The following is a 52,200-nucleotide window of genomic DNA, read 5'->3' as shown; positions in this document are numbered from 1 at the left end:
GCACCTGCGCGCCGGACGCATCGACGGCTTCTGCGCCGGCGGCCCCTGGGGCGCCCTGGCCATCGACGAGAACCTCGGTTTCAGCGTGACCACCAGCCAGGCGATCTGGCCCGACCACCCGGAAAAGGTCCTCGGCGCCACCCGCGCCTTCGTCGAGGAATGCCCCAACGCCGCCCGCGCCCTGGTCATGGCGCTGCTCGACGCCAGCCGCTTCATCGAGGCCAGCGACGCGAACCGCCGCAGCACCGCGCAACTGATCAGCGGCAGCGACTACGTCAACGCGCCGCTGGCGAGCATCGAGCCGCGCCTGCTCGGCCACTACCAGGACGGCCTTGGCCACGCCTGGAAGGACGCCCACCCGCTGCGCTTCCACGGCGAAGGCCGGGCCAACCAGCCATGGCTGTCCGACGGCCTCTGGTTCATGACCCAGTTCCGCCGCTGGGGCCTGCTGCGCGAAGAGCCGGACTACCTCGGCATCGCCCGCCAGGTGCAGCAGCAATCGTTGTACCGCGAGGCCGCGCAGGCGCTGGGCGTCGCCGTGAGCGACAACAGCCTGCGCAGCTCGACCCTGGTCGATGGCCGCGTCTGGGACGGCAGCAACCCCGCCGGCTATGCCCGCGGCTTCGCCCTGCACGCGCTCGGCGACGCCTGAGGGAGGAGCGAAGATGCTGCGAATCCTGCTGGTCAACGACACCACCAACAGCGTCGGGCGCCTGCGCGCCGCGCTCATCGAAGCCGGCTTCGAGGTGCTCGACGAGTCCGCCACCCGCCTCGACCTGCCGAGCCGGGTCGAGGCCCTGCAGCCGGACGTCATCCTCATCGACAGCGACTCCCCCGGCCGCGACGTGCTCGAACAGGTGGTGCTGGTCAGCCGCGACCAACCCCGCCCGATCCTGATGTTCACCGACGAGCACGACCCCCAGGTGATGCGCCAGGCGATCCGCTCCGGGGTCAGCGCCTACATCGTCGAAGGCATCCAGGCCGCGCGCCTGCGGCCGATCCTCGACGTCGCCATGGCCCGCTTCGAGAGCGACCAGGCCCTGCGCGCCCAGTTGCACGCCCGCGAGCAGCAACTGGCCGAGCGCAAGCGCATCGAGTTGGCCAAGGGGCTATTGATGAAGATGAAAAGTTGTCCCGAGGAAGAGGCCTACACCCTGATGCGCCGCCAGGCCATGGGCCGCCAGCAGAAGCTGGTGCAGGTCGCCGAGCAGATCATCGCGATGCACGAAATGCTCGGGCAGTGACGCGGCCACTGGCCAGCGGCGGCACCGGGCGATCAGTTCGCCAGCGCCGCTGCTGGCCCCCTTCGCCGGCGCCGCGGCCTATGCTCCGTCGGCCCCGCCGACTCGGCGCGGGCCACTCGCTTCCGCCCTCGCGGAAGCCCGCAGTGGGCGCGCGCGGCCAGGTACCCGGGCGCCCATCCGTCCGCGCCGGCGCGCCGGCCCGAAAGAGGCACCCCATGCTCGACCTCAGCACCTGGAACCTCAGCGTTCCCACCGATCCCAGGCCCATCGACGTCACCACCCAGCAGATAGAGCGTGGCTACAAGAGCCTCTATTTCACCCGCAACAGCATCCAGGTTCGTTTCTGGGTCCCGGTCACCGGGTCGCACACTTCCGACAGCGTCTACCCACGCACCGAGCTACGCGAAACCCTGCCCGACGGCTCCATCCACGACTGGTACTACCGCTCGGCCGACAACGAGCTGCGCGCGACCCTGAGCGTCGAACAGGTACCCTCGAAGAACAAGGTGATCATCGGCCAGATCCACAGCAAGTCGCCCGATAGCGGCGATGGAGAACCCCTGGTCAAGCTGCAGTACCACTACATTCCAAGCCAGCAAAGCGGGCGTATCGAAGCGCTGGTGCGCAACCATCCCGACGACTCGGCAAGCGTCAACGTCGCGCTCCTCGACAACGTCGAGCTGGGCGAGCGCCTGACCTACAGCCTGCGCGTCACCTCCTCGGGCAACCTGGGCATCCGCGTGCAGAGCGCCGACGGCAGCGAGAAATACTACGGCAAGACCCTCAGCAGCACCTGGTCGAAGCAGTTGCTGTACTTCAAGGCCGGCGCCTACATCGCCGACAACTACGGCCCCAGCGACGAAGGCGCGCGGGTGACCTTCTACCACCTGAACCTCGCCCACCGCTGAAATCACCCGCAGGCGGGATGCCCAAGGCGGGCCGCCAGGGCCTAGAATCGGCCTCGCCCCTTCACCGATTCACGCAAGGTATCCATGGCCCGCCTCGACCTGCAGTTCCCCGAGGAACTGTTCTGCTACCAGACCCAGCTGACCGTCCGCGTCACCGACATCAACGGCGCCCGCCACCTGGGCAACGACTCGATGATTTCGATGATCTCCGAGGCCCGCGCGCGCTTCCTGTTCGACTTCGGCGTCAGCGAGAGCGTCGGCGCCGACGACATCGGCATCATCGTCACCGACCTCGCCACCACCTACCGCGCCGAGGCCCACGCCCGCGACCACCTGCTGTTCGAGGTCGGGGTGATGGACTTCAACAAGTACGGCGGCGACATCATCTTCCGCATCACCCGCCCGGCCGACGCCACCCTGGTGGCCATGGCCAAGTCCGGCTTCGTGTTCTTCAACTACCGCCAGCGCAAGGTGGTGGCCATGCCCGAAGCGATGCGCACCGCCTTCCCGGCGGTCAACTGGGTGGGCTGAACGCCCCATCGCCGGGCGGCCCGCCCGGCACGGCGCCCCATGATGGTTCGCGCCCCGCAGCAGCCTGAACAGGCAACTCGCTGATTTTCCAGGATATTCGACCTTGGCCCGGCCCTTGCTGTGGCCTCGTTGGTGGTGGTCAACGGCGATCACCCCGCTCACACGACAAAGGCGTCGCTTCCGCACCTGCCCCGGCAGGCCGCGGAGCGGCGCCTTTTGCGTTTCACCCCGGCGTTGGGGTGTGCGGGACCCGAACCCATGCGCGACCGCCACCACTGGCGGCGCGACGACTTCCTGACCGTTGCTGACGAGGTACCCCATGAACACCAGCTTCTGGAAAGCCGGCCACGCGCCGACGCTGTTCGCCGCCTTCCTCTACTTCGACCTGAGCTTCATGGTCTGGTACCTGCTCGGCCCGCTGGCCGTGCAGATCGCCACCGACCTGCAGCTGACCACCCAGGAACGCGCCCTGATGGTCGCCACGCCGATCCTCTCGGGCGCCCTGCTGCGCTTCGTCATGGGCCTGCTGGCGGATCGCTGGTCGCCGAAGAGCGCCGGCCTGCTCGCCCAGGTGATCGTCATCGCCAGCCTCGCCGGCGCCTGGACGCTGGGCATCCACGACCTGCGCGAGGCGCTGCTGCTCGGCGTGCTGCTGGGCATGGCCGGGGCGTCCTTCGCCGTGGCCCTGCCGCTGGCCTCGCAGTGGTACCCGCCGCAGCACCAGGGCAAGGCCATGGGCATTGCCGGCGCCGGCAACTCCGGCACCGTGTTCGCCGCGCTGTTCGCCCCCCTGCTGGCCGCCGCATTCGGCTGGCAGAATGTCTTCGGCTTCGCCGTGATCCCGCTGCTGGTGGCCCTGGCGGTGTTCGCCCTGCTCGCCCGCAACGCCCCCGAGCGCCCGGCGCCCAAGGCCCTGGGCGACTACCTCAAGGCCCTCGGCGACCGCGACAGCTGGTGGTTCATGTTCTTCTACAGCGTGACCTTCGGCGGCTTCCTCGGCCTGGCCGCCACCTTGCCCGGCTACTTCCACGACCAGTACGGCCTGGACCCGGTCAAGGCCGGCTACTACACCGCCGCCTGCGTCTTCGCCGGCAGCCTGATGCGCCCGCTGGGCGGCGCCCTGGCCGACCGCATCGGCGGCATCCGCAGCCTGCTGGCGATGTACACCCTGGCCTCGATCTGCATCGCCGCGGTCGGCTTCCACCTGCCCAGCGCCATGGCCGCCCTCGGCCTCTTCGTGGTCGCCATGCTCAGCCTCGGCGCGGGCAACGGCGCGGTGTTCCAGCTGGTGCCGCAGCGCTTCCGGCAGAGCATCGGGGTAATGACCGGGCTGATCGGCATGGCCGGCGGTATCGGCGGCTTCTGCCTGACCGCGGGCCTGGGCGCCATCAAGCAGGCCAGTGGCGACTACCAGCTGGGCCTGTGGCTGTTCGCCGCCCTCGGCGTGCTGGCCTGGTTCGGCCTGCACGGCGTCAAGCGCCGCTGGCGCACCACCTGGGGCAGCGCCGCAGTCACCGCCGCCCGGGTCTAGGCCTTGGCACGGCACGTTTGTAGGAGCGCGCCATGCGCGCGAATCGCGGGCATGGCCCGCTCCTACGGGGGGATCGCATGAGCCTGACCCTGAGCGTCGCCCACGCCAGCGCCAAGGGCCCGCGCGCGGAGAACCAGGACGCCCTGCGGGTGGTCACCCCGCCCGCCGAGCTGGCCGCCAGCAAAGGCCACCTGTTCGCCCTCGCCGACGGCGTCAGCCAGTGCGCCGACGGCGGGCTGGCGGCGCGCCTGAGCGTGCAGGCGCTGGCCAACGACTACTACGCCACCCCGGAAACCTGGGCCATCGCCCAGGCCCTGGATCGCCTGCTGCTCTCGCAGAACCGCTGGCTGCAGGCCAACGGCGGCGGCCAGCCGCTGCTGACCACGCTGACCGCGCTGGTACTGCGCGGGCGGCGCTTCACCCTCGCCCACGTCGGCGACTGCCGCCTGTACCGCTGGCGCGATGGCGCACTGGAGTGCCTGACCGAGGACCACGTCTGGGAGCAGCCGGGCATGCAGCACGTGCTCAAGCGCGCGCTGGGCCTGGACCAGCACCTGGTGGTCGACTACCGCGACGGCGAGCTGCAGCCCGGCGAAAGCTTCCTGCTGGTCAGCGATGGTGTCTGGGCTACCCTGGGCGACACCGGCATCCGCCGCATCCTCGGCGACGCCAGCGAGCCGCGCGGCGCGGTCGAGGCGCTGGTCAAGGCCGCCCACCTGGCCGGCAGCCAGGACAACGCCAGCGCCCTGCTGGTGCGCGTCGACGCCCTGCCCGCCAGCGGCCTGGGCGACGCCCTGGCGCAGCTGCAGCAATGGCCGCTACCGGCGGAACTGCGCGAAGGCCAGGCCTTCGAGGGCTGGCGGGTCGAAGGCCGCCTGGCGCGCTCGCGGCAGTCGCTGCTGTACCGGGTGCGCGACGAGCAGCAGCGCCCCTGGCTGCTGAAGACGCTGCCGGAGGAACTGCACGACGACCCGCAGGCCAGCCAGGCCCTGCTGCTGGAAGAATGGTTCCTGCGCCGCGTGCAGGGCCGCCACTTCCCGGAACTGCACGGGCTGCCGCAGCGCCAGCACCTGTACTACGCGATGCGCGAGTACCCCGGCCAGACCCTCGCCGAGCGTCTGCGCCAGGGCCCGCTGGGCCTGGCCGAATGGCAGCGCCTGGCACCGCGCCTGCTGCGCGCCCTCGGCCAGCTGCATCGGCGCAACATCCTGCACCGCGACATCAAGCCGGAGAACCTGCACCTGGGCGAGGACGGCGAGCTGCGCCTGCTGGACTTCGGCCTGGCGCACTGCCCCGGCCTGTCCCGCGAGCGCGACCACGAACTGCCCGGCACACCCTCCTACCTGGCCCCGGAAAGCTTCCAGGGCGCCGCCCCAGCGCCGGCCCAGGACATCTACGCCGCCGGGGTGACCCTCTACCAGTTGCTCTGCGAGCACTACCCCTACGGTGAAATCGAAGCCTTCCAGCACCCGCGCTTCGCCACGCCCACGCCACCCAGCCGCTACCGCCCCGACCTGCCCGCCTGGCTCGACGCCTGGTTGGCGCGCGCCGTGGCCGCCGCGCCGACGCAGCGCTTCGAGACCGTCGAGGAAGCCCTGCTGGCGCTGGACCAGGGCGAGCGCCAGGCCGGCATCGGCCAGCGCCCGCGCGCCTTGCTGGAGCGCAACCCGCTGGGCTTCTGGCGCGGCCTGGCGCTGGTCTCGCTGCTGGCCAACCTGGCGCTGCTGGCCTGGCTGCTGCGCCACTGAACGCGCACCAGCCCGGCCCGCGCCCGCCTCATTCCGGTGCAAACCAGCCGCCGGCGACGAGCCGAAGCCCGCCAAACGCGGGCCCTGGCGAGTTGGCACGGCCTCTGCAATAGCCCTGGCAACAATCTACAAAAGCGCGTCCCTCAACGAAGAGGCTCGCACTTCCCGATCGGTCGGGACTTGGACAAAGGCGTCCTCGCTGGGTAACCAGCGGGACGCCTTTTTTGTTTTCCGTGATTTTGTGCAGGAGAACCCTGGCATGAAAAAGCTCAAGCTCGTCCTGATCGGCAACGGCATGGCCGGCATCCGTACCCTCGAAGAACTGCTGAAGATCGCCCCGGACCTCTACGAGATCACCGTGTTCGGCGCCGAGCCGCACCCCAACTACAACCGCATCCTGCTCTCCCCGGTGCTGGCCGGCGAGCAGACCTTCGAGGACATCGTCCTCAACGACCTGAACTGGTACAGCGAGAACGGCATCCGCCTGCTGCTGGACCGCAAGGTGGTGAAGATCGACCGCCGCCTGCGCAAGGTCTACGCCGCCGACGGCAGCGAGGCGGACTACGATCGCCTGGTCATCGCCACCGGCTCCAACCCCTTCATCCTGCCGGTGCCGGGCAACCGCCTGGACGGTGTGATCGGCTACCGCGACATCGCCGACACCCAGGCGATGATCGACACCGCCAGGACCCACAGTCACGCGGTGGTCATCGGCGGCGGCCTGCTCGGCCTGGAGGCCGCCAACGGTCTGCGCCAGCGCGGCATGCAGGTCACCGTGGTGCACCTCTCCGACTGGCTGCTGGAACGCCAGCTCGACCGCACCGCCGGCAAGCTCCTGCAGTCGGCGCTGGAAGCGCGCGGCATCCGCTTCCGCCTCAACACCGTCACAGACGAGCTGATGGACAACGGCGACGGCCGCGTCTGCGCGGTGCAGTTCAAGGACGGCGACGTGGTCCCGGCCGACCTGGTGGTGATGGCCGCCGGCATCCGCCCCAACACCGAGCTGGCGGAAAAGTCCGGCATTCCCTGCAACCGCGGCATCCTGGTCAACGACACCCTGCAGACCTACGACCCGCGCATCTACGCCATCGGCGAATGCGCCAGCCACCGCGGCATCGCCTATGGCCTGGTGGCGCCACTGTTCGAGCAGGCCAAGGTCTGCGCCAACCACCTGGCCCAGTTCGGCTTCGCCAGCTACAAGGGCTCGGTGGTCTCGACCAAGCTCAAGGTCACCGGCATCGACCTGTTCTCCGCCGGCGACTTCATGGGCGGCGAAGGCACCGAGACCATCACCCTCTCCGACCCCATCGGCGGCGTCTACAAGAAACTGGTGATCAAGGACGACGTGCTGGTCGGCGCCTGCCTCTACGGCGACACCGCCGACGGCGGCTGGTACTTCCGGCAGATCCGCGAGAACCACAACGTGGCCGAGACCCGCGACCACCTGATGTTCGGCGAGAGCAGCCTGGGCGACGTCGGCCACCAGGGCCAGAGCAGCGCCGCGAGCATGCCCGACAGCGCCGAGGTGTGCGGCTGCAACGGCGTGTGCAAGGGCACCATCGTCAAGGCCATCCAGGAAAACGGCCTGTTCAGCGTCGACGAGGTGAAGAAGCACACCAAGGCGGCGAGCAGCTGCGGCTCCTGCGCCGGGCTGGTGGAGCAGATCCTGATCAGCACCGTGGGCGGCGCGGCGGACGTCAAGCCGAAGAGCGAGAAGGCCATCTGCGGCTGCAGCGAACTCAACCACGGCCAGGTGCGCAAGGCCATCCGCGAGCAGCACCTGACCTCCATGGCGGCGGCCATGCGCTTCATGGACTGGAGCACGCCCAACGGCTGCGCCACCTGCCGCCCGGCGCTGAACTACTACCTGATCTCCACCTGGCCGGGCGAGGCCAAGGACGATGCGCAGTCACGCCTGATCAACGAACGCGCCCACGCCAACATCCAGAAGGACGGCACCTACTCGGTGGTGCCGCGCATGTGGGGCGGGGTCACCAACCCAGCCGAACTGCGCCGCATCGCCGACGTCGCCGACAAGTACCAGGTGCCCATGGTCAAGGTCACCGGCGGCCAGCGCATCGACCTGCTGGGGGTGAAGAAGGAAGACCTGCCGGCGATCTGGAAGGACCTCGACATGCCTTCCGGGCACGCCTACGGCAAGTCCATCCGCACCGTGAAGACCTGCGTCGGCAGCGAGTTCTGCCGCTTCGGCACGCAGAACTCCACGCAGCTGGGCATCGATCTTGAGCACGACCTGTTCAACATGTGGTCGCCGCACAAGGTCAAGCTCGCCGTCTCCGGCTGCCCGCGCAACTGCGCCGAGGCCGGCATCAAGGACATCGGCATCATCGGCGTGGACTCCGGCTGGGAGCTCTACATCGGCGGCAACGGCGGGATCAAGACCGAGGTGGCGGAGTTCTTCGTCAAGCTCAAGACCGCAGACGAGGTGCGCGAGTACAGCGGCGCCTTCCTCCAGCTGTACCGCGAGGAAGCCTTCTACCTCGAACGCACGGTGCACTACCTGCAGCGCGTGGGCATGGCCCACATCAAGCAGGCGGTGCTGGACGACGCGCAGAACCGCCAGGCGCTCAACGCCCGCCTGCAGTACGCCCTGTCGCTGGAGCAGGACCCGTGGCAGCAGCGCATCGAGCAGCCGCGGCTGAAGAAGGAATTCGAACGCATCCCCGTCGCGCAACTGGAAACCGTCTGACCGACTACCGGAGAAGCCCCATGAACTGGCAAGACATCTGCGCCCTGGAAGACATCGAGCCGCTGGGCTCGCGCGTGATCGCCGCCCCGCGCGGCGACATCGCCCTGTTCCGCACCGCCGACGACGAAGTCTTCGCCCTCGACGACCGCTGCCCGCACAAGGGCGGGCCGCTGTCCCAGGGCCTGATCTTCGGCAAGCGCGTGGCCTGCCCGCTGCACAACTGGCAGATCGAACTGGACAGCGGCAATGCCGTGGCCCCCGACGTCGGCTGCGCCCACCGCCACCCGGTGAAGGTGGAGAACGGCCGCGTGCTGCTGGCCCTGAAAGACCTCGCCGCCTGCGCCTGAGGCGGCCACCACACGGGAGAGCGCCATGAGCGAACGCCAAGTCACCGCCAGCACCTGCTGCTACTGCGGCGTCGGTTGCGGCGTCCTGATCGAGCACGACGGCGAGCGCATCCTCGGCGTACGCGGCGACCCGGAGCACCCGGCCAACCTCGGGCGCCTGTGCAGCAAGGGTTCCAGCCTGCACCTGAGCGGCGACCTCGCCGCCCGCGCGCTGTACCCCGAGCTGCGCCTGGGCAAGGGCCTGGCGCGCGCCCGGGTGGACTGGGACAGCGCCCTGGAACACGCCGCCGGGGTGTTCGCCGCGACCCTGCGCGAACACGGCCCGGACAGCGTGGCCTTCTACGTCTCCGGGCAACTGCTCACCGAGGACTACTACGCCTTCAACAAGCTGGCCCGCGCCCTGGTCGGCAGCAACAACATCGACAGCAACTCGCGGCTGTGCATGTCTTCGGCGGTGGTCGGCTACAAGCGCAGCCTCGGCGCCGACGCCCCGCCCTGCTGCTACGAGGACCTGGAACAGAGCGACTGCGTGCTGATCGCCGGCAGCAACATGGCCTACGCCCACCCGGTGCTGTTCCGCCGTCTGGAGGCGGCCAAGGCGGCGCGGCCGCAGATGAAGGTGATCGTCATCGACCCGCGGCGCACCGACACCTGCGAGCTGGCCGACCTGCACCTGGCGATCCAGCCGGGCACCGACGTGGCGCTGTTCCACGGCATCCTCCACCTGCTGCTCTGGGAAGGCTGGGTCGACCGCGCCTACATCGAGGCGCACACCCAGGGCTTCGACGAACTCAAGGCCCTGGTGCGCGACTACGGCCCGCTGGCGGTGGCGGAAATCTGCGGCATCGCCGTGGAAGACCTGCAGCGTTGCGCGGAGTGGATCGGCCGCGCGCCCAGCTTCCTCTCGTTGTGGTGCATGGGCCTGAACCAGTCCAGCGCCGGCAGCGCGAAGAACAGCGCGCTGATCAACCTGCACCTGGCCACCGGGCAGATCGGTCGCCCAGGCGCCGGGCCCTTCTCCCTCACCGGCCAGCCCAACGCCATGGGCGGACGCGAAACCGGCAGCCTGAGCAACCTGCTGCCCGGCCACCGCGACGCCGGCGACGCCGCCCATCGCGCGGAAGTCGCCGCCTACTGGGGCGTCGAAACCCTGCCGGAAACGCCCGGACTGACCGCGATCGAACTGTTCGAGGCGGTGCGCGACGGGCGTATCAAGGCGCTGTGGATCGCCTGCACCAACCCCGCGCAATCCCTGCCGGACCAGGCGCGCGTACGCGATGCGCTCGCGGCCTGCCCCTTCGTGGTGGTGCAGGAAGCCTTCGCCACCAGCGAGACCTGCCGCTACGCCGATCTGCTGCTGCCGGCCGCCAGCTGGGGCGAGAAGGAAGGCACGGTGACCAACTCCGAACGCCGCATCAGCCATGTGCGCCGCGCCATCCCGGCGCCCGGCGAGGCCCGCGCCGACTGGTCCATCGCCTGCGATTTCGCCCGGCGCCTGGAGCGCCGGCTGCGTCCCGGCCAGCCGAGCCTGTTCGATTTCGCCGAACCACAGGCGCTGTTCGACGAATACCGCCCGCTCACCCAGGGCCGCGACCTCGACCTGGGCGGCGTCAGCTACGCCCTGCTGGACGCCCGCGGTCCGCAGCAATGGCCGCTGCCGGAGGGCGCCAGCCAGGGCCTGAAGCGCTTGTACGCGGACGGCACCTTCGCCACCGCCGACGGCCGCGCGCGCTTCATCGCCGAGACCTACCGCGCCCCGCAGGAGCGTCGCGAGGCGCGCTACCCGCTGATCCTCAACACCGGCCGGCTGCGCGACCAGTGGCACGGCATGACCCGCACCGGCACCGCCGCCAGCGCCTTCGGCCACGTCGAGGAGGCGCGCCTGGGCCTGCACCCGGCCGAACTGCGCCGCCGGCGCCTGGTGGATGGTCAACTGGTGCGCCTGAGCAGCCGTCGCGGCAGCCTGGTGCTGCCGGTGCAGGCCGACGACGGCCTGCTGCCCGGCCAGGCCTTCCTGCCCATGCACTGGGGCGAACGCTTCCTCAAGGGCCTGGGCGTCAACGCCCTCACCCTGCCGGCGGTCGACCCGCTCTCGCGCCAACCGGAACTCAAGCACGCGGCGGTCGAAGTGAAGCCCGTCGAGCTGCCCTGGCAGTTCTACGCCCTGGTCGAAGGCGAGGTGCAACGACGCTTCGAGGCGCTGCGCCCGCTGTTCGACGACCTGGACTATGCCGGCTTCAGCCTGATCGGCCGCGAACGCCCGGCCCTGCAGATTCGCGCCGCCCACGCCGGGCCGCCGGACGCCGGCTGGCTGCAGCGGGTCGACGGCCTGCTCGACCTGCTCGACGGCCCGGTGCTGGCCTACGACGACCCGCGCCGCGTGCAGGGCAAGCGCGTGCGCCTGGACGGCGGGCGCATCGCCGGCCTGCGCCTGGCCGGCAGCGGCATCGCCGGCGACTGGCTGAAAGCGCTCTGGGAGTCCGCCGAGAGCGACCCGGACCTGCGCCGCAAGCTGCTCGCCCCGCCCGGCGCGCAGGCGGCGGCCAGCGACAAGACCCTGTGCAACTGCATGAACGTGCGCCTGAGCCAGGTTCGCGAGGGCGCCGCGCGCGGCCTCGACCTGGACGGCCTGAAGCGCGAGCTGGGCTGCGGTACCCAATGCGGCTCCTGTGTTCCCGAAATTCGGCGATTGCTGGCCAGCGAAGCCGGCGCCCTCGCCGCCAACGCCTGAGGAGATGAACATGAGTGGAAAAGTCTGGCTGATCGGCGCCGGCCCCGGCGACCCGGAACTGCTGACCCTGAAAGCCGTGCGCGCCCTGGCCGGCGCGCAGGTGGTGCTGATGGACGACCTGGTCAACCCGCAGGTGCTGGAGCACTGCCCCGCCGCGCGCGTCGTTCGCGTCGGCAAGCGCGGCGGCTGCCGTTCCACGCCCCAGGACTTCATCCAGCGCCTGATGCTGCGCTACGCCCGCCAGGGCCTGCGGGTGGCGCGCCTGAAGGGTGGCGATCCGTGCATCTTCGGCCGTGGCGGCGAGGAAGCCGCCTGGCTGCAGGCGCGCGGCATCGCCTGCGAACTGGTCAACGGCATCACCGCCGGCCTCGCGGCGGCCACCGGCTGCGGGATATCCCTGACCCTGCGCGGCGTCAGCCGCGGGGTCACGCTGGTCACCGCGCACACCCAGGACGACAGCGAGCCGGACTGGTCGGCGCTGGCCCGCAGCGGCACGACGCTGGTGGTCTACATGGGTGTGGCGCGCCTGGCCGAGGTACGCGACGGCCTGCTGGCTGGCGGCCTGCGCGGCGACATGCCGGTGGCGCTGATCGAGAACGCCTCACTGCCGCAGCAGCGCGAATGCCGCAGCGACCTGGCGCGGATGCACGCCGACGCCGCCGCCTTCGGCCTGCGCAGCCCGGCGATCCTGGTGATCGGCGAAGTCGCCGACGCCGCCGCGCTGGAGCTGGCGCGCAGCGCCTGAACGACAGTTCCGAAACCTGGGGCGGATAACCGTTCGCGGTTATCCGCCGCCGGCCGTGCAACCGATGCGTCTGGCGTGGCCGGGCAATCCAATCGCGGAGCAACTCCGCCCTACGCCCGTGCGTCCCGGAACCGTAGGAGCGGACTCCGTCCGCGATTCGCGCGGATAACGCCGTAGACGTCATCCGCCCTACGGATTTCCGACGGAATTGAGCTGCGGCTCCGCAAAAGAGCCCCTCTCCCCCCGCCTGCGCGACCCGCCCCAACGGTTGGAGACCGGAGCTCGGGACCAGGAACCACAAGGCCTGAGCGAACTTTTTCGCGGGCAAAGAAAAACCCGGCCGAGGCCGGGTTTTTCTTCGAAGCTCAGGCCAATTACTGCTGTTTGGCTTGGGCTTCTACTTCAGCTTCTACGCGACGGTTAACGGCACGGCCTTCGGCAGTGGCGTTGTCGGCAACCGGACGGCTCTCGCCGTAGCCGACTGCGTTGACGCGGCCGCCTTCGACGCCGTACTGGTTGACCAGCACGTCACGAACGGCGTTGGCACGACGCTCGGACAGCTTCTGGTTGTAGGCGTCGGTGCCGACGGAGTCGGTGTGGCCTTCAACGGTGGTGTTGGTCGACGGGTACTGCTTCATGAAGTCAGCCAGGTTCTTGATGTCAGCGTAGCTGTTCTCTTTGACCTTGGACTTGTCGAAGTCGAATTTCACGTCCAACTGAACGCGAACCACTTCAGCCACGGCCGGGCAGCCGTTGGCGTCAACGGTGACGTTGGCCGGGGTGTTCGGGCACTTGTCGACGTTGTCGCAGACGCCGTCGTGGTCTTCGTCGGAGCAGACTTCAGCAACCGGCTCGGGAGCCGGGGCAGCCTTGGTGCCGCCGCCGAAGTTCATGCCGACGCCGACGCCGGCCATCCACTCGCCCTGGTGGCCGTTCTGGCGCTGTTCCAGGCCGTACTGGCCGTCGAGGCTGGCCTTGGCGAAGAAGTTCTCGGTGAAGTAGTACTTCAGACCGGCACCGATGTTGGCCATGGTCAGGTTCTGACGGCTGCCGTTTTCGCTGTTGACGTTGGTCAGGCTCTGGTGACCGATGCCGGCGGAAACGTACGGGCGCAGGCCGACACCCGGGGTGCCGAAGTGGTAGATGGCGTCCAGGGAGGCCAGGTTGCCGTGGACCTTCTTGTTGCCGCTCTCGTAGGTGCCACGAATGTCGTGGTACTCGCCGTAGGACAGGGCCAGTTCGACGTCGTCGGTCAGGAAGTAGCCGACGGAGCCGCCGTACAGGTCGCCGTTCTTCATGTTGCGAGTGCTATCGGTGAAATAGCGCTTGCCGAAGGCCTCGGCTTCAACCGCGCCTTGGCCTTGAGCGAAAGCATTCACTGCGGAGGCGGCGATCAGGGAGCCGATCACGACGCCGAGGGTGTTCTTCAGTTTCATCCGTTAAATCCCCATCTTGGTGGTCAGTAAGCCGATGACCGCCGACAAAAGGCAGGCCAAGCAACTTGCGGGCAAGTTTATCAGAACTTGCAAATTAGAGAGACAACATTTACCCAACTATGTTTCGGATATCCCCGAAAACTTTTCCCGCAGCCGGTCGAGTGCGCGTTTGTATCGCATCTTTGTCGCACTCAGGCCCATGTGCATGATGTCGGCGATTTCCTGGAATTCCAGCTCTGCGACAAATCGTAGCACCAGAATTTCCCGATCGATGGGATTCACATGTACCAGCCATCGGTCCAGTCCGCCTCGCTCCTCGACTTTCGGCGTCTTCTCCTCGGAAGCTTCCTCCACCGGATCGAGACTCAGCGCATCGAGCAAGCGGCGCTTTCGCCGCTCCTTGCGATATTGAGTAATGCACTCGTTGTAAGTGATGCTGTACAGCCAAGTTTTGAACTTCGACTTGCCTTCGAAGTTCTTCAGACCATACAACACCTTGAGCATGACTTCCTGACACACGTCATCGGCGTCACGATCATTGCCGAGATAGCGTGCGCAGACGTTGAACAGCGTGCGCTGGTAGCGACGCATCAGTTCCTCGTACGCCCGTGTCACATGGAACAGCTCGTCGTGAGCTCGCTCCACCAGCTCCTCGTCGGTGAGCTGGCGCGGGTCGTAGCGCTGGGACAGTGGTTGCGGCTTGTTCAAGTCAGGTCGGGCCAGTTCATGTCGGCAACCGACGCGGCTTGCGGCAAGCGGCGTCGGAATAGCACGGGATCATCTCAGCGGCTGGAAACGCGGCGCTCGAGGAGCACGCGGTTGGCAATGGACACCAACTCGCCCTCATCGGTCATCAGAATAGTCTTGATGGTGCCGATTTCTTCGATGATGCCTTCGACATCGTCCACTTTCACTTGTTGTCCGACCTGATACAGCTCGCGCACGTAGATTCCGGCGATGATCTGCCCGGCGACTTCGCGGCTGCCCAGGCCCAGCGCCAGCGCAGCGGCCAGGCCGACGGTGATCAGCACGATGGCGATGATGTAGTTGAGCAGGTCGGTCTTCACCTCGAGCTGGCCGACGGCCACCGAGATGCTGATGATGATCACCAGCCACTGCGCCACCCGGCCCAGGCCGTTGGAGTATTCCAGGCCGACGCCATCGGCGGCGCCGCGCACCAGGCTGTTGACCAACTGCGCCAGGAGCACGCCGACGATCAGCACCAGGGCTGCGCCGAACACCTTGGGCAGGTACAGGGCGAGGACGTCGAGGGTCGCCGAGACGCGCTGCAGGCCGAGGGATTCGGCGGCGGACACGAGGAACACCAGCAGCACGAACCAGTAGACGATCTTGCCGATCAGGGTCGACACCGGCACCTGGATGCCGGCGCGGGCCAGCAGCTTGGTCAGGCCGGTACCGGCCATCAGGCGGTCGAGGCCGAGCTTGGCCAGCAGCTTGGACAGCAGGGTGTCGAGCAGCTTGGCGACGATGAAGCCGAGCAGCACCACCACCAGGGCGCCGAGCAGGTTCGGAATGAACCCGGCGAGCTTGCCCCACAGGGTATTCATGGCGGTCAGCAGGCTTTGCGTCCAGATATCGAATTGCATCGTCAGTCGGCCTTGTCAACGGAAGGGGCGGAATTCTGCGTACGCCGCGATACCGGCGCAAGATGGGCGGCGCCCCGGCTGACGCCGAGGGTCAGGGCTTCCAGCCAGTGCCCCATGAGGCTGAACAGGTCGCCGGCGCCGATCTGGCGGTTGGCGGTTTTCAGCACGCGGCCCAGGCGCGCGTCGTCCTCCGGCTCCTGCGCCGGCATGCGCAACAGATCGCGCAGGGATTCTTCGAATGGGTCGTGCATGGAAAACCTCGGTTTCGTGTGCTGCCTTGACGCAGCCACACCGCCACAAGTCACATCAGAGCCAGCGCAGGCGGCGGAAGACCCACCACTGGAAACCGGCGACGCCGACCAGCAGCACGCAGGCGATGATGAAGCCGTGCGGGGCGCTGGAGCCCGGAATACCGCCGACATTGATCCCCAGCAGGCCGGTGATGAAACTCATGGGCAGGAAAAAGCCGGTGATGATACCAAGAATGTACATGGTCTTGTTCATCCGCTCGGTGATGCGCCGGTGCTCGGCCTCCTGGATCAGCGAGATGCGCTCGCGCACCAGCTCCAGCTCCTCGGTGTTGCGGGTCAGGCGGTTGTACAGCTCGTTCCAGTAGTCGGCGTCGTCGGACAGCGTCCAGGACAGCTTGATCCGCATCAGTTGCGCATAGATGTCACGTTGCGGCGCCAGGTAGCGTCGCAGCCCCGCCGAACGGCGACGCAGGGTGCGCAGCTCGGCCTGGTCGGGCACGCTGCGCTCGTCCTCCTCGATGGCCTCCTCCATGTTGTCCAGCTCGTCGGCCAGGCCGCCGATCAGGGTATCGATCCGGTCGGTGAGGTAGTGCGCCAGGCTCAGCACCAGCTCCGAGGCGTTCTTCGGTCCGCGCCCGTTGGCTAGGTCCGCGCGCACGTCGGCCACTGCCTTGAGTGGCCGCAGGCGCAGCGAGATGACCCGCTGGCTCTCGGCGAACACCCGCAGCGAGACCATGTCTTCCGGCGCCGCGCCGGGGTTCAGGTTGACCCCACGGAGGAACACCAGCAGGCGCTCGGCGCCGAGGTCGACCACGCGCGGGCGGGTCGCCTCCTCCAGCAGCAGGTCGCAGGTGAATTCGTTCAGCCCGCTGACTTCGCGCAGCCAGGACTGAGCCTCGGGGACGCCACGGTCCCAGTGCACCCAGAGGCTTTCCTCGGGCTTGAGGTCGATCAGTTGCAGTTCGCTGCGGGCGATCTGCCGGCCGCCGCCGCGACCATCCAGGACGTAGCCATAGATGAGACCGCGCTCGGTACCGCCTTCGTATTGCTGCATGCCGTGTTCCATGAAATGCCGGGCTCGCCCATTGACCCGTGGCGACGCCCGGCGTTCAACTCACTCGGGCATTTTCAGCGCCTGGGGCGAAACGATGATGCCGTTGTTGTCGGCGTAGACGAACTCGCCCGGGCGGAAGGTGATGCCGCCAAAGGTCACGGCCACGTTGAGGTCGCCGATGCCGCGCTTGTCGGTCTTCATCGGGTGGCTGGCCAGGGCCTGGACGCCCAGGTCGGTCTGCGCGATCACGTCGACGTCACGGATGCAGCCGTAGACCACGATGCCTTCCCAGCCGTTCTTCGCCGCCTTTTCGGCCAGCATGTCGCCCAGCAGCGCGCGGCGCAGCGAGCCGCCGCCGTCCACCACCAGGACCTTGCCCTTGCCGTCGAGGTCGACCTGCTCCTTGACCAGCGAGTTGTCCTCGAAGCACTTGATGGTGACGATTTCGCCGCCGAAGGAGTCGCGACCGCCGAAGTTGCTGAACATCGGCTCGACGACCTGAACCAGTTCCGGGTAGGCGTCGCACAGATCAGGGGTGACGTATTGCATGGAAGACTCCTTGGAGTGTCGGGGGAACGGGCGGCGAACCGACACCCCGGCATTGCGCCTGGAGTGACCGGATCGGCGATTGGCGTCACAGTCTAGCGATTGTCGCGCCGCCCGCCTACGCCCACCGCCCTACTCCGCGGCTTGGCACCTGCCAGGCAAGCGCGGCAATTCTCCGTAGGGCGGATAACGCCTACGGCGTTATCCGCCGTTTTCCGGCGCCTCGGTCGGCGGCGGATAACCGCGAACGGTTATCCGCCCTACGCCGACTCACTCACCCCACGCCCCAGCGGCAGCGCCTGGCGCTCCAGCCAGTATTGCACCAGCGGCCAGACCTCGCGCTGCGCGCCCTTGCTGACCAGCATCTCGACGTGCCCGAAATCTTCCGTGAAGCCCTGCCGACGCCCCAGGCAGAGGTATTCGCGCACCTCGCCGCCGAAGCGCTCGAACAGCTTGCGGCAGGCCCACGGCGGGTCCTGCCGGTCGCCCTCGGCGCTGACCGCCAGCAGCGGTGTGCGCACCTCGGCCAGGCCGCCCCACCAGTCGTTGTCGCGCTCGCCGAAGCGGCCGAACAGGCCGTACCAGCGCAGGGCCTCGAGCCCTAGGCCAATGGGCTCGTCCTCGGGGCCGCGACGCAGGCGCGAACCGGAAATCACGCCCATGCGCCGCAGCAGCACGCGACCGCCCCAGGCCACCGGCGGCAATTTCAGCGCCCAGTAGTCGCGGCTGACCTGGCTGCCGAACAGCGCCACGCTGGCCGCCTGCCCCTCCTCCAGGTAGCCGCCGCCGAGGGCCGCCGCCAGGGTGATGCCGCCCAGGGAATGGCCGAGCCAGTGCGGTGCCCGGCCGCTCTGCTCGACGACAAAAGCGGCGATGGCCGGCAGATCGAAACGCGCGTAGGCGGCGACGGTATTGCGCGAGTAGTCCAGGTTGCGCGGCGACAGGCCGTGGCCGCGCATCTCCGGAATCCATACGTCGAAGCCGGCGCGCGCCAGGTACGGCCCCAGGCCGATGCCCTTGGGCGAATACCAGAAACGCCGGTTGGAGAAGCTGCCGTGCAGCAGGATCACCGGCACGCCGCGTTGCTCGCGGTCCGGCAGGCCCAGGCGGGTGAGCGCCAGCTCGACGCTGGGGTCCGGGCTGTTGTTGGGCTTGAGGCGGTAGACGTCCTCGACGAGGTCGCCACGTAGCTCGGCGCTCTGGAGCGCCACGGGGAAGAGTTCGCTGCTGCTGTGCATGTCGTTGCGGAGGCTGGTACGAAAAAGGGCGGGTGCAAGCACCCGCCCTTCGTGGGCCCGGAAACCGGGCCGGTGGACGTCAGGCCTGGCCTTCGGCCAGGAAGAACCAGGTGTCGAGCACCGAGTCGGGGTTCAGCGAGACGCTTTCGATGCCCTGCTCCATCAGCCATTTGGCCAGGTCCGGGTGGTCCGAAGGGCCCTGGCCGCAGATGCCGATGTACTTGCCGGCGCGGTTGCACGCCTGGATGGCGTTGGACAGCAGCTTCTTGACCGCCGGGTTACGCTCGTCGAACAGGTGCGCGACGATGCCGGAGTCGCGATCCAGGCCCAGGGTCAGCTGGGTCAGGTCGTTGGAGCCGATGGAGAAGCCGTCGAAGAACTCGAGGAACTCGTCGGCCAGCAGGGCGTTGGACGGCAGCTCGCACATCATGATGACCTTCAGGCCGTTCTCGCCACGCTTCAGGCCGTTGGTGGCCAGCAGCTCGACGACTTGCGAGGCTTCGCCGAGGGTACGCACGAAGGGCACCATCAGTTCGACGTTGGTCAGGCCCATCTCGTTGCGGACCTTCTTCATCGCCCGGCATTCCAGCTCGAAGCAGTCGCGGAAGGATTCGCTGATGTAGCGCGAGGCGCCGCGGAAGCCGAGCATCGGGTTCTCTTCTTCCGGCTCGTAGAGCTTGCCGCCGATCAGGTTGGCGTATTCGTTGGACTTGAAGTCCGACAGGCGCACGATGACTTTCTTCGGCCAGAAGGCCGCGGCCAGGGTGCTGACGCCTTCGACCAGTTTCTCGACGTAGAAGCCGACCGGGTCGTCGTAACCGGCGATGCGCTTCTCGACGCTGTCCTTGATGTCCGCCGGCAGGCTGGAGAAGTTCAGCAGCGCCTTGGGGTGCACGCCGATCATGCGGTTGATGATGAATTCCAGGCGGGCCAGGCCCACGCCCTCGTTGGGCAGCTGGGCGAAGTCGAAGGCGCGGTCCGGGTTACCGACGTTCATCATGATCTTGAACGGCAGGTCGGGCATGGCGTCGACCGAGTTCTGGCGCACGTCGAAGCCCAGTTCGCCTTCGTAGATCAGGCCGGTGTCGCCTTCGGCGCAGGACACGGTGACCTGCTGGCCGTCCTTCAGCACCGCGGTGGCGTTGCCGCAACCGACCACCGCCGGGATGCCCAGCTCGCGGGCGATGATCGCCGCGTGGCAGGTACGCCCGCCGCGGTTGGTGACGATGGCGCTGGCGCGCTTCATCACCGGCTCCCAGTCCGGGTCGGTCATGTCGGAGACGAGCACGTCGCCCGGCTGCACCTTGTCCATCTCGGAAACGTCGCGGATCACCTTGACCGGGCCGGCGCCGATGCGCTGGCCGATGGCGCGGCCTTCGACCAGGACCTTGCCTTTCTCCTTGAGCAGGTAGCGCTCCATCACGGTGGCGCTGGCGCGGCTCTTCACGGTTTCCGGGCGGGCCTGGACGATGTACAGCTTGCCGTCGTCGCCGTCCTTCGCCCATTCGATGTCCATCGGGCGCTGGTAGTGCTTCTCGATGATCAGCGCCTGCTTGGCCAGCTCGGTGACCTCGGCGTCGGACAGCGCGAAGCGGGCGCGATCGGCCTTCTCCACGTCGACCACCTTGACCGACTTGCCGGCCTTGGCTTCGTCGCCGTAGATCATCTTGATCGCCTTGCTGCCCAGGTTGCGGCGCAGGATCGCCGGGCGGCCGGCTTCCAGGGTGGGCTTGTGCACGTAGAATTCGTCGGGGTTCACCGCGCCCTGCACCACGGTCTCGCCGAGGCCGTAGGCGCCGGTGATGAACACCACGTCACGGAAGCCGGACTCGGTGTCCAGGGTGAACATCACCCCGGCGGTGCCGGTTTCCGAGCGGACCATGCGCTGCACGCCGGCGGACAGCGCGACCAGCTTGTGGTCGAAGCCCTGGTGCACGCGGTAGGCGATGGCGCGGTCGTTGAACAGCGAGGCGAAGACTTCCTTGGCCGCGCGGATCACGTTGTCCACGCCGCGGATGTTCAGGAAGGTCTCCTGCTGGCCGGCGAAGGAGGCGTCCGGCAGGTCCTCGGCGGTGGCGGAGGAACGCACCGCCACGGCCATGTTGTCGTTGCTGCCGGCCATGGCGGCGAAGGCCTGGCGAATCTCGGCGTCGAGGCGGGCGGGGAACTCCGCGTCCATCACCCACTGACGGATCTGCGCGCCGGTCTTGGCCAGGGCGTTGACGTCGTCCACATCGAGGGCGTCCAGGGCGGCGTGAATGCGATCGTTCAGGCCACTCTGCTCGAGGAAGTCACGGTAGGCCTGGGCGGTGGTGGCGAAGCCACCGGGAACGGAAACGCCAGCACCGGCGAGGTTGCTGATCATTTCGCCCAGGGATGCGTTCTTGCCCCCCACATGTTCGACATCGTGGACGCCGAGCTTATCGAGGGAAACTACGTACTCTACCAAGGTGATCTCTCCACTGAATGTTGGAAAAGCTCAAACGGGCCGTCGCGACAGTGCCGCATCCTGGCCGGGATCCGGAAAATGGGTAACAATGCCCCCGGCAGAAGGCCTAGCGAAAACGCGGCCTATCATACTCAGGATTCCTTCCTACATTAAGGCCCGCAGCGCAATGAAACGTACGGCTTTCTTCATTTCCGACGGAACCGGCATTACCGCCGAAACCCTCGGCCAGAGTCTCCTTGCGCAGTTCGAGAACATCAATTTCAACAAACTGACGCGACCGTACATCGATACCGAAGAAAAAGCGCGCGTCATGGTACAGCAAATCAACGCCGCTGCGGAGGCGGACGGGGCCCGCCCGATTATCTTCGACACCATCGTGAACCGTGAGATCCGGGCTGTCCTCGCCCAATCGAACGGTTTCATGATTGACATCTTCTCGACCTTTTTGTCCCCGCTGGAACAGGAATTATCCGCCGATTCGTCCTATTCCGTCGGCAAGTCCCACAGCATCGGCCACAACCCGCACTACATGGAGCGGATCGACGCGGTGAACTTCGCCCTCGACAACGACGACGGCGCGCGCACCCACTACTACGACAAGGCCGACCTGATCCTGGTCGGGGTGTCGCGCTGCGGCAAGACCCCCACCTGCCTGTATATGGCACTGCAATATGGCATTCGTGCGGCGAACTACCCGCTGACCGAGGAGGACATGGAGCGCCTGCTGCTGCCCAACGCGCTGAAACCCTACAAGCACAAGCTGTTCGGCCTGACCATCGACCCCGACCGGCTCACCGCGATCCGCAACGAGCGCAAGCCCAACAGCCGCTACGCCAGCTTCGCCCAGTGCGAGTTCGAGGTGCGCGAAGTGGAGAACCTGTTCCGCCGCGAGAACATCGCCTACATCAATTCCACGCACTTCTCGGTGGAAGAGATCGCCGCGAAGATCATGGTGGAGAAAGGCGTCGAACGCCGCCTGAAATGATCCCGCCCGCCCTGCCCCGGGCGGCGTGACCCAGCGCACAGCACGGCCCCGCGCGGGCCGCCGGCGGCCGCTTCGGTTGTCGTCGCGCGGAAGTCGCGTGCTAGAATTCCGCCCCGCATCCCTCCTGAGGGGCCGCCGCCCCGGCCAAGGATGACTCGCCCGCAGGCCGTGGCGTTCGCCGGATGTCCCCGTTCACTGGCCTACGGCCCCCAGCGCTCAGGACTTATGAGACTCAAGCCCACAGCCCTGCTGCTCCTGCTTTTCCTGGCAGCTTTCGGCGGCCCCGTCGCCGCCGCCGGCAAGCCCGTCTTCGGGCTCATCGAGTACGCCCATGTCGGCCAGCTCGACCACGTGCTCGCGGCCAAGCTCGACACCGGCGCCAAGACCGCCTCCCTCAGCGCCCGCGACATCAAGCGCTTCAAGCGCGACGGGGAAACCTGGGTGCGCTTCTACCTGGCCACCGACAGCGCCGACAGCCAGCCGCTGGAGCGGCCGCTGGCGCGCATCAGCAAGATCAAGCGCCGCCACGGCGATTTCGACCCCGACGAAGACAAGGCCTACACCTCGCGCCCGGTCATCGAGCTGGACGTCTGCCTGGGCAAGCTGCGCCGCACCATCGAAGTGAACCTTACCGACCGCAGCGCCTTCCAATACCCGCTGCTGATCGGCTCCGACGCGCTCAAGCGCTTCGGCGCCCTGGTCGACCCGAGCCTGAAATACGCCGCCGGCCAGCCCGGCTGCCCCGTCGCGAAACCTTCCGAGTAGAGCCCATGCGTTCCATCAACCTGCACCTGAAGATCCTGATCGCCATCCTGGTGGTCCTGGGCGTCTCCATTACCGCCTACCAGATCTTCATCCTCGGAATCCCGATGACCGAGGCGGAAACCGACGACCTGTGGAACATCGACGCCAAGGTCGAGTTCGTCGCCACGCCGAAGACCCCGGTGAAGGTGCAGATGTTCGTGCCGCCGCTGACCCAGGCCTACGTCAGCCTCAACGAGAGCTTCGTCTCTAACAACTACGGGGTGAGCATCAACCGCGCCGACGGCAACCGCAAGGTGACCTGGTCGTCGCGCCGCGCCAACGGCAAGCAGACCCTCTACTACCGCCTGGTGCTGACCAAGCGCTTCAGCGGCGAGCAGCCCAAGGAGAAGGGCCCGATCTTCCGCGACAGCCCGCCCCTGGAAGGCCCCGAGAAGATCGCCGCCGAGGCCCTGATCGCGCCCATCCGCCAGCACTCGGCGGACATCGAGACCTTCGTCAGCGAGACCATCAAGCGCGCCAACAACCTGGCCGACGACAACGTCAAGCTGCTGCTCGCCGGCGACACCAGCCTGGAAAAGCGCTCGTACATCGTCGAAACCCTGCTGGCCCAGGCCCACGTACCGATGGAGCGCGTGCACACCCTGCGCCTGCTGGCCAACCAGGCGCAGAGCCCGGAACTGTGGCTGCGCAGCTACAACGGCAAGGACTGGCTGTACTTCAACCCGGAAACCGGTGAACGCGGCCTGCCCGCCGACCGCCTGATCTGGTGGCTGGGCGACGAGCCGCTGCTCAGCGTCGAGGGCGGCAAGAAGGCGCTGATCAGCTTCAGCCTGAACAACAGCGAGATGAACGCCATCCGCCTGGCCAAGCTGACCAACGAGAACACCGACGCGTCCTTCCTCGACTACTCGCTGTACGGCCTGCCGCTGTCCACCCAACAGACTTTCCAGATCATGATCATGATCCCCTTCGGCGTGCTGGTGATCCTGGTCCTGCGCAACCTGATCGGCCTGCAGACCCTGGGCACCTTCACCCCGGTGCTGATCGCCCTCGCCTTCCGCGAGACCGGCCTGCAATGGGGCATCGGCCTGTTCACGGTGATCACCGCCCTGGGCCTGTCGCTGCGCTCCTACCTGGAACACCTGAAGTTGCAGATGCTGCCGCGCCTGTCGGTGGTGCTGACCTTCGTGGTGGTGATGATCGCGGCGATCAGCCTGCTCAGCCATCGCCTGGGCTTCGAAAGCGGCCTGTCGGTGGCGCTGTTCCCGATGGTGATCCTGACCATGAGCATCGAACGCCTGTCGATCACCTGGGAAGAACGCGGCGCCGGCCACGCCATGAAGGCGGCGGTGGGCACCCTGTTCGCCGCGGCCCTGGCGCACATCCTGATGCGCGTACCGGAGCTGGTGTACTTCGTGTTCACCTTCCCGGCGGTACTGTTCCTGCTGGTGGCCTTCATGCTGGCGATGGGTCGCTACCGCGGCTACCGCCTGACCGAGCTGTTCCGCTTCAAAGCCTTCCTCAAGGACTGAGCCATGTTCGGCCTGATCAAGCGGTGGAAAGCCCTGGAAGCCAAGGGCATCATGGGCATCAACCGGCGCAACGCGGACTTCGTGCTGAAGTACAACAAGCGCCACCTGTACCCGATCGTCGACGACAAGATCATCACCAAGGAGCGGGCCATCGCGGCCGGCATCCACGTGCCGGAGATGTACGGAATCATCTCCACCGAGAAGGAGATCGAGAAGCTCGACTCGATCATCGGCGAGCGCAACGACTTCGTCATCAAGCCGGCCCAGGGCGCCGGCGGCGACGGCATCCTGGTGATCGCCGACCGTTTCGAGGGCAACTTCAAGACGGTGTCGGGGCGCATCATCAGCCGCGAGGAGATCGAGTACCAGCTCTCCAGCATCCTCACCGGCCTCTACTCCCTCGGCGGGCACCGCGACCGCGCGCTGATCGAGTACCGCGTCACCCCCGACCAGATCTTCCGCAGCATCAGCTACGAAGGCGTGCCGGACATCCGCATCATCGTCCTCATGGGCTACCCGGTGATGGCCATGCTGCGCCTGCCGACCCGGCAGTCCAATGGCAAGGCCAACCTGCACCAGGGCGCCATCGGCGTGGGCGTGGACCTGGCCACCGGGGTCACCCTGCGCGGCACCTGGCTGAACCGCAAGATCGCCAAGCACCCGGACACCACCAACGCGGTGGACGGCGTGCAGCTGCCGCACTGGGACGGCTTCATGAAGCTCGCCGCCGGCTGCTACGAGCTGTGCGGCCTGGGCTACATCGGCGTGGACATGGTGCTGGACCAGGACAAGGGCCCGCTGATCCTGGAGCTCAACGCCCGCCCCGGCCTGAACATCCAGATCGCCAACGACTGCGGCCTGACCGGCCGCGCCCAGGCGGTGGAAGCGCGCCTGGCGGAGTTGCAGGCCAAGGGCGTGCAGGAGACGCCGGAAGAGCGCGTGCGCTTCTCCCAGCAGCTGTTCGGCCACGTGCCGGCGCGCGAGATCTGAGCTAGGCCCGGGGGCAATCCGCTGCGCTCGGGCGTTTCCCGGGAAACCCGTAGGGCGCATAACGCCCATGGCGTTATCCGCCGTCCTCGGTGGCCCCAGGATCAACCCAGGCGCCGGCTATGGCCTCGATGTATCGGCGGATAACCGCGAACGGTTATTCGCCCTACGCGCGCCCCGTGCAACTCAGCGCACCACTGCCAGCTCGAACCCGCCCTGCTCGGCGTGCTCGCGCACCTTCATGCCTTCGTCGTTCACCGCCAGGTTCTCCAGCGGGCGCTTGTAGGGCTTGTTGTCCAGGGTCTGCAGGCTGCGGTCCTCATCGGTGGTCAGCAGCAGTACGTAGCGTTCGCCCTGGTTGGCGCGCACCGGCACCGTGCCTTCGATGAAGGCGTAGCGGTACCAGGTTTCCGGGTTGAGTTTGTACACCGCGTCGCTGACCAGGCGCGTCGGGCGCTTGCGCTCGTCGAGGAACAGCAGCGACGGGTAGACCACCTGGTGGTTGGAGAAGCTGCGCACGCGCAGGCCGTAGACCTGTTGCGAGGCCGGCAGCTTCATGGCCACGTAGTAGCTCTTGCCCATCGGGAAGTCGAAGCTCGGCGAGAATTTGTTGAGCTCCTCGTAGCGCGGCTCGTCGGCGTTCAGCTCGGTGAACTCGCCGTCGGCGATCTGCTCGCAGCAGCGCCGCTGCAGGTCCTGGTAGAGGTCGCCGAGGGTCTTGCCGCTGCCCTTGAGCAGCGCGCGCATGGCGTCGGTCTGCTCGCCGCTGCCGTCGAGCCCGGGCAGCGCCTGCGGGCGCTGCTTGAACTGCACCTCGCGGCCTTCGGTGAAGGCGATCTGGCTGCGGCGGATGCCGTCGGCGCGGTCTTCGGCGGTGATCGGCGAGTTGTGCATGCGGCCCTGCTCGTCGACCCAGGTGTAGTACGGGTTGCCGTTCTCGCTGCGGACGAAGCCCTTGTCCTCGTAGGCCTCGGCGTCGATGTACTCGGAGGAGCGGTCGCCGTTGGGCAGCACGTAGTCCTTGCGCCCGCCGGCCACCTGGTTGCCGGCGTAGAAGCTGTTCTGCAGGTTGCCCTGGCCGTCGACCCAGGTGAAGTAGCGGCGCTTGCTCTCCCCCGCTGGAGCTACGCCCGGCCACTGCGCGCCGCCGTCGTCGCGCAGGCGCGCCTGGTCGCTCTGGTCGATGCGCTTGGCGGCCTGGCGCTGCTGCTGGGCGTAGTTGGCGTCGACGAAGGTGTTGTGCACCTGGCCGTTATCGTCGATCCACGACAGGTAGCGCCCGGCGTCGGCCTGGGCGCCCGAGGCGCCGGCGAGGAGGCAGAGGAGCAGGTAGCGGGTGCGCGGCATCCGTGCGGTCCTCAGAAGGTGGTGTTGTAGGTCAGGGCGAAGATATAGGCCTTCACCGTCGTGTGCACGTCCATTCCCGCATAGGGGTTGTAGACCAGGTTGTCGATCCCGGTACAGGTCAGGTTGCAGCTTTCCCCGGCCTTGATGCTCTGCTTGGAGACGAAGTAGTTGAAGCCCAGGTCGATGTTGGTGTCCTTGTCCCAGCGGTAGCCCAGGCCGAGGCCGTAGAGGTTGGCGTCGCCGATCGGCACCAGGGCGTCGGCCTTGCTCTTGGGGATCGCCGAGGGCCGGTACTCGTAGCCGGCGCGCAGTTGCAGGCGGTCGGTCATGTCGTACTGCACGCCCATGGCGTAGCTCCAGGTATCGCGGTAGCCGCGATCGAGGATGATGCTGTGGTCGGTGGCGCCGTTGGGCGCGAAGTTCTTGGCGATGCGCAGCAGGTCGAGTTCCTTGTCGAACTCGATCTCCAGGTTGTTCCAGTCGCTGTAGCCGCTCCACTTCAGGTCGAAGTTGAACTGCCAGTCCTGGAACGGGCGCAGCTTGATGCCGGTGGAGAAGTTGTCCGGGTTGGTCATCTTCAGGGTGGCCACGCCGTGTTCCTCGTCGACGTTGCCGTTGGGGAACAGCGGGCTGAGGAAGGCGCCGAACACCGAGTTCTGCAGGCCCGACCAGAAGCCCTGCCAGTCCTTGGTGTAGTCGACCCGGTACTTGCCCTTGAGCTTCATCCGCGACTCGCTCTGGTACACCGCGCCCCAGGCGAACCAGTCGTTGGGCTCCCAGAGCACGCCCAGGTTGTAGCTCGGCGAGAGGCTCTGCTGCATGTCCAGCTTGAGGTTGGCCAGGGTGTCGTAGGGGCCGATGCGGCCGCCGCAGACGTTGAACACCAGCTCGACGATTTCCTGCGCGCCGGGCACGCAGGTGGTGTCGTGCAGGGTCTGCAGCAGGCCGGTGAGCAGGCCCGGGTTGCGGAAGTCGGTGTCCAGCGCCATGGCCTGGTGGGAGAAACCGATGGACAGGCCGAAGGACAGGCTGTCGTTCATCTGGTAGCCCACCGAGGGCGAGAAATAAGTCAGCCGCTGCAGCGATACGCGACGCCCGTCATAGCGTGCCGGGTCGCTGTCCGAGTCCCGCGAGTAGCCCAGCGCCTGCGGGGTGTAGACGTTGGTGGCGAAGGTGAACTTCGAGCCCGGCGGGTTGATCGACAGGCCCGCCAGGGGCGCCACCAGCATGGGTACGTCGGTCATGCCGCCGAGGCCCGGCAGGTACATGGTCGGCGTCATGGTGCGGCTGTGCGAGTTGGCCACCGGGTCGCCGGTGACGCCGAAGTTGGCGTCGCCGTAGTTCGCCGGCGCGTGGAAGCCGGCGCGGATGTCCATCACCCCGCTGACCAGCTTCACCGTGGTCTGCCGGCCCTTGAGCTTGGTCAGGGCGGCCGGGTTGTAGTGCACCGCGTCGATGCCGGTGGAATCGGCGGTCACCGCGTTGCCGAGGGCCATCGCCTTGGGGTTGCCGATGGTGATGTCGTTGGCCAGTTGCGCCTGGGCCGGCAGAATCCAGCCAAGCCCCGCCCCTGCCATCGCCAGCAAGAGTGGCGAAATGCGCTTCGTCATGGGAACTCCGCTCGCCGCTTACTCGGGTTTCAGGCCCTTGATGTCCAGGGGCAGGGAAACCCCCAGGAGGATGTCCGGCGAGTCCTCGGTCAGACCGAAACCGGCGTTCACGTTGACGATGTAGTCCGGCGACGTGCGCAGGCCAAGGGAGAAGTTCATCACCGCGCTGGTCTGCTCGGGCGCCTCCACCGTGCCAGTGTCGAAGTGGTAGTGGCTCTTCATCTGGTAGGCCATCTGGTAGGAGGTGGCCAGGGAGACGTCGTAGGACAGCGCGTAGGCCATGCCCATGGCGAAGTTCAGGGTGTCGCCCGGGTTGACCTTGTTCAGCTCCTGGCCGTACTGGTTCTGGTGGATGCTGTCCACCTTCATGTTGTAGGTGTACCCGAGGGAGCCGTAGAGCACGACCGGATCGATCACGTAGGACATGTTGGCGCCCACGCCGAGGCTGTAGTAGCCGTTGCCGGTGGACACGTCCTTGTTCGGGTTCATATCGTAGGGGCTGTCGCCGGTGGGCAGGCCGAGGGTGGCGTAGAGGGTGGTGACCGGCCGTCCGCGCATCGCGGCCCAGGGTTGCCAGCGCAGGGTCGCGGAGATGTCGCCGAGGCTGTAGGCGTGGATGTCGCGCTCGGTGTCGTACTTGGCCACGAACGGCAGGCGCAGGCTGAAGGTCAGGTTGTCCCAGACGCCGTAGTCGAAGGTGAAGGAGTTGGTGAAGGTATGCTGCGCCTCGCTGGTCGCCAGCACGCTGTAGACGTTGTTGCCGGTCTTCACCTGCTCGATGCGCGTGTCGCGCATCATCGAGTAGTCCATCCCGTAGGTCAGGGTGCGCTCACCCTTCTTGAGCAGGGTGTAGCTTTTCTCGGCCGCCTGGAACACCTGCTCCAGCGCCTTGGCGCTGTCGGCGTCGTCGGACTTCTTGGCCAGCGCGTCGCGCGCCTGGTCGACCGAGTCTTCCTCGGCGAAGGTGGCGCCGGAAGCCAGCAAGGCCAGTATGGCGGCGCACGCATACCCCCTGAATCTCATGATGCAATCCCCTGGTCTTGTTCTTATGGAAGGATGAAATCGCCAGTCACTTGTTGCGGATGAACTGCACGTCGCCTTTCGACGCGGCCTCGATCATCTGGTTGCTGTTGAATTTGTTCATCTCCGGGAATTCCCGGAACGCCAGCAGGCTCACGGTGCGGTCATCCACCAGGCGCAGGTCGTGCTCCTGCAGGGCCAGGGCGTTCTTCGGCTCCTGGCCGCTCGGATAGATGACGAAAAGCACGTTCTTGTCCCAGATGGCCTCGAAACGCGCGCGGGTGAAACTGATGTTGCCCAGGGCAGGATCGGCAACGAAGACGTGCTCGTTGTACACGTCGCGAACCACCACGAAATGCTTGAAGCCGCCGTAGTGGATGGGGACCAGGGCCGGATTCTCCAGCGAGTCCAGGTCGGAAAACTCGGCGCGGAAACCGCCGCTCTTGTAGCCCAGCGCGGCCACGTAGCGCTTCATGTCCAGCAGCGAGAAGCCGCGGCGCTCGACGATCTTGTCGGCCTCGCCGTACTTCAGCAGGCCTTCCATGACCTGGCGCTCCTGCAGGTTGCGTCCCAGGTAGTAGTCCAGCAGGGTGGTCAGCGCCGCCGAGCCGCAGCTGTAGTCGTAGGCCTGGCGGATGACGTTGCGGAACTGCACCTGGCTCATGGGTTCGAGCTCGACCGACTCGCGGAAGGGGCCGTTGGGCGTGAGCTGCTGCGTGAGGTTCACCGTGCCCTGGGGTTGTGGTTTGGTATCCACCGCCTGGGTGAATCCGAACAGACCGAGCAGGCTTCCCAGCAGTATCTCGAACATCCCACCTCCTCTCCTTCGAATCAGGGAATGACCTTGCCGGCGGGCGCCGGCAAGGTCGGGTACCGCTACAGCGCCGGGATCAGTGGCCCCAGACCTTGATGGTGGTGCCGCTGAGGGCGATGTTCTCGACCGACAGCGAACCGAGGCTGGCGCCGTTGTAGGTGCCCGCGGTGCTGGTGCCGTCGCCGACGCGGATGGCGCCGACGGCCAGGGTGCCGGAGGTGGACGGCATGGTGATCTGCAGCTGCTGGGTGGGCTTGGTGTTCACGGTGCCGGTCACCACGTCGACTTTCAGCGGGTTGTCGTCGCTGATCACCAGGTTGGTGAAGGTCACTTTCTCCAGGGCCAGGGCGCCGCCGCCGGTATCGGTGTCCTTGTACACGACGCCGCCGACGCTGCCGCCGAAGGTACCGGAAATGCTGATCCCATCTTGACCGGTCACGCCAGCCAGGGCGGAGTCGTCCATGGATTTCAGGTCGGCATGAGCCAGGAACGGAGCGGCCAGAACTGCACTTGCAAGAACCAGTTGCTTGATTTTTTTCATTGTTGTTTCTCTCCAGTGTTCAGATGGGATTGCCCCAGGGCACTGCAGGAGGCGTCCTGCCCCGCTGCAGGTTGGCCGGCCAAGCCGACCCTCCAGACCCGCGACGTCTTCCCTAGGTGTCGCGGGCATGGATTCGTGAAGCACGTGGCTTCGCGTCCTGGTTTCAAGCTACTGGGCAACCCCCCACCTGCCAGCCCATCCAACGGATGGAGCCGGAATTCCCTTTCGGATCACGCCTCACTCAACAATCCCAGGCTCTTCCCCTTGAGAACCGCCTGCGTCCTACTGCGCACCCCTAACTTGGCGAACAGGTTGTGCAGGTGCCACTTGATGGTGGCCTCGGACAGGTGCACCGCCTGGGCGATGTCGCGGTTCGACAAGCCCGCCGCGACCAGCCGCAGGATTTCTCGCTCGCGGTGGCTAACATCCTGATTTTCCTCGAAACCCGCCGGGTCGACGGAGAGCCGGCGGCACTGCTCGCGCAGCAGCTCGGCGACGCCCTGCCAGGCTTGCGCGCGCTTCGGCTCGGCCTCGCGCCAGGCGTCCCAGAACGGCAGCAGCCAGATGGCGTCGTCCTGGAACAGTCGGCGATAGCCCAGGTTCCAGGCCTCCTCCAGGGTGGGCGCGAACAGGGCGAAGGCCTTTTCGCTGTTACCTTTCTGCCAATACGCAACAGAAAGTAACAAGGCCAGGCGCAACCGCCGGTCGCGCTGGAACGGCGAGGTGTTCGCCGCAAGCGCCACTTCCAGGCGCTGCTGGGCGCGCTCGGCGCGACGCTCGGACAGCGCCACCCGCGCTTCGGCCAGGGCCAGGGCGGCCTGGGCATCGGCATAGCGCTCGGTCGAGAGCCCGGAGAGGTGCCGTCCCAGTTGCAGGCAGACACGCTCGGCCTCGTTGGGCCGGCGCAGCCACAGCAGCAGCTGGACCTTGCAGCCCATCGCCAGTGCGTAGACCCGTTCGTAGCCGGGCGACTGCTGGCCGCCCAGCCATTCGTCGAGCTGGGCCAGGCCCTGCTCCGCCTCGCCGGCGAAGAAGCGCGCCTTGGCCATCACCAACTGGCCGCGGCTGATCAGCTCGACCGGCGTGGCGACGTCGCGCCAGGTGGTGGCCAGCGGCAGCTCGGCGAGAATCGCCGCGTGGCGATCCTGCTCGTAGAGGATGTCGGCGTAGGCCAGGGCCAGCGGCCCGCCCACCCGGCTGCGCCGGCCGAAGACCCGCTCGACGCGGCTGCGCGCGCCCTCGGCGATGGTCCGGCCGCGCTCCAGCTCGCCGCTTTCCTTGCAGATCAGCGCCTCGATCATGCTCGCCACCACCTGCAGGTACTCGCTGTCGGCCATGCGCAGGCATTCGCGGGCCACGGCGATGGCGCCGGCGGCCTCAGCGTAGTCGCCGAGCAGCGCGTGGGCGGCGGCGAGGATGCAGGCCAGGCTGGCGCGGAACACCGGCTGGTTGGCCGGCACCAGCGCCAGCCACTGGCGCGACACCTTGAGGCTGGCCTCCAGCTTGTCCTGGTACAGCAGCACCAGGGCCTTGAGCACCTGGGCCACGGCGAGCAGTTCGGCCAAACCGAAGTTGCGCGCCTTGCCCTGCCCCATCAGCAACCGCGCGCTGAGCTCCTCGATCAACGCTTCGGCCTCGGCGAACTTCTGCTCGAAGGCCAGCTGCCAGGCGTAGAAGATCTGGAACACCGGGTGCTCGCGGATCACCTCGGCGGGTATCCCGCCGAGCATGCCGAGGATGCTGTACACCCGGTTGCCGGCGATCAGCCGCGCACCCTGGCGTTCCAGCAGGTCGGCGGCGAAGGCGTAGTCGCGGGCGCGCAACGCGTAGCGCACGGCGCGGTCGGCCATGTCGCGGCTCTCGCACCAGCGCGCCGCGGCGTTGAGCAGCGGCGTGGGGTCGGCGCTGCGCGCCAGGCGGCCCTTGAGGAAGTCGGCGAACAGGTGATGGTAGCGGAACCACACGCGCTGGTCGTCGAGGGGAATGATGAACAGCTGCTCGTTCTGCAGGCGCATCAGCATGTCCAGGCCGTCGCGGCGCCCGGTCAGGGCGTTGCACAGCTCGGCGCAGAACTCGTCGAGCACCGAGGTCTGGTCGAGGAACTGCTGCAGCGCCGGCGGCAGGCTGGCCAGCACGTCTTCGGCGAGGTAATCGGCGATGTCCCGCTCGGTGCCGGACAGGCCGCGGAGGAAACCGGCGCGGTCGCTGTGCCGGGCCAGCGCCAGGGCGGCCAGGTGCAACGCGGTGATCCAGCCTTCGGTGCGCTTGTACAGCAGGCCCAGCTCGGCGTCGTCGAGCTGCAGGCCCTTGAGTTCCAGCAGGTAGGTGTCGGCCTCTTCGCGGGTCAGGCGCAGGTCGGCGCCGTTGAGGCAGAAGGCCCAGGGCGCCAGGGCCGGTTCGTCGACCAGGAAACGCGGGCGGTAGCGCGTACTGGTGACCAGGCGGACGTTGTCCGGCAGGTGTTCGATCAGGTAGCGCGCGCCGGGTTGCAGGGCCGGGTGGCGGATCTGGTGGAAGTCGTCGAGGAACAGGTAGAGCGGGCCGTCGATACGCTTGAGGTCGGCGAGGAAAGCGTCGAGCAGGCCTTCCAGCGGCAGGGTCATGTCCGACTGCAGCAGGTTCGCGGTATTCGCGCCGAAGCCCTCGACCACGCTGCGGATGCTCTCCAGCAGGTACTGCAGCAGGCGCTGCGGCTCGCTGTCGCCCTCGTCGCAGGACAGCCAGGCGACCTGCGCGCCGGCCTCCAGCAGGCGCTGGCGGAACAGGCTGAGCACCGTGCTCTTGCCGAAGCCGGCCGGCGCGCTGAGGATCAGCGCGCGCTGTTGGCGGGCGGCGTACAGCCGGTCGATCAAGGCCTGCCGGGGCAGCAGCGGCGCGCCGTCGGCGCGCGGCGGGAACAGCTTGGTGCGCAGCAGCGGCAAGGGCGGCTGCTGGGTATTGAGTGTGGTCATGTCAGAGCAGGCTCAGCTCGCGGGCGCGGCGAATCGCTTGGGTCCGATTGCGCACCTTGAGCTTCTCGTAGATGTTGTGCAGGTGCCATTTGACGGTGCCCAGGGCCAGCGACAGCTGCTGGCCGATCTCCTCGTTGGAGAGCCCCTGGGCCGCCAGGCACACCACTTCCCGCTCGCGGTCGGTCAGGCCTTCCTCGAGCACGTCCTGTGCTTTGCGTGTTTCCTGCCCCGGCCACAGGCCCAGCAGGCTGCGGATGAACGCCTGCAGCGCCGGCTGCCGCTCGGTGGCTTCGAGTTGCTGGAGGAGCAGGCGGATACCCTCGCCTTCCTCGATGAACACACTGCGCACCGCTTCCCGCTCGGCGCCCACCAGGCACTGGCCGAGCAGGCTGTTGGCGCGTTCCTGGTAACCCAGGCGCTGGTAGCTGAGCGCCGCCAGCAGGTCCAGGCGCAAGCGTTGCAGGCCGTGCCAGCCGTTCTGCAACAGGCCGCGCAGCTGGGTGATCTCGTGCAGCGCCTCGCTGAAATGCCCGCGCGCCTGCAACAGGCGCACGCGGCTCAGGCCGCGCACCCAGAGCACCGGGTTGAACGGGCCCTGGCGGTAGGAGGCGGCGAGTTTCTGCCAGTCGACGCCATTCAGGCGCTGCTCGGCGCGCTTGCAGCGATCGGCCGCCGGCTCCTGGAGGATCAGGTTGATCTCCTCGCCCAGGGCCATGGCGAAGATGCGCCAGGAATGGTTGCGTGAGGCCAGGCTCTGCATCAGGCCGAGGGTGGCCAGGGCTTCCTTGCTGCGCCCCTGCAGACGCTGCACCCGCGCCAGGCACTGCATGCCCTGAGCGTAGAGGTCGATGGGGTTGACCACGTCGACCCGCCCCAACGCCCAGCGCAGGCGCTCTTCCAGGCCGTCGAGGTCCATCCGGTAGTAGGCCGTCAGGCTCTCGGTGATGGCCGGCAGCGCCAGGGCCTGGGAGCGCCGGTCGAACAGCGGCACGGCCTGTTGCTTGACCCGCTCCACCAGCAGTTGCGCCTGCTTCACCTGGCCCTGCTCGAGGGCCAGCATCACTTCGATGGTCGCCAGCTGCATGTGCAGGTAGCGGCCGTCGAGGAAATGGTTGCGCTGCTGCGCCAGCCCCATCAGGCGGCGCGCCTGCTCGGCCTGGCCGTGCATGACCTGGGCGAAGGCGGCGATCAGGAGGATGGCGCCCTCGAGGAACGCCGAGTTCTGCCCCAGTTGGCTTTCCACCCGCCGGGCCAGGGCGATGCACTGTTCGAGGTCGTCCTTCTGCAACGCCAGCACCGCCTTGACCGCCAGCGCCGAGAGGTACTGATCGCCCATCGGCGCCTGCGGCTTGCCGTCGCTCCAGCGCGCCAGCAGTTCGTCTAGCAGGCGGTTGGCCTCCGGCAGGCTCAGCTCGCTGGCGCGGGTCCAGACGTCGCTGAGCACCAGGATCGGGAAGCGCGCGGCGATGTCGTCGGGCACCTGGCGGCGCCAGCGCGAGATCAGGTAGAGCTGGCCGCTGTTGATCAGTTCCAGGCCGTAGCCGTCGACCAGCGCGGCGAGCATCTCCGGGTCCTCGGCGAGGCAGGCGTGCTCGATGGCCAGGGTCGGCATGTGGTGGTTGGTGAACCACAGGCTGGCATTGAAATGCAGTTGCTTGAAGCGCTCCGGCTCGCGCTCGCGCAGGTACGCGCGAAGGAAGTCGGCGAACAGCTGGTGGAAGCGATACCAGTGGCGCTCGCGGTCCAGCGGCATGAGGAACAGCTGCAGGCTGTCCAGGCGTTCCAGCAGAGCCTGGCCGTCCTGGCGGCCGGTCAGGGCGTTGGCCAGCTCGCCGTTGAAGCGGCTGGCGACGCTCAGGGTCAGCAGGCTCTGGCGGGTTTCCTCGGGCAGGCGGCCGAAGACGCTGCGCAACAGGTACTCGCCCACCGCCGCCTGGTCGCCGCGCAGCGCGTCGAGATCGTGCGCGGCGCCGGCCGGTTGCTGGCGCAGCCACAGGCCGAGCAGGCGCACGCCCATGACCCAGCCCTCGGTCTGCGCGTGCATGGCGCGCAGGCAGGCATCGTCGATCTGCACGCCGTCGCCGGCGAGGTAGTCGCGCGTCTGTTCTTCGGTCAGCCGCAGCTCCTCCACGCCGACTTCCAGCAACAGGCCCTTGGCCCGCCAGGTGGCGAGGTTCAGCGGCGGCTGCGAGCGGCTGCCGATGGCCAGGGTCAGGCCCGGCGGCGCGTACTGCACCAGGCGGTTGAGACCGGCGAAAAGGTCGGGGTGGGTGATCCGGTCGAGATCGTCCAGCACCAGCAGCAACGGGACGTCGCGCTGCGCCAGGTCCATCAGCAGGCTTTCCATCACCGCCACGGCGGGCACCCGCAGGGTATTGCGCAGGTAGCCCGCGGCGTCTTCGCCGACGCCCGGCAGGACAGCGCCCAGCGCCTCGATGAGCTTGCCCAGGAAACGCCCGGGGTCGTCGTCTGCGCCGTCCAGGCCAACCCAGACCACGCTCTGCCCCTGCTCCTCGCGCTGCCCGGCGAGCACGCTCAGGGCGGCGCTCTTGCCGAAGCCGGCGGGGGCGCAGAACAACAGGACGCGGTGTTGGCTGGAACGCTCCAGGATGGACTGGAGCTGGGGACGATATTGGTATTCGGCAGGCACCCGTGGGGGTGTCGATCTGTGACGCAGAAGGCTGCCGGCTGCGGTTTTGAACACTACGTCCACGGCCTCTATCCCTGTTTCATTATCGTTGTGGTACGGAGCATGGCTTCCGCGGGATAATCCAATTCTTATCAGAATGCTTTTCCTACGTAAACTGAGGAAATGGCTCTAGGATCGCCCATTCAGAGCATTCTCAATCTCGCTCTCAGCCTAGCCCAGGGTTTCCGTTCCCACCCATGTCCCGCTATCTCGTACATCCGCTTCCTTACCGGGAAGACCCGACCGCGTGGTTCGCCCGCGTCGGCCAGGCGCCCGGCGCGGTGCTCCTCGATGCCGGCAGGCCCGGCGCCAACCGTGGACGCTATGACCTTCTGAGCGCCTGGCCATTGGCAGAACTGGCGCCGGCCGCCGACGAATCGGCCAAGGATTTCTTCGCCCGCCTGCGCGCGGCGTTGCAGGGCCTCGGCCATGCCGACGACGCCGACGCACCCGATCTGCCATTCGTCGGCGGAATGATCGGTTATCTGAGTTATGACTTCGGCCGGCGCATCGAACAGTTGCCGAGCCACAGCCGCGACGACCTCGAGCTGCCGGATGCGCGGGTCGGGCTGTATGTCTGGGCGCTGGTCAGCGATCACCAGGCGCGCAGCAGCCAGCTGGTGTTCCACCCCGCCCTCGCCGAGGCCGAGCGCGAGCGTCTGCTCGCGCTGTTCGACGAGGACGTCGCCGCGCCCGCGCCGCCGCCCTTCCGCCTGCTGACCGACTTTCGCCCCGACCTGAGCCGCGAGCAGTACCGCCAGGCGCTGGAGCGCGTGCAGGGCTACATCCTCGCCGGCGACTGCTACCAGGTGAACTACACCCAGCGCTTCCGCGCGCCCTGCAGCGGCGCGCCCTGGCAGGCCTACCTGGCCCTGCGCCAGGCCTGCCCGACGCCCTTCGCCGGCTACCTGGGGCTGGACGATGGCGCCATCCTCAGCCTGTCGCCGGAGCGTTTCATCCAGCTGCACCGCCGCCAGGTGGAGACCCGCCCGATCAAGGGCACCCGCCCGCGCGGACGCACCCCGGCGGAGGACGCCGCGAACGCCGAGGCGCTGCTCGGCAGCCCCAAGGACCGCGCCGAGAACCTGATGATCGTCGACCTGTTGCGCAACGATCTCGGGCGCAGCTGCAAGCCCGGCACGGTGCGGGTGCCGGAGCTGTTCGCGCTGGAGAGCTACCCCAACGTGCACCACCTGGTCAGCAGCGTGACCGGCGAGCTGGCGCCCGGCAAGGACGCCCTCGACCTGCTGCTGGGCAGCTTCCCCGGCGGCTCCATCACCGGCGCGCCGAAGATCCGCGCCATGCAGATCATCGATGAGCTGGAGCCGACCCGCCGCGGCATCTACTGCGGCAGCCTGTTCTATCTGGACGTGCGCGGCGAGCTGGATAGCTCCATCACCATCCGCACCCTGCTGGTGAAGGACGGCCAGGCCAGTTGCTGGGGCGGTGGCGGCATCGTCGCCGACTCGGACTGGGAAGCGGAGTACGAAGAGTCGCTGACCAAGGTCGACGTGCTGCTGCGCACCCTGGAGCGCCTGGGCGAACCCTAGGGCGATTCCGCGCGATGCCCTGGAGCGTTTCTACAGCCCCTTGGGACACACCAAAGAAAAAGGCCCGCAGATGCGGGCCTTTTGCGTGCGCAGCCGGTGTTACAGGCCGAGCGAGCGGTTGGACGCCTTGAGGAATTCCTTCTTCAGGTCCTCGTAGGTGTGCACCGCCGGGAATTGCGGGAACTCGCGGATCACGTTTTCCGGCGCATGGAACAGGATGCCGGCGTGGGCTTCGCTGAGCATGGTGGTGTCGTTGTACGAGTCGCCGGCGGCGATCACGCGGTAGTACAGGCTCTTGAAGGCGATCACCGACTGGCGCTTGGGGTCTTTCTGACGCAGCTGGTAGCCGACCACGCGATCGGTCTCGTCGGTGATCAGCTTGTGGCACAGCAGGGTCGGGAAGCCCAGCTGGCGCATCAGCGGCTGGGAGAACTCGTAGAAGGTGTCGGAGAGGATCACCACCTGGAAGCGCTCGCGCAGCCAGTCGACGAACTCCACCGCGCCGTCCAGCGGCTTCAGGGTGGCGATCACTTCCTGGATATCGGCGAGCTTCAGGCCGTGCTCGTCGAGGATGCGCAGGCGCTGCTGCATCAGCACGTCGTAGTCGGGGATATCGCGGGTAGTCGCCTTCAGCGCTTCGATACCGGTTTTTTCAGCGAAGGCGATCCAGATTTCCGGAACCAGAACCCCTTCCAGGTCGAGACAGGCGATTTCCACGAACGTTTTCCCCGCAGGTTTGACAGAAGGCGGCACTCTAGCGGCTCCCTCGGGCCGGCGCAACGCGGCGCTTATACCCGAAGCAGGCAGTCGACCTTCCTGTTGGTTATTTAGGGGCATATCCCTGCCTTTGATAATATCGGCGGTCTTATAGCGCACCGCGCAAGTACAAGTGGAAACCGCCTGATGAGCCAGCCGTTCGACGTCGCCGAAATCGCCGCGACCTATGCCAGCAAGTCCCCCCAGGACATCCTCAAGTTCGCCTTCGAGCATTTCGGCGACGATCTGTGGATTTCCTTCAGCGGCGCCGAAGACGTGGTGCTGCTGGACATGGCCTGGAAGATCAACAAGAACGTCAAGGTGTTCAGCCTGGACACCGGGCGCCTGCACCCGGAGACCTACCTCTTCATCGAGCAGGTGCGCGAGCACTACGGCATCGCCATCGAGGTGATGACCCCGGACCCGCGCCTGCTGGAGCCGTTCGTCAAGGAAAAGGGCCTGTTCAGCTTCTACAAGGACGGCCACGGCGAATGCTGCGGCATCCGCAAGATCGAACCGCTCAAGCGCAAGCTGTCCACCGTCAGCGCCTGGGCCACCGGCCAGCGCAAGGACCAGAGCCCCGGCACCCGCAGCCAGGTGGCGGTGGTCGAGCTGGATGGCGCCTTCTCCACCCCGGAAAAGCCGCTGTACAAGTTCAACCCGCTGGCCGGCATGAGCAGCGAGGAAGTCTGGGCCTACATCCGCATGCTGGAGATTCCCTACAACAGCCTGCACGAGCGCGGCTTCATCAGCATCGGCTGCGAGCCCTGCACCCGCCCGGTGCTGCCCAACCAGCACGAGCGCGAAGGCCGCTGGTGGTGGGAGGAAGCCACCCAGAAGGAATGCGGCCTGCACGCCGGCAACCTGATCAGCAAGGCCTGAGCCCCGCGCCGGCGGCCTTCCCCGCCGGCGCCCGAGGCCACAAGGGAGAGGGAGGCGATATCGATGCGCATCACCATGGTCAAGAAGGTTCTCGCCGACGGCGAGGACTGCGGCAAGTGCAAGGATGTGCAGCAGCGCCTGGAGAAAGGCGGCTACCTGCCGCGCATCGACCGCGTGCTGGTCGCCGACGAGCGCAATCCCGGTGGCGCCGGCTGGATGGTCGCCGCGCAATACGGCGTGGACAGCGCGCCCTTCTTCATCGTGCGCCACGACGACGGCCACGAGCAGGTCTTCACCGTCTTCATGAGTTTCCTCCACGAAATCCTCGAAGGCCGCGGCCCGGCTCCGCAGGACTCGCCGGAAGCGCTGGCCGAACTGGCCCGGCGCAACGACCTCGACCGCCTCTGAAAAACGCCCGCGACACTTTTTTCACGGCGGGTTAATGCGGCCTTCATCCGCTGGCGCCTAGATTCCGCTCATCCTGCGCAGCGCGCCCAGCGAAACCGATCATGTCAAACACCCTCCCCTCGTCGTCCGGCCTCAGCCTGCTGGAAAGCCTCAACCGCGAGCTGTTCCTCGCCATCAACGCCGTGCCCGATACCCCGACCTGGCTGCTCGACGCCGCCCGCTTCATCGCCAGCGTGCCGCTGTTCCTGTTGCCGCTGGCGCTGCTCGGCCTGTGGTGCTGGGGCGACTGCCGCCTGCGCGGGGCCCTGCTGCGGGCGCTGGCGGTGACATTGCTGGCGCTGCTGCTGAGCCAGGCGATCGGCCTGCTGTGGCCGCATCCACGGCCCTTCGCCATCGGCCTGGGCCACGCCTGGACCGCGCACGCCGCCAACGCGTCCTTCCCCAGCGACCACCTGACCCTGTTCGCCGGCGTGGCCCTGAGCCTGCTGTTCGACGAGGCCTACCTGATCGGCGCGCTGCTCGGCCTGGGCGGCCTGGCGGTGGGGTATGCGCGGGTCTACCTGGGCATCCATTTCCCGCTGGACATGCTCGGCGCCCTGGCCGTGGCGGCGGTGAGCAACAGCCTGGTCTGGCTGCTCTGGCAGCGCCTGGGCGACGCCCTCACCGCGCTGGCCGAAGGCCTGTATCGACGCTGGCTGGCGCCTGCGATCAGCCGCGGCTGGCTGCGCTACTGACCGGCGAAACGAAAACGCCCGGCACAGGCCGGGCGTTTCCTTTGCGCAGGGGAATCAGTAGATCGGCAGCTCGATGCCGTCGAACAGCTCGTCCAGCTCGGCCTTGTTGTGGCACTGCACGGCCTTGGCCAGCAGCTCGCGGGTCAGGTGCGGGGCGAACTTCTCGATGAAGTCGCACATGAAGCCACGCAGGAAGGTGCCGCGGCGGAAGCCGATCTTGGTGACGCTGGACTCGAACAGGTGGCTGGCGTCGAGCATCACCAGGTCGCTGTCGAGCTTCGGGTCGACCGCCATGTGCGCCACGATGCCGACGCCCAGGCCCAGGCGCACGTAGGTCTTGATCACGTCGGCGTCGGCCGCGGTGAACACCACCTTGGGCACCAGGCCGCGCTGGTTGAAGGCTTCGTCGAGCTTGGAACGGCCGGTGAAACCGAACACGTAGGTGACGATCGGCTGCTCGGCGAGCAGCTCCAGGGTCAGCTTCGGCACCTTGGTCAGCGGGTGGCCCTGGGGCACGATGACGCAACGGTTCCAGCGGTAGCAGGGCATCATGATCAGGTCGCCGAACAGCTCCAGCGCCTCGGTGGCGATGGCGAAGTCGACGGTGCCGTCGGCGGCCATCTCGGCGATCTGCATCGGCGTGCCCTGGTGCATGTGCAGCGACACGTCCGGGTACTGCTTGATGAAGCCGCTGATCACCCCCGGCAGTGCGTAGCGCGCCTGGGTGTGGGTGGTGGCGATGGACAGGGTGCCCTTCTTCTCGTTGGAGAATTCCTGGGCGATCTGCTTGATGCTCTCGACCTTGCGCAGGATCTCGCCGGCGGTGTTGATGATGCGCTCGCCGGCCGGGGTGACCCGGGTCAGGTGCTTGCCGCTGCGCGCGAAGACCTCCACCCCCAGCTCGTCCTCCAGCAGGCGGATCTGCTTGCTGATGCCGGGCTGCGAGGTGTACAGGCTTTGCGCAGTGGCGGAAACGTTCAGGTCGTGGTGCGCGACTTCCCAGATATAGCGCAATTGCTGAAGCTTCATGGAGATTCCTCGAAATGGATGCCGCGGCCCGCGACCCGGGCTCTGCTTTTATAACCATATTAATGGTTTGAGGAATAAAGTTAGACGTTTTTTTTGAGCTTGCCTACAGCGCCCCCTCAAGCGCCCCTCGCGAAACCCTCGACCGCTGCCCATGGCGCGGGCTAGAGCCTCCGGCCGTTCGTCGCGCGGCGCGCTCAGGAACGGTGTTGCAGCATGGGCACCAGGTATACCGGCACCTCGGCCAGTTGCACCACCCGCGCGGCGGTTCGCCCCAGCGGGGTGTTCATGCCCTCGCCGTGGCTATGGCTGCCGGCCACGATCAGGTCCACCCCCAGGCGCCGCGCCTCGTCGAGGATCACCTGCGGCGGGTCGCCCTGCAGCACGCGCACCGAGCGGATCGTCTCGGCCTCCTCGTGCAGCTCGCCGAGCTCGTCGCGGAAGCCTTCCATCACCCGCCGCTCGATATTGTCCATCACCGTCTTCAGGCCGCTGGCGCGCAGCTCGGTGAGGGTGTCGCTCTCCAGGTAGGTCTGCAGTACCGAGTCGGCGAACAGCCCGAGCGGCTCCACGGCGTGCACCACATGGATCTCGGCGCCGTAGGCGCGAGCCATGGAGAGTGCGTGCTGGAGGACATATGGGGCGTAGAGACCGAGGTCGGTGGCGTAGAGAATCGATCGGATCATGCGGCCTCCTACTGCCTGGTCGGCGGGCCTATCAGCAGCGTAGCAGCAAGCCTGGCGGGCCGCGCTAGCCGGCGGTCTGCGGCTCGTTGCTGACGCCGTGGGGCACGTGCCCGGTGGTGACCACCTCGCGGGCGCGCTCGCAGTGCCCGGGCTGGTCGTCGAAGAATACGTCGGCGCTGAAGGCTTCGAGGAACGCCGACTTGTCCAGGCCGCCGAGGAACAGCGACTCGTCGAGGCGGATGTCCCACTCGCGCAGGGTGCGGATCACCCGTTCGTGGGCCGGCGCCGAGCGCGCGGTGACCAGCGCCGTGCGGATCGGGCAGGCCTCCTGGGGGAACGCCTGCTGGACGCGGTTCAGCGCGGCCAGGAAGGGCTTGAACGGGCCGCCGCCCAGGGGGTCGCGGGCGGACTCGCGTTCGCGTGTCTGGAACGCCTCCAGGCCACCCTGCTGGAATACCCGCTCGGCTTCGTCGGAGAACAGCACGGCGTCGCCGTCGAAGGCGAAGCGCAGCTCGTCGCTGGCCTCGCGGCGCGCCCCGGCGGAGAGAATGGTGGCGGCCGCGAAGCCGTTCTCCAGCGCGCTGCGCACGTCCTCCACGTGGGTGGAGAGGAACAGGTGGCAACCGAACGCCTTGAGGTAGGGATAGGGGCTGCGCCCGCCGACGAAGGCCGCGCGGGAAATGCCCAGGCCGTGGCGCTGGATGGAGTTGAACACGCGCAGCCCGGTGTCGGCGCTGTTGCGCGAAACCAGCACCACTTCCACCAGCTGGCGCTCCAGCACCTCGTTGAGGCCCAGCAGCTTCTGCACCAGGGCGAAGGCGTCGCCCGGCGGCAGCACTTCGTCCTCGTGGCCGATCTGGTACTGGCGATAGGCTTCCACGCCTTCGGCCTCGTAGATGCGATGACTTTCACGCAGGTCGAACAACGCCCGCGAGGAGATCGCCACCACCAGTTTGTCGCCCAGTCCCTTGCTCATGTTCCGCCCCCCGCGGTTCAGCGCGCTTGCGTGTGGCGCGCGTCGATGAAGCGTAACGCACGCCACAGCGCCTCGGTACGCGGCATTGCCTGGCCGGCCGCCGCGGCCGCGGCGAGCGGCGCGTCGTAGATGGCGCCCAGCTCCAGCGGACGCCGCTGGAGGAAATCGTGGTACATGCTCGGCAGGTAGTCGGGCATGCGCGCGGTGGCGTCCAGCATGGCCGCCGGGTAGCCCGCCGGCAACACATGCCCGCAGGCGGCGGCGCCGGCCATCACCTCGTCCATGATCGCGGCGATCAGCGCGCGGCTGTCGGCGTTGGCCATCAGCGCGCGGGTGCCGCTGTCGAGCAGCACCGAAAGACCGTTGTAGGGCACGTTCCACACCAGCTTCTGCCAGCGTGCGTGCTCCAGGTCGGGCATCGCCTGGGAATCCAGGCCGGCGGCGCGGAACAGCGCGGCGCCCGCTTCGGCGATGGCCTGGCCCTGCGCGGTATCACCTGCGGGACCCGAGTGGTAGCCCAGGTGCACCGCGCCCAGGGCCTGGTGCTCGATCACGCCGGGCGCAGAGCGGTGCACGCAGATGTAGCAGAGCCCGCCGAGCAGGTGCAGCGAGTCCGCCAGCAAGGGACGCAAGCCCTCCTCCACCGCCAGGCCGTTCTGCAGCAGCAGGACCTTGGCGCCGGGCGCCGCGGCCCGCGCGATCAGCGGCGCGAGCTCGGCGTTGCCGGTGGTCTTGGCGCCCACCAGCAGCCAGTCGCAAGCCGGCATTTCGGCGACGTCGCCATAGGCCTGCACCGGCGCCAGCGACAACGCGCCGTGCACCTGGCTGTTGAGGCGCAGGCCGTTGGCCGACACCACCGGGTACTCGCTGCGCAGCAGGAAGTGCACGTCGAAGCCGGCGCGGGCCAGCATCAGGCCGTAGTAGCCACCGATGGCGCCAGTGCCGATGACGCCGATGCGAACGGGAGAAGCGGTCATTCAGGGCAATTCCTCGGGCTCTCGCAGGGCCGCGGCGCGTAACGCCTGGGCCAGTGGACCAGCGCGCAGCGGCGCGTCGAGGCGGCCATGGAAGGCCCCGTCGCGCACCAGGAACAGCGCCGGCAGGTTGAAGACTTCGTAGCGCTCGACCAGGCCGCCGTTGCGCCCGGCGTCGACCCAGCACAGGCGCTGCAGCGGCAGGCCCATGCCCGGCAGCTGGGCGCGGGCCCAGCGGCACGAGGCGCAACCCTCGGCGCTGAAGATCAGCAGCGAGTCGCCGGTCAGCTCCAGCAGCCGGTGATCGGCGTCGAGGTCGGTGAGTTCGAGGGACGGCACTATACTCTGCTCAATGCCAACACCTAAAAGATTGCAGTCGGAGTACTCCGTCATGCGACAGTTCCTGCGTCACCCCTGTGATCTGCCGGTGGAGCTGGTGGTCCGCAAACAGACCTTCCTGCCCCGCCAGCGCCTGTACAATATCAGCCTCGGCGGGGTCGCCTGCAACGCCCCGCGTGGCTATCGCCGCGGCACCTCGGTGGAACTGCGCATCCCGCTGCTGGGCGACGCCGCGCGCTACCCCGGCGTGGTGGCCTGGAGCCGCAAGCAGAACGACGACTACCTGGTGGGCGTGGCCTTCATCGACGAGGACACGCTGTTCCGCGCGCGGATGGTCGAGCAGGTCTGCCAGATCGAGCACTTCCGCCGCCAGCGCGAGCGCGAATCCGGCCAGGCCCAGCCGTTGCAGGACACCGCGCTGGAGTGGATCGCCCGCAACGCCGCTGACTTTCCCCTGTTCTGCGCCCTGTGAAACGGCGCAAGACCCCGTCGCTCGGGCATTTTCCGCACGTCTGCCCATTGTCGAGCCGGCGCCCGACGCGTTAAGGTTCGTCTTCCCCGTAGCGAGATTCATGCCTGCGCCCCATCGCATGGGGGTTACTGGCGGCCGGCACCCGTGACCTGATGAGTACCACGATGGCTGATTTACAGATCGACGACCTTAACGTTGCCTCCAACGAGACCCTGATCACGCCGGATCAGCTCAAGCGCGAAATCCCCCTGACCGAAGCCGCCCGCAGCACCGTCGCCCACGGCCGCCAGGTCGTCCGCGATATCCTCGACGGCAAGGACCACCGCCTGTTCGTGGTCATCGGCCCCTGCTCCATCCACGACATCAAGGCCGCCCACGAGTACGCCGAGCGCCTGAAGGTGCTGGCCGCCGAAGTGGCCGACACGCTGTTCCTGGTGATGCGCGTGTACTTCGAGAAGCCGCGCACCACCGTGGGCTGGAAGGGCCTGATCAACGACCCCTACCTGGACGACTCGTTCAAGATCCAGGATGGCCTGCACATCGGCCGCCAGCTGCTGCGCGACCTCGCCGAGATGGGCCTGCCCACCGCCACCGAGGCGCTCGACCCGATCTCCCCGCAGTACCTGCAGGACCTGATCAGCTGGTCGGCGATCGGCGCGCGCACCACCGAATCCCAGACCCACCGCGAGATGGCCTCCGGCCTGTCCTCGGCCGTCGGCTTCAAGAACGGCACCGACGGCAGCCTGACCGTGGCGATCAACGCCCTGCAGTCGGTCTCCAGCCCGCACCGTTTCCTCGGCATCAACCAGGAAGGCGGCGTCTCCATCGTCACCACCAAGGGCAACCGCTACGGCCACGTGGTGCTGCGCGGCGGCAACGGCAAGCCGAACTACGACTCGGTGAGCGTGGCGCTGTGCGAGCAGGAGCTGAACAAGGCGAAGATCCCGCTGAACGTGATGGTCGACTGCAGCCACGCCAACTCCAACAAGGACCCGGCCCTGCAACCGCTGGTGATGGACAACGTCGCCAACCAGATCGCCGAGGGCAACAACTCCATCGTCGGCCTGATGGTGGAAAGCCACCTGGGCTGGGGCAGCCAGCCGATCCCGAAGGACCTCTGCCAGCTGCAGTACGGCGTCTCCATCACCGACGCCTGCATCGACTGGGACACCACCGAGAAGGCCGTGCGCAGCATGCACGCCAAGCTCAGGGACGTGCTGCCCAAGCGCCAGCGCGGCTGACCCGCGAGGCAATGAAAAACGCCGGGCAGATGCCCGGCGTTTTCATGTCTGTCTGGCGCTTCAGGCCATGCGGTCGGCGTGGCGCGGATGGCGCTCCAGGTAGCGTTCGACGTAGGAGCAGGAGGGAATCACGCTGTAGCCCTTGCGCTCGGCGTACTGCAGCGCGTGCTCGGTGAGCGCCGCGGCGATGCCGCGGCCGCGCAGGCTGTCGGGTACGAAGGTGCGGTAGATGTCCAGCGTCTGCTTGCCCAGATCCATGTAGGCCAGATAGGCACGATGACCGTCCACCGTCGTGACGAACTGGTGGCTGGACTCATCATGATGGATGGACAACGACTCACTCACTTGCACTCTCCTCTTGCGGGTCTACAACTCGACCCGCACCTGATTGATCTTGGTCAGGCGGAGGTTCATCTCGGCCGAGCCCGTCCCTATGAGGACAGTGATATAGACTCGGCCGTTCTCCACCTTGTGCAGTACACCCTGATAATAGGCACCATCGAAGGTGACGAACTGCAGGCGCTTGCCGGTGTACTGGGCAAGGCTGTCGATGTTAACGAAGCCATATTGCTGCGTTCTCTTCTCCGACTCAACCGTTTCTTCGGCGGAAATCTTCTGCGTGGCCGAATCCACGGTGATCTTGTGCTTCATCGGGTCGACCCAGGCGAAGCCGATCGGGTCGACCGCCTGCTGGTTGACCAGCACCACCGGGCGCAGCATGCCGACCACGTCCTTGGCCTCGAAGAACTCCAGGCCATTCCAGGCCATGCCTTCGCTGGGGTTCAGCTCCAGGCGCAGCGACTGCGGGTCGGCCAGGTAGCGGGCGTAGGCGTCCAGCAGCGGCTTGTCCAGCGCCACGCGCTGGCTGCGCATGGCCTTGTCGAACTGCGCCAGGGCCAGCTTGAGGTACTCGTCGCGCTTCACGCCCAGGCGCGCCGCGCAGAACTCCTGGACCTTGCGCTGGTACTGGTTGTCGTCCAGCTCGACGGTGACCTGCGAGACCCGCGGCGGGTTCACGCGCATGTCGCCGGGGCGCTCGGAAACGTTGCTCAGGGACATGCTGACGCGGCTGTCGAGCATGCCGCGGGCGTCGGAGCGCAGGTTGAAGGTGAGTTTCTGCGCGCCGGGTTCGAAGCGATAGGAGAACTCGACATCCGACTCCAGGGTGCGATAGCCCATCTGCAGCAGCTCGTCCGCGCCGATGTTCTGCACGTTGCCGCAGGCCACTTCGCTCATCGCGGTGAACACGCTGCTCTCCGCCGGCTGCTGCGACAGCGCCTGCATGAACGGCCCGTGCATCTGCAGCTCGACACCGCTGAGCTGCATGGCCATCTGCTTGGGCAACTTGCCCTCGGCCAGGCGCTCCTTGAAGCTCAGCAGCTCGCGCAGGCCGTCGAACTTCAGCTGGGCGTGGGCCACCTTGAGGCTGTCGCGGGCGGCCGGCACGCGGATTTCGACATTCTTCAGGCCGACGCGGCCGTCGAAGGACGAGGAAATGCCGCCGTAGGTGATCTCGACCATGGGCGAGAGCCGCGCCACCGCGTCGTCGACGATGCTGCGCACCGACAACCACAGGGAAACCTTGATGATCAGGGCGACGGCGACGATTCCGAGCAGGCCCCACTTGAGCAGCTTCGACATCCGGACGGACTTCCTTGTAGGCGGGTTGATACATTGCACGATGATGGCAGCTTAACAGCAGGGCCCATCCGCCTCCACGCGCACCCCGCGAAATCCGCCGGATGCCCCGCCAGAGAGTGATGCAGGTCGCATTTCAATGGTGACCGGCCGGTCGGACAGAACGCTTTACGGTCGCCATGGGCGCCAGTATGTTCTGCGCCTCACTTCTTTTCCGGATGTCCTGCCATGAGTGAACTGATCGGCTACCAACTCGACGACGGCGTCGCCACCCTGACCCTCGCCAACGGCAAGGTGAACGCCATCTCCCCGGCCGTGATCGAGGCCCTCAACCAGGCGCTGGACCGCGCCGAGCAGGACCGCGCGGTGGTCATCCTCACCGGCCAGCCGGGCATCCTCTCCGGCGGCTACGACCTCAAGGTGATGACCTCCGGCCCGGAGAACGCCGTGGCCCTGGTCGCCGCCGGCTCCACCCTGGCGCGGCGCATGCTCGCCCACCCGTTCCCGGTGATCGTCGCCTGCCCCGGCCACGCCGTGGCCAAGGGCGCCTTCCTGCTGCTGTCGGCGGACTACCGGATCGGCGTCGAGGGCCCCTTCCAGATCGGCCTGAACGAAGTGGCCATCGGCATGACCATGCACCACGTCGGCATCGAGCTGGCCCGTGATCGCCTGCGCAAGTCGGCGTTCAACCGTTCGGTGATCAACGCCGAGATGTTCGCCCCGCAGGAGGCCATGGCCGCCGGCTTCCTCGACAAGGTGGTAGCCGCCGAGGAGCTGCTCGACACCGCCCGCGCCGCCGCTCAGCAGTTGAAGAAGCTGAACATGACCGCGCACCGCAACACCAAGCTGAAGGTCCGTCGCCAGCTGCTGGAGACCCTCGACCAGGCCATCGAGCAGGACAAGAAGCACCTCGCCTGAGCCTGCGTCCGTCACGAAAAAGCCCGGCCAAGCGCCGGGCTTTTTTGTGGATAGACGTTTTTCCAATAGTTACTCAAAAGGCAAAGGTGATTCAGCCATATCGATCTTTTTCGAAAATTATTGCGCGTTAACCTATTGATGAACCCACAGTCAAGCCAGCAAACGCAACGAGGTGTTCATCATGAAACTGCAACTGATCGCCAGCGCCATTCTCGCCACCGCCACCCTGTTCGCCGCCCAGGCCAGCTTCGCCGAGGAGTCCTCGCTGATGCAGAACCGCATGGTCAACCTGAGCCAGGCCGCCATGCAGCACCAGGCCGACCAGACCGCCCAGCACCAGCAGGACGCCGCCAAGGCCGGCCACCAGGGCTGAGCCACGGGGGACGCCAGCATGAACCGCGCCCGGCTCCGCGCGCCACGGCTTCCCGCCGAGGCGCGCCATCCCGCCAGCGCTGCCTCAGCCGAGCTTCCCGTCGGCGGCGACACCCTGGCGGTAGACCGCGCAACGCCGAATCGGGCAGGCCAGGCTCGACAGCGCAAGGCCGCGAACCATTCCGACTTCGACGCGATGCGCCTTTTCCCACGAACAGTTCCCAAGCCTCTTCAGGTTGGCCTCGCCCAGCCAGGCAACGCGAAAACATCAAGCGCGCTGATAGTTGAAAGCAACGAACATCGTTATTCCATCGATGAGACTGCTGGGAAACTGGGCCCACTCCCACTTCCGGCAGCCACCGCCATGCACCACTCGACCGCCCGCCACCTGCGCAACGGCGCCCTCGCCAGCATCGGCCTGTACGGCATCGTCATCCTGGTGCTGCTGGCGCTGACCGGCGGCTTCCAGGGCGCCCGCAACGTGCAGCCCGACGGCGTGGACAAGAGCGCCCTGTTCCAGCGCTTCAACGAGGCGGTGCCCAACGCCCTGGCGGTGCTCCAGCAGAGCCTGCGCCCGCACTCCTGACGCACCCCGCTGGCGACTGGCGCCGGCTTGCCCATACTCAATCAGATCCGCGCCGGCGCCTGCCGGTGCCTGCCTGGGGAGCGCACCATGGGCCGAGTCGTCGCATCCGCCGTGTACTGCAAGGGCAAGAAGGTTTCCGACATTCCTCTCGAAGAGGGCTATCGCTGGGCCTGCCAGCCCGACCATTTCGTCTGGACCGGCCTGCAGGAGCCGACCCCGGAGGAACTGGCGAACCTGCAACGGCAGTTCAACCTGCACGAACTGGCCATCTCCGACGCCCTGGAGAAGCACAGCCGGCCGAAGCTGGAAACCTTCGGCGACGCGCTGTTCATGGTGATCTACTCGCCGGTGCGCGCGGACAGCCGGTTGATGTTCGTGGAAACCCACCTGTTCGCCGGCATCGGCTACATCATCAGCGCCCGCCACGGCTTCTCGCAGTCCTACTCGCAGGTGCGCCAGCGCTGCGAGGCGCGCCCGCTGCTGCTGGCCCACGGCACCGACTTCGTGCTCTACGCCCTGCTCGACTTCGTGGTCGGCAACTACGAGCCGGTGGTCGAGGAAATCCGTGGCGAGATCGAGGGCCTGGAACAACGCGCCCTGCGCACCTCGCTGACCCAGGAAGAGATCGAGCGCATCTACGGCCTGCGCCGCGAGGTGCTGAAGCTGCGCCACTACGCGGCGCCGATGGTGGAAATCTGCCAGGAGCTGCAACGCCTGGACTTCCCCTTCATCGACAAGCAGATGCGCCCGTACTTCCGCGACGTGGCGATCCACGTCAACCGCCTGCTGGAAGACCTCAACTCGCTGCGCGACATCGCCAGCCAGACCATCGAGGTCGGCCTGCTGCTGGAGTCGTCGCGACAGAGCGTGGTGCAACGCAAGTTCGCCGCCTGGGCGGCGATCCTCGGCTTGCCCACCGCGGTGGCCGGCATCTACGGGATGAACTTCGAGTACATCCCCGAGCTGCACTGGCACTACGGCTACTTCCTGGTGATGGGCCTGCTGGTGATCGGTTGCGTGGGGCTGTACGTCAGCTTCAAGCAGGCGGACTGGCTGTAGGAGCAGAGTCGCGAATGCCCTGGGTCCCCGCGTTCGCGGGGATGACGCCAGGAGGAACGCGGCAGCTCATTCCGTCACTCCCGCGAACGCGGAGCCCAGCGCCTTTGCAGGCCGCGCGCGCCCACCAATGAAAAACGCCGCTCCTGGGAGCGGCGTTTTTTCGGTGCGGAGGCGGCTTCAGGCAGCGCTCTGCTCGTCCTTCTTCCGCCCGTCCCGGACGAAACGCATCATCCATTCGGCGACGGCCGCGCCCTGGTGCGGGCGGCCGAGGCTGTCCACGCCCTTCTGGTAGACCGGCTCGCTGAAGATCTCGCGGCGCAGGTCGAGGATGGCGTGGGAGTAGTCGGCGACGAACTCCGGGTGGCCCTGGAAGCACAGCACCTGGTCGCCGATGGCGTAGGCGGCGTTCGGGCAGAAGTCGCTGCTGGCGATGCGCCGGGCGCCTTCGGGCAGCTCGGTGACCTGGTCCTGGTGGCTGACCAGCAGGGTCAGGTCGTTCAGCGCCGGCAGCATCCAGTGCGGCTGTTCTTCGATGCGGTAATCGTGGATACCCACGCCCCAGCCCTGGCCGGCGCGCTCGGTCTTGCCGCCGAGCAGCAGGGCCAGCAGTTGGTGGCCGAAGCACACGCCCAGCAGCTTGTCGCCGCGCTCGTAGCGGCTGAGCAGGTAGCTCTTGAGCTTCTCGATCCAGGGTTCGCTGCCGAAGGAGTCGTACTTGCTGCCGGTCACCAGATAGGCGTCGTAATGCTCGCTGTCGGGCGGATAGTGCCCTTCCACCACGTTGTACACCTTGAACTCGGCGGGCACCGGTTGCTTGGCGAACAGCTGCTGGAACATCCAGCCGTAGCCAGTGTACTGGCCGATCAGCTCGGGACGCAGGATATCGGTTTCCAGAATGCAGATTTGCAGCGACATGTAGTGGTGGGTTCCTGATGTTAAGCGGACACGAACGCGCGTTTTCTTAACAAACTGCACGCCCCGTGAAAACTACACACTGTTTTTTCACGACACAAGATGGCAAAGCCATTCCATGCGTCGGAATTTCAGGGGAAATACCCGAAAAATCGTCGCACAGCAATCCCGCTGAAATCGATGGCGACCTACGGTCCCCGAACGCTCAGCCGCCCCGTGCCAGAGCGAGCGCCTGCGAGGCGTCCAGCACCTGGGCGTACTCGCCCTGGAGGTTGCCCAGGGCCATGGCGTGGACTCTGCCTTTGCATGTCGATGATGATCAGGGCGGGGGTGTTGGGCATGGTGGGTCCGGGG

Annotated in this window: 48 protein-coding genes; 24 read left to right on the top strand and 24 right to left on the bottom strand. The window is 67.2% G+C overall.

All coding sequences use genetic code 11. The annotated features are described in order from the left end of the window. The 10 genes from P3W75_RS08950 to cobA all read left to right on the top strand — a co-directional run. The coding region (locus P3W75_RS08950; protein ID WP_276227017.1) for an ABC transporter substrate-binding protein at positions 1–652 on the top strand (652 nt) is incomplete at its 5' end. Between the two features lie 13 nt (positions 653–665). Continuing rightward, positions 666–1,244: an ANTAR domain-containing response regulator gene (locus P3W75_RS08945; RefSeq protein ID WP_276227016.1), complete on the top strand. Its 579-nt coding sequence runs from the start codon at positions 666–668 to the stop codon at positions 1,242–1,244. Between the two features lie 215 nt (positions 1,245–1,459). Next, positions 1,460–2,152 (top strand): polysaccharide lyase family 7 protein, encoded by a 693-nt coding sequence (locus P3W75_RS08940; RefSeq protein WP_276227015.1) that lies wholly within the window; start codon positions 1,460–1,462, stop codon positions 2,150–2,152. Positions 2,153–2,236: 84 nt separating this feature from the next. Further along, positions 2,237–2,683, top strand: coding sequence for a thioesterase family protein (locus P3W75_RS08935; protein ID WP_276227014.1), 447 nt, complete (start codon positions 2,237–2,239; stop codon positions 2,681–2,683). Between the two features lie 319 nt (positions 2,684–3,002). Further along, complete coding sequence (locus tag P3W75_RS08930; RefSeq protein WP_276227013.1) at positions 3,003–4,214, top strand: nitrate/nitrite transporter; 1,212 nt, start codon at positions 3,003–3,005, stop codon at positions 4,212–4,214. Positions 4,215–4,291: 77 nt separating this feature from the next. Further along, positions 4,292–5,962 (top strand): bifunctional protein-serine/threonine kinase/phosphatase, encoded by a 1,671-nt coding sequence (locus tag P3W75_RS08925; protein WP_276227012.1) that lies wholly within the window; start codon positions 4,292–4,294, stop codon positions 5,960–5,962. Between the two features lie 259 nt (positions 5,963–6,221). Then, positions 6,222–8,672, top strand: a complete 2,451-nt coding sequence (nirB, locus tag P3W75_RS08920; RefSeq protein ID WP_276227011.1) for a nitrite reductase large subunit NirB — start codon at positions 6,222–6,224, stop codon at positions 8,670–8,672. A 20-nt stretch (positions 8,673–8,692) separates the two neighbouring features. Continuing rightward, positions 8,693–9,019, top strand: coding sequence for a nitrite reductase small subunit NirD (gene nirD / locus P3W75_RS08915; RefSeq protein WP_276227010.1), 327 nt, complete (start codon positions 8,693–8,695; stop codon positions 9,017–9,019). Between the two features lie 25 nt (positions 9,020–9,044). Then, complete coding sequence (locus P3W75_RS08910; protein ID WP_276227009.1) at positions 9,045–11,750, top strand: nitrate reductase; 2,706 nt, start codon at positions 9,045–9,047, stop codon at positions 11,748–11,750. A 10-nt stretch (positions 11,751–11,760) separates the two neighbouring features. Further along, positions 11,761–12,495 (top strand): uroporphyrinogen-III C-methyltransferase, encoded by a 735-nt coding sequence (cobA, locus tag P3W75_RS08905; protein ID WP_276227008.1) that lies wholly within the window; start codon positions 11,761–11,763, stop codon positions 12,493–12,495. A 374-nt stretch (positions 12,496–12,869) separates the two neighbouring features. Here cobA and P3W75_RS08900 read toward each other — a convergent pair whose 3' ends face one another. The 8 genes from P3W75_RS08900 to ppsA all read right to left on the bottom strand — a co-directional run bounded on the left by P3W75_RS08900 (position 12,870) and on the right by ppsA (position 21,076). Beyond that, entirely contained in the window at positions 12,870–13,931 is a 1,062-nt protein-coding gene (locus tag P3W75_RS08900) for an OmpA family protein (protein WP_276227007.1), read from the bottom strand. A 117-nt stretch (positions 13,932–14,048) separates the two neighbouring features. After that, positions 14,049–14,639, bottom strand: a complete 591-nt coding sequence (gene sigX, locus P3W75_RS08895) for an RNA polymerase sigma factor SigX (RefSeq protein WP_276227006.1) — start codon at positions 14,637–14,639, stop codon at positions 14,049–14,051. A gap of 74 nt (positions 14,640–14,713) precedes the next feature. Beyond that, positions 14,714–15,538 carry a mechanosensitive ion channel family protein gene (locus P3W75_RS08890; protein ID WP_276227005.1) on the bottom strand — a complete coding sequence of 275 codons (825 nt, stop codon included), beginning with the start codon at positions 15,536–15,538 and terminating at the stop codon, positions 14,714–14,716. A 2-nt stretch (positions 15,539–15,540) separates the two neighbouring features. Then, the gene (locus tag P3W75_RS08885) at positions 15,541–15,789 is read right to left on the bottom strand and encodes a CrfX protein (RefSeq protein WP_276227004.1); all 249 of its coding nucleotides are present in this window, start codon (positions 15,787–15,789) and stop codon (positions 15,541–15,543) included. A gap of 55 nt (positions 15,790–15,844) precedes the next feature. Further along, positions 15,845–16,843: a zinc transporter ZntB gene (locus P3W75_RS08880; protein ID WP_276227003.1), complete on the bottom strand. Its 999-nt coding sequence runs from the start codon at positions 16,841–16,843 to the stop codon at positions 15,845–15,847. 60 nt (positions 16,844–16,903) lie between these two features. After that, entirely contained in the window at positions 16,904–17,392 is a 489-nt protein-coding gene (rraA, locus tag P3W75_RS08875; protein WP_276227002.1) for a ribonuclease E activity regulator RraA, read from the bottom strand. A gap of 257 nt (positions 17,393–17,649) precedes the next feature. Further along, positions 17,650–18,627: an alpha/beta fold hydrolase gene (locus P3W75_RS08870; protein ID WP_276227001.1), complete on the bottom strand. Its 978-nt coding sequence runs from the start codon at positions 18,625–18,627 to the stop codon at positions 17,650–17,652. 79 nt (positions 18,628–18,706) lie between these two features. Further along, on the bottom strand, positions 18,707–21,076 hold the full coding sequence (gene ppsA / locus P3W75_RS08865; protein WP_276227000.1) for a phosphoenolpyruvate synthase: 2,370 nt from the start codon (positions 21,074–21,076) through the stop codon (positions 18,707–18,709). A 166-nt stretch (positions 21,077–21,242) separates the two neighbouring features. On the opposite strand from ppsA, the gene ppsR reads away from it, so the two are divergent. The 4 genes from ppsR (at position 21,243) to P3W75_RS08845 (ending at position 25,348) form a co-directional block, all read left to right on the top strand. After that, positions 21,243–22,061: a posphoenolpyruvate synthetase regulatory kinase/phosphorylase PpsR gene (ppsR, locus tag P3W75_RS08860; protein ID WP_276226999.1), complete on the top strand. Its 819-nt coding sequence runs from the start codon at positions 21,243–21,245 to the stop codon at positions 22,059–22,061. Between the two features lie 225 nt (positions 22,062–22,286). Further along, positions 22,287–22,826, top strand: a complete 540-nt coding sequence (locus P3W75_RS08855) for an ATP-dependent zinc protease family protein (RefSeq protein WP_276226998.1) — start codon at positions 22,287–22,289, stop codon at positions 22,824–22,826. 5 nt (positions 22,827–22,831) lie between these two features. Next, the gene (locus P3W75_RS08850; RefSeq protein ID WP_276226997.1) at positions 22,832–24,358 is read left to right on the top strand and encodes an inactive transglutaminase family protein; all 1,527 of its coding nucleotides are present in this window, start codon (positions 22,832–22,834) and stop codon (positions 24,356–24,358) included. A gap of 3 nt (positions 24,359–24,361) precedes the next feature. Continuing rightward, entirely contained in the window at positions 24,362–25,348 is a 987-nt protein-coding gene (locus tag P3W75_RS08845; RefSeq protein ID WP_276226996.1) for an alpha-L-glutamate ligase-like protein, read from the top strand. 183 nt (positions 25,349–25,531) lie between these two features. Here the strand turns inward: P3W75_RS08845 and P3W75_RS08840 are convergent, their stop codons facing one another. From P3W75_RS08840 to P3W75_RS08810, 7 genes are all read right to left on the bottom strand, one after another. Further along, positions 25,532–26,692 (bottom strand): MalM family protein, encoded by a 1,161-nt coding sequence (locus tag P3W75_RS08840; protein WP_276226995.1) that lies wholly within the window; start codon positions 26,690–26,692, stop codon positions 25,532–25,534. Between the two features lie 11 nt (positions 26,693–26,703). Beyond that, a complete protein-coding gene (locus P3W75_RS08835) occupies positions 26,704–28,302 on the bottom strand; it encodes an outer membrane protein transport protein (protein WP_276226994.1) in 1,599 nt (532 codons plus the stop codon). 18 nt (positions 28,303–28,320) lie between these two features. Further along, on the bottom strand, positions 28,321–29,325 hold the full coding sequence (locus P3W75_RS08830; RefSeq protein WP_276226993.1) for a transporter: 1,005 nt from the start codon (positions 29,323–29,325) through the stop codon (positions 28,321–28,323). Between the two features lie 46 nt (positions 29,326–29,371). Then, positions 29,372–30,133: a C39 family peptidase gene (locus P3W75_RS08825; RefSeq protein WP_276226992.1), complete on the bottom strand. Its 762-nt coding sequence runs from the start codon at positions 30,131–30,133 to the stop codon at positions 29,372–29,374. 79 nt (positions 30,134–30,212) lie between these two features. Beyond that, on the bottom strand, positions 30,213–30,677 hold the full coding sequence (locus tag P3W75_RS08820; protein WP_276226991.1) for a DUF6160 family protein: 465 nt from the start codon (positions 30,675–30,677) through the stop codon (positions 30,213–30,215). A gap of 230 nt (positions 30,678–30,907) precedes the next feature. Further along, a complete protein-coding gene (locus P3W75_RS08815) occupies positions 30,908–33,628 on the bottom strand; it encodes a helix-turn-helix transcriptional regulator (protein WP_276226990.1) in 2,721 nt (906 codons plus the stop codon). Between the two features lies 1 nt (position 33,629). Next, positions 33,630–36,341: a LuxR C-terminal-related transcriptional regulator gene (locus tag P3W75_RS08810; protein WP_430765353.1), complete on the bottom strand. Its 2,712-nt coding sequence runs from the start codon at positions 36,339–36,341 to the stop codon at positions 33,630–33,632. A gap of 173 nt (positions 36,342–36,514) precedes the next feature. Between P3W75_RS08810 and pabB the strand changes: the two genes are divergently transcribed. Then, a complete protein-coding gene (gene pabB / locus P3W75_RS08805; protein WP_276226988.1) occupies positions 36,515–37,867 on the top strand; it encodes an aminodeoxychorismate synthase component I in 1,353 nt (450 codons plus the stop codon). A 99-nt stretch (positions 37,868–37,966) separates the two neighbouring features. On the opposite strand, the gene thrH is transcribed toward pabB, so the two are convergent. After that, on the bottom strand, positions 37,967–38,584 hold the full coding sequence (thrH, locus tag P3W75_RS08800; protein WP_346429854.1) for a bifunctional phosphoserine phosphatase/homoserine phosphotransferase ThrH: 618 nt from the start codon (positions 38,582–38,584) through the stop codon (positions 37,967–37,969). A gap of 186 nt (positions 38,585–38,770) precedes the next feature. Here thrH and P3W75_RS08795 point away from each other — a divergent pair, with 186 nt between their 5' ends. The 3 genes from P3W75_RS08795 (at position 38,771) to P3W75_RS08785 (ending at position 40,647) form a co-directional block, all read left to right on the top strand. Then, positions 38,771–39,505 (top strand): phosphoadenylyl-sulfate reductase, encoded by a 735-nt coding sequence (locus P3W75_RS08795; RefSeq protein ID WP_276226986.1) that lies wholly within the window; start codon positions 38,771–38,773, stop codon positions 39,503–39,505. 63 nt (positions 39,506–39,568) lie between these two features. Next, the gene (locus P3W75_RS08790) at positions 39,569–39,913 is read left to right on the top strand and encodes a hypothetical protein (RefSeq protein WP_276226985.1); all 345 of its coding nucleotides are present in this window, start codon (positions 39,569–39,571) and stop codon (positions 39,911–39,913) included. A gap of 101 nt (positions 39,914–40,014) precedes the next feature. Beyond that, positions 40,015–40,647 (top strand): phosphatase PAP2 family protein, encoded by a 633-nt coding sequence (locus P3W75_RS08785; protein ID WP_276226984.1) that lies wholly within the window; start codon positions 40,015–40,017, stop codon positions 40,645–40,647. 54 nt (positions 40,648–40,701) lie between these two features. On the opposite strand, the gene cysB is transcribed toward P3W75_RS08785, so the two are convergent. The 5 genes from cysB to P3W75_RS08760 form a co-directional block, all read right to left on the bottom strand. Beyond that, positions 40,702–41,676 carry an HTH-type transcriptional regulator CysB gene (cysB, locus tag P3W75_RS08780; RefSeq protein ID WP_276226983.1) on the bottom strand — a complete coding sequence of 325 codons (975 nt, stop codon included), beginning with the start codon at positions 41,674–41,676 and terminating at the stop codon, positions 40,702–40,704. 194 nt (positions 41,677–41,870) lie between these two features. Next, on the bottom strand, positions 41,871–42,359 hold the full coding sequence (locus tag P3W75_RS08775) for a universal stress protein (protein ID WP_276226982.1): 489 nt from the start codon (positions 42,357–42,359) through the stop codon (positions 41,871–41,873). A gap of 64 nt (positions 42,360–42,423) precedes the next feature. Then, on the bottom strand, positions 42,424–43,335 hold the full coding sequence (locus P3W75_RS08770) for a 5'-nucleotidase (protein WP_276226981.1): 912 nt from the start codon (positions 43,333–43,335) through the stop codon (positions 42,424–42,426). A gap of 17 nt (positions 43,336–43,352) precedes the next feature. After that, the gene (locus P3W75_RS08765) at positions 43,353–44,312 is read right to left on the bottom strand and encodes a putative 2-dehydropantoate 2-reductase (protein WP_276226980.1); all 960 of its coding nucleotides are present in this window, start codon (positions 44,310–44,312) and stop codon (positions 43,353–43,355) included. Continuing rightward, positions 44,313–44,702 carry a thioredoxin gene (locus tag P3W75_RS08760; protein WP_276226979.1) on the bottom strand — a complete coding sequence of 130 codons (390 nt, stop codon included), beginning with the start codon at positions 44,700–44,702 and terminating at the stop codon, positions 44,313–44,315. Between P3W75_RS08760 and P3W75_RS08755 the strand changes: the two genes are divergently transcribed. Both P3W75_RS08755 and P3W75_RS08750 read left to right on the top strand, forming a co-directional pair. Continuing rightward, on the top strand, positions 44,701–45,120 hold the full coding sequence (locus P3W75_RS08755; protein ID WP_276226978.1) for a PilZ domain-containing protein: 420 nt from the start codon (positions 44,701–44,703) through the stop codon (positions 45,118–45,120). The genes P3W75_RS08760 and P3W75_RS08755 overlap by 2 nt on opposite strands. Before the next feature lie 164 nt (positions 45,121–45,284). Further along, complete coding sequence (locus tag P3W75_RS08750; protein ID WP_276226977.1) at positions 45,285–46,361, top strand: 3-deoxy-7-phosphoheptulonate synthase; 1,077 nt, start codon at positions 45,285–45,287, stop codon at positions 46,359–46,361. A gap of 60 nt (positions 46,362–46,421) precedes the next feature. On the opposite strand, the gene P3W75_RS08745 is transcribed toward P3W75_RS08750, so the two are convergent. Together P3W75_RS08745 and P3W75_RS08740 are read right to left on the bottom strand one after the other, a co-directional pair. Then, entirely contained in the window at positions 46,422–46,706 is a 285-nt protein-coding gene (locus tag P3W75_RS08745) for a GNAT family N-acetyltransferase (protein ID WP_009623398.1), read from the bottom strand. 21 nt (positions 46,707–46,727) lie between these two features. After that, positions 46,728–48,002: a hypothetical protein gene (locus P3W75_RS08740; RefSeq protein ID WP_276226976.1), complete on the bottom strand. Its 1,275-nt coding sequence runs from the start codon at positions 48,000–48,002 to the stop codon at positions 46,728–46,730. A gap of 225 nt (positions 48,003–48,227) precedes the next feature. Between P3W75_RS08740 and P3W75_RS08735 the strand changes: the two genes are divergently transcribed. The 4 genes from P3W75_RS08735 (at position 48,228) to P3W75_RS08720 (ending at position 50,934) form a co-directional block, all read left to right on the top strand. Continuing rightward, positions 48,228–48,917, top strand: coding sequence for a crotonase/enoyl-CoA hydratase family protein (locus P3W75_RS08735; protein ID WP_276226975.1), 690 nt, complete (start codon positions 48,228–48,230; stop codon positions 48,915–48,917). A gap of 181 nt (positions 48,918–49,098) precedes the next feature. Next, positions 49,099–49,290 carry a hypothetical protein gene (locus P3W75_RS08730; protein ID WP_276226974.1) on the top strand — a complete coding sequence of 64 codons (192 nt, stop codon included), beginning with the start codon at positions 49,099–49,101 and terminating at the stop codon, positions 49,288–49,290. A 363-nt stretch (positions 49,291–49,653) separates the two neighbouring features. Further along, a complete protein-coding gene (locus P3W75_RS08725; RefSeq protein ID WP_276226973.1) occupies positions 49,654–49,875 on the top strand; it encodes a hypothetical protein in 222 nt (73 codons plus the stop codon). A gap of 87 nt (positions 49,876–49,962) precedes the next feature. Then, complete coding sequence (locus P3W75_RS08720; RefSeq protein WP_276226972.1) at positions 49,963–50,934, top strand: magnesium and cobalt transport protein CorA; 972 nt, start codon at positions 49,963–49,965, stop codon at positions 50,932–50,934. 177 nt (positions 50,935–51,111) lie between these two features. Here the strand turns inward: P3W75_RS08720 and P3W75_RS08715 are convergent, their stop codons facing one another. Then, positions 51,112–51,849: an amidotransferase gene (locus P3W75_RS08715; RefSeq protein WP_276226971.1), complete on the bottom strand. Its 738-nt coding sequence runs from the start codon at positions 51,847–51,849 to the stop codon at positions 51,112–51,114. Positions 51,850–52,200 lie beyond the last annotated feature (351 nt).

The sequence above is a fragment of the Pseudomonas citronellolis genome, from assembly GCF_029335315.1.
Taxonomy (GTDB): domain Bacteria; phylum Pseudomonadota; class Gammaproteobacteria; order Pseudomonadales; family Pseudomonadaceae; genus Pseudomonas; species Pseudomonas citronellolis_A.
This window is presented reverse-complemented; position numbering and strand designations above follow the sequence as displayed.

Bases quoted from the DNA above. Each gene is read 5' to 3' on its own strand.
- P3W75_RS08735 (WP_276226975.1), top strand. From the start codon at position 48,228: ATGAGTGAACTGATCGGCTACCAACTCGACGACGGCGTCGCCACCCTG.
- P3W75_RS08820 (WP_276226991.1), bottom strand. From the start codon at position 30,677: ATGAAAAAAATCAAGCAACTGGTTCTTGCAAGTGCAGTTCTGGCCGCT.
- P3W75_RS08870 (WP_276227001.1), bottom strand. From the start codon at position 18,627: ATGCACAGCAGCAGCGAACTCTTCCCCGTGGCGCTCCAGAGCGCCGAG.
- P3W75_RS08925 (WP_276227012.1), top strand. From the start codon at position 4,292: ATGAGCCTGACCCTGAGCGTCGCCCACGCCAGCGCCAAGGGCCCGCGC.
- P3W75_RS08740 (WP_276226976.1), bottom strand. From the start codon at position 48,002: ATGTCGAAGCTGCTCAAGTGGGGCCTGCTCGGAATCGTCGCCGTCGCC.
- P3W75_RS08750 (WP_276226977.1), top strand. From the start codon at position 45,285: ATGGCTGATTTACAGATCGACGACCTTAACGTTGCCTCCAACGAGACC.
- cysB (WP_276226983.1), bottom strand. From the start codon at position 41,676: ATGAAGCTTCAGCAATTGCGCTATATCTGGGAAGTCGCGCACCACGAC.
- P3W75_RS08840 (WP_276226995.1), bottom strand. From the start codon at position 26,692: ATGCCGCGCACCCGCTACCTGCTCCTCTGCCTCCTCGCCGGCGCCTCG.
- P3W75_RS08855 (WP_276226998.1), top strand. From the start codon at position 22,287: ATGAGACTCAAGCCCACAGCCCTGCTGCTCCTGCTTTTCCTGGCAGCT.
- P3W75_RS08945 (WP_276227016.1), top strand. From the start codon at position 666: ATGCTGCGAATCCTGCTGGTCAACGACACCACCAACAGCGTCGGGCGC.
- P3W75_RS08765 (WP_276226980.1), bottom strand. From the start codon at position 44,312: ATGACCGCTTCTCCCGTTCGCATCGGCGTCATCGGCACTGGCGCCATC.
- P3W75_RS08900 (WP_276227007.1), bottom strand. From the start codon at position 13,931: ATGAAACTGAAGAACACCCTCGGCGTCGTGATCGGCTCCCTGATCGCC.
- P3W75_RS08910 (WP_276227009.1), top strand. From the start codon at position 9,045: ATGAGCGAACGCCAAGTCACCGCCAGCACCTGCTGCTACTGCGGCGTC.
- P3W75_RS08890 (WP_276227005.1), bottom strand. From the start codon at position 15,538: ATGCAATTCGATATCTGGACGCAAAGCCTGCTGACCGCCATGAATACC.
- P3W75_RS08835 (WP_276226994.1), bottom strand. From the start codon at position 28,302: ATGACGAAGCGCATTTCGCCACTCTTGCTGGCGATGGCAGGGGCGGGG.
- P3W75_RS08730 (WP_276226974.1), top strand. From the start codon at position 49,099: ATGAAACTGCAACTGATCGCCAGCGCCATTCTCGCCACCGCCACCCTG.
- P3W75_RS08815 (WP_276226990.1), bottom strand. From the start codon at position 33,628: ATGACCACACTCAATACCCAGCAGCCGCCCTTGCCGCTGCTGCGCACC.
- P3W75_RS08770 (WP_276226981.1), bottom strand. From the start codon at position 43,335: ATGAGCAAGGGACTGGGCGACAAACTGGTGGTGGCGATCTCCTCGCGG.
- P3W75_RS08790 (WP_276226985.1), top strand. From the start codon at position 39,569: ATGCGCATCACCATGGTCAAGAAGGTTCTCGCCGACGGCGAGGACTGC.
- P3W75_RS08830 (WP_276226993.1), bottom strand. From the start codon at position 29,325: ATGAGATTCAGGGGGTATGCGTGCGCCGCCATACTGGCCTTGCTGGCT.
- P3W75_RS08720 (WP_276226972.1), top strand. From the start codon at position 49,963: ATGGGCCGAGTCGTCGCATCCGCCGTGTACTGCAAGGGCAAGAAGGTT.
- P3W75_RS08775 (WP_276226982.1), bottom strand. From the start codon at position 42,359: ATGATCCGATCGATTCTCTACGCCACCGACCTCGGTCTCTACGCCCCA.
- P3W75_RS08725 (WP_276226973.1), top strand. From the start codon at position 49,654: ATGCACCACTCGACCGCCCGCCACCTGCGCAACGGCGCCCTCGCCAGC.
- ppsR (WP_276226999.1), top strand. From the start codon at position 21,243: ATGAAACGTACGGCTTTCTTCATTTCCGACGGAACCGGCATTACCGCC.
- P3W75_RS08845 (WP_276226996.1), top strand. From the start codon at position 24,362: ATGTTCGGCCTGATCAAGCGGTGGAAAGCCCTGGAAGCCAAGGGCATC.
- P3W75_RS08715 (WP_276226971.1), bottom strand. From the start codon at position 51,849: ATGTCGCTGCAAATCTGCATTCTGGAAACCGATATCCTGCGTCCCGAG.
- nirB (WP_276227011.1), top strand. From the start codon at position 6,222: ATGAAAAAGCTCAAGCTCGTCCTGATCGGCAACGGCATGGCCGGCATC.
- P3W75_RS08760 (WP_276226979.1), bottom strand. From the start codon at position 44,702: ATGACGGAGTACTCCGACTGCAATCTTTTAGGTGTTGGCATTGAGCAG.
- P3W75_RS08880 (WP_276227003.1), bottom strand. From the start codon at position 16,843: ATGCAGCAATACGAAGGCGGTACCGAGCGCGGTCTCATCTATGGCTAC.
- P3W75_RS08885 (WP_276227004.1), bottom strand. From the start codon at position 15,789: ATGCACGACCCATTCGAAGAATCCCTGCGCGATCTGTTGCGCATGCCG.
- cobA (WP_276227008.1), top strand. From the start codon at position 11,761: ATGAGTGGAAAAGTCTGGCTGATCGGCGCCGGCCCCGGCGACCCGGAA.
- P3W75_RS08850 (WP_276226997.1), top strand. From the start codon at position 22,832: ATGCGTTCCATCAACCTGCACCTGAAGATCCTGATCGCCATCCTGGTG.
- P3W75_RS08930 (WP_276227013.1), top strand. From the start codon at position 3,003: ATGAACACCAGCTTCTGGAAAGCCGGCCACGCGCCGACGCTGTTCGCC.
- nirD (WP_276227010.1), top strand. From the start codon at position 8,693: ATGAACTGGCAAGACATCTGCGCCCTGGAAGACATCGAGCCGCTGGGC.
- P3W75_RS08795 (WP_276226986.1), top strand. From the start codon at position 38,771: ATGAGCCAGCCGTTCGACGTCGCCGAAATCGCCGCGACCTATGCCAGC.
- P3W75_RS08785 (WP_276226984.1), top strand. From the start codon at position 40,015: ATGTCAAACACCCTCCCCTCGTCGTCCGGCCTCAGCCTGCTGGAAAGC.
- rraA (WP_276227002.1), bottom strand. From the start codon at position 17,392: ATGCAATACGTCACCCCTGATCTGTGCGACGCCTACCCGGAACTGGTT.
- P3W75_RS08940 (WP_276227015.1), top strand. From the start codon at position 1,460: ATGCTCGACCTCAGCACCTGGAACCTCAGCGTTCCCACCGATCCCAGG.
- P3W75_RS08935 (WP_276227014.1), top strand. From the start codon at position 2,237: ATGGCCCGCCTCGACCTGCAGTTCCCCGAGGAACTGTTCTGCTACCAG.
- P3W75_RS08755 (WP_276226978.1), top strand. From the start codon at position 44,701: ATGCGACAGTTCCTGCGTCACCCCTGTGATCTGCCGGTGGAGCTGGTG.
- pabB (WP_276226988.1), top strand. From the start codon at position 36,515: ATGTCCCGCTATCTCGTACATCCGCTTCCTTACCGGGAAGACCCGACC.
- P3W75_RS08825 (WP_276226992.1), bottom strand. From the start codon at position 30,133: ATGTTCGAGATACTGCTGGGAAGCCTGCTCGGTCTGTTCGGATTCACC.